At 53.4% G+C, this 57,671-nt stretch carries 52 protein-coding genes, 3 tRNA genes and 1 pseudogene (2 of these 56 running past the window's edge); 31 read left to right on the top strand and 25 right to left on the bottom strand.

The window, feature by feature from the left end:
• From rpaB to hmpF, 4 genes are all read left to right on the top strand, one after another.
• A protein-coding gene (gene rpaB, locus RHP47_RS06720; RefSeq protein ID WP_149821735.1) for a response regulator transcription factor RpaB crosses the window boundary here: on the top strand, positions 1–6 show its 3' end. Its footprint begins 738 nt before the window's first position; only the last 6 of its 744 coding nucleotides appear in the window; its start codon lies beyond the left edge, outside the window; its stop codon occupies positions 4–6.
• Positions 7–24: 18 nt separating this feature from the next.
• A complete protein-coding gene (locus RHP47_RS06725; protein WP_149819333.1) occupies positions 25–825 on the top strand; it encodes a hypothetical protein in 801 nt (266 codons plus the stop codon).
• A 5-nt stretch (positions 826–830) separates the two neighbouring features.
• Complete coding sequence (locus tag RHP47_RS06730; protein ID WP_286625048.1) at positions 831–2,027, top strand: homocysteine biosynthesis protein; 1,197 nt, start codon at positions 831–833, stop codon at positions 2,025–2,027.
• Positions 2,028–2,353: 326 nt separating this feature from the next.
• Positions 2,354–4,000 carry a pilus motility taxis protein HmpF gene (gene hmpF, locus RHP47_RS06735; protein WP_302680062.1) on the top strand — a complete coding sequence of 549 codons (1,647 nt, stop codon included), beginning with the start codon at positions 2,354–2,356 and terminating at the stop codon, positions 3,998–4,000.
• A gap of 3 nt (positions 4,001–4,003) precedes the next feature.
• On the opposite strand, the gene RHP47_RS06740 is transcribed toward hmpF, so the two are convergent.
• Entirely contained in the window at positions 4,004–5,056 is a 1,053-nt protein-coding gene (locus tag RHP47_RS06740) for a tetratricopeptide repeat protein (RefSeq protein ID WP_149819339.1), read from the bottom strand.
• A gap of 181 nt (positions 5,057–5,237) precedes the next feature.
• On the opposite strand from RHP47_RS06740, the gene RHP47_RS06745 reads away from it, so the two are divergent.
• Complete coding sequence (locus RHP47_RS06745) at positions 5,238–7,232, top strand: elongation factor G (protein WP_286625052.1); 1,995 nt, start codon at positions 5,238–5,240, stop codon at positions 7,230–7,232.
• Here the strand turns inward: RHP47_RS06745 and RHP47_RS06750 are convergent.
• Complete coding sequence (locus RHP47_RS06750; protein WP_302677592.1) at positions 7,229–8,077, bottom strand: glycosyltransferase family A protein; 849 nt, start codon at positions 8,075–8,077, stop codon at positions 7,229–7,231. The genes RHP47_RS06745 and RHP47_RS06750 overlap by 4 nt on opposite strands.
• A 100-nt stretch (positions 8,078–8,177) precedes the next feature.
• On the opposite strand from RHP47_RS06750, the gene RHP47_RS06755 reads away from it, so the two are divergent.
• Positions 8,178–8,250: transfer RNA gene (locus RHP47_RS06755), tRNA-Glu, on the top strand.
• 96 nt (positions 8,251–8,346) lie between these two features.
• Positions 8,347–9,510 carry a pyridoxal phosphate-dependent aminotransferase gene (locus RHP47_RS06760; protein WP_310840032.1) on the top strand — a complete coding sequence of 388 codons (1,164 nt, stop codon included), beginning with the start codon at positions 8,347–8,349 and terminating at the stop codon, positions 9,508–9,510.
• Here RHP47_RS06760 and RHP47_RS06765 read toward each other — a convergent pair.
• Genes RHP47_RS06765 through RHP47_RS06775 form a run of 3 tightly spaced genes read right to left on the bottom strand, consistent with a single transcriptional unit; the run spans position 9,507 to position 12,414 of the window.
• Positions 9,507–10,109, bottom strand: coding sequence for a Uma2 family endonuclease (locus tag RHP47_RS06765; protein ID WP_310840034.1), 603 nt, complete (start codon positions 10,107–10,109; stop codon positions 9,507–9,509). The two genes, RHP47_RS06760 and RHP47_RS06765, sit on opposite strands and share 4 nt — an antisense overlap.
• Before the next feature lie 44 nt (positions 10,110–10,153).
• On the bottom strand, positions 10,154–11,050 hold the full coding sequence (locus RHP47_RS06770) for an ROK family protein (protein ID WP_149819349.1): 897 nt from the start codon (positions 11,048–11,050) through the stop codon (positions 10,154–10,156).
• Entirely contained in the window at positions 11,047–12,414 is a 1,368-nt protein-coding gene (locus RHP47_RS06775; RefSeq protein ID WP_310840035.1) for an LCP family protein, read from the bottom strand. The genes RHP47_RS06770 and RHP47_RS06775 overlap by 4 nt, the downstream gene beginning before the upstream one ends.
• 193 nt (positions 12,415–12,607) lie before the next feature.
• Between RHP47_RS06775 and obgE the strand changes: the two genes are divergently transcribed.
• The 5 genes from obgE (at position 12,608) to dnaN (ending at position 20,303) form a co-directional block, all read left to right on the top strand.
• Positions 12,608–13,618: a GTPase ObgE gene (gene obgE / locus RHP47_RS06780; protein ID WP_310840037.1), complete on the top strand. Its 1,011-nt coding sequence runs from the start codon at positions 12,608–12,610 to the stop codon at positions 13,616–13,618.
• 38 nt (positions 13,619–13,656) lie between these two features.
• Entirely contained in the window at positions 13,657–16,188 is a 2,532-nt protein-coding gene (locus tag RHP47_RS06785; RefSeq protein WP_310840038.1) for a CHAT domain-containing protein, read from the top strand.
• 2 nt (positions 16,189–16,190) lie between these two features.
• Entirely contained in the window at positions 16,191–17,462 is a 1,272-nt protein-coding gene (locus RHP47_RS06790) for a HAMP domain-containing sensor histidine kinase (protein WP_190278322.1), read from the top strand.
• Between the two features lie 66 nt (positions 17,463–17,528).
• Positions 17,529–19,097 carry a murein biosynthesis integral membrane protein MurJ gene (gene murJ, locus RHP47_RS06795; protein WP_149819359.1) on the top strand — a complete coding sequence of 523 codons (1,569 nt, stop codon included), beginning with the start codon at positions 17,529–17,531 and terminating at the stop codon, positions 19,095–19,097.
• Between the two features lie 96 nt (positions 19,098–19,193).
• Positions 19,194–20,303 carry a DNA polymerase III subunit beta gene (gene dnaN, locus RHP47_RS06800; RefSeq protein ID WP_310840040.1) on the top strand — a complete coding sequence of 370 codons (1,110 nt, stop codon included), beginning with the start codon at positions 19,194–19,196 and terminating at the stop codon, positions 20,301–20,303.
• On the opposite strand, the gene RHP47_RS06805 is transcribed toward dnaN, so the two are convergent.
• On the bottom strand, positions 20,300–20,932 hold the full coding sequence (locus tag RHP47_RS06805) for a CPP1-like family protein (protein WP_149819363.1): 633 nt from the start codon (positions 20,930–20,932) through the stop codon (positions 20,300–20,302). The genes dnaN and RHP47_RS06805 overlap by 4 nt on opposite strands.
• 302 nt (positions 20,933–21,234) lie before the next feature.
• Between RHP47_RS06805 and RHP47_RS06810 the strand changes: the two genes are divergently transcribed.
• The 4 genes from RHP47_RS06810 (at position 21,235) to RHP47_RS06825 (ending at position 24,245) form a co-directional block, all read left to right on the top strand.
• Entirely contained in the window at positions 21,235–21,492 is a 258-nt protein-coding gene (locus RHP47_RS06810; RefSeq protein WP_310840042.1) for a hypothetical protein, read from the top strand.
• A gap of 66 nt (positions 21,493–21,558) precedes the next feature.
• The gene (gene bchL, locus RHP47_RS06815) at positions 21,559–22,404 is read left to right on the top strand and encodes a ferredoxin:protochlorophyllide reductase (ATP-dependent) iron-sulfur ATP-binding protein (protein ID WP_149819367.1); all 846 of its coding nucleotides are present in this window, start codon (positions 21,559–21,561) and stop codon (positions 22,402–22,404) included.
• 44 nt (positions 22,405–22,448) lie between these two features.
• Positions 22,449–22,829: a DUF5331 domain-containing protein gene (locus RHP47_RS06820; protein ID WP_149819369.1), complete on the top strand. Its 381-nt coding sequence runs from the start codon at positions 22,449–22,451 to the stop codon at positions 22,827–22,829.
• 33 nt (positions 22,830–22,862) lie between these two features.
• Positions 22,863–24,245 carry a ferredoxin:protochlorophyllide reductase (ATP-dependent) subunit N gene (locus RHP47_RS06825; protein WP_310840043.1) on the top strand — a complete coding sequence of 461 codons (1,383 nt, stop codon included), beginning with the start codon at positions 22,863–22,865 and terminating at the stop codon, positions 24,243–24,245.
• Between the two features lie 65 nt (positions 24,246–24,310).
• Here RHP47_RS06825 and RHP47_RS06830 read toward each other — a convergent pair whose 3' ends face one another.
• The 7 genes from RHP47_RS06830 to RHP47_RS06860 all read right to left on the bottom strand — a co-directional run bounded on the left by RHP47_RS06830 (position 24,311) and on the right by RHP47_RS06860 (position 31,784).
• Positions 24,311–26,473: an AMIN domain-containing protein gene (locus RHP47_RS06830; protein ID WP_310840045.1), complete on the bottom strand. Its 2,163-nt coding sequence runs from the start codon at positions 26,471–26,473 to the stop codon at positions 24,311–24,313.
• Between the two features lie 94 nt (positions 26,474–26,567).
• Positions 26,568–27,290 (bottom strand): pilus assembly protein PilO, encoded by a 723-nt coding sequence (locus RHP47_RS06835; protein WP_310840046.1) that lies wholly within the window; start codon positions 27,288–27,290, stop codon positions 26,568–26,570.
• Positions 27,287–27,988 carry a PilN domain-containing protein gene (locus tag RHP47_RS06840; RefSeq protein ID WP_149819375.1) on the bottom strand — a complete coding sequence of 234 codons (702 nt, stop codon included), beginning with the start codon at positions 27,986–27,988 and terminating at the stop codon, positions 27,287–27,289. Before RHP47_RS06840 ends, RHP47_RS06835 begins: the two co-directional genes overlap by 4 nt.
• An 11-nt stretch (positions 27,989–27,999) precedes the next feature.
• Positions 28,000–29,079: a type IV pilus assembly protein PilM gene (gene pilM, locus RHP47_RS06845; RefSeq protein WP_315862996.1), complete on the bottom strand. Its 1,080-nt coding sequence runs from the start codon at positions 29,077–29,079 to the stop codon at positions 28,000–28,002.
• Between the two features lie 263 nt (positions 29,080–29,342).
• Positions 29,343–29,924 carry a L,D-transpeptidase gene (locus tag RHP47_RS06850; RefSeq protein WP_302677576.1) on the bottom strand — a complete coding sequence of 194 codons (582 nt, stop codon included), beginning with the start codon at positions 29,922–29,924 and terminating at the stop codon, positions 29,343–29,345.
• Positions 29,925–29,953: 29 nt separating this feature from the next.
• Positions 29,954–30,385: a hypothetical protein gene (locus RHP47_RS06855; RefSeq protein ID WP_149819381.1), complete on the bottom strand. Its 432-nt coding sequence runs from the start codon at positions 30,383–30,385 to the stop codon at positions 29,954–29,956.
• Between the two features lie 169 nt (positions 30,386–30,554).
• Entirely contained in the window at positions 30,555–31,784 is a 1,230-nt protein-coding gene (locus tag RHP47_RS06860; protein ID WP_286649439.1) for an acetate/propionate family kinase, read from the bottom strand.
• Positions 31,785–31,906: 122 nt separating this feature from the next.
• On the opposite strand from RHP47_RS06860, the gene RHP47_RS06865 reads away from it, so the two are divergent.
• Entirely contained in the window at positions 31,907–33,604 is a 1,698-nt protein-coding gene (locus tag RHP47_RS06865; RefSeq protein ID WP_286625071.1) for a phospholipase D-like domain-containing protein, read from the top strand.
• A gap of 18 nt (positions 33,605–33,622) precedes the next feature.
• Here the strand turns inward: RHP47_RS06865 and RHP47_RS06870 are convergent, their stop codons facing one another.
• Both RHP47_RS06870 and RHP47_RS06875 read right to left on the bottom strand, forming a co-directional pair.
• The gene (locus RHP47_RS06870) at positions 33,623–34,135 is read right to left on the bottom strand and encodes an adenine phosphoribosyltransferase (protein WP_149819388.1); all 513 of its coding nucleotides are present in this window, start codon (positions 34,133–34,135) and stop codon (positions 33,623–33,625) included.
• Between the two features lie 49 nt (positions 34,136–34,184).
• Positions 34,185–35,489, bottom strand: coding sequence for an NCS2 family permease (locus tag RHP47_RS06875; protein WP_226971901.1), 1,305 nt, complete (start codon positions 35,487–35,489; stop codon positions 34,185–34,187).
• Positions 35,490–35,896: 407 nt separating this feature from the next.
• On the opposite strand from RHP47_RS06875, the gene RHP47_RS06880 reads away from it, so the two are divergent.
• The 7 genes from RHP47_RS06880 (at position 35,897) to RHP47_RS06910 (ending at position 43,908) form a co-directional block, all read left to right on the top strand.
• Positions 35,897–37,612: a hypothetical protein gene (locus RHP47_RS06880; protein WP_310840047.1), complete on the top strand. Its 1,716-nt coding sequence runs from the start codon at positions 35,897–35,899 to the stop codon at positions 37,610–37,612.
• An 18-nt stretch (positions 37,613–37,630) separates the two neighbouring features.
• Positions 37,631–38,422, top strand: a complete 792-nt coding sequence (locus RHP47_RS06885; protein WP_310840048.1) for a type II secretion system protein — start codon at positions 37,631–37,633, stop codon at positions 38,420–38,422.
• Positions 38,400–38,906 (top strand): GspH/FimT family pseudopilin, encoded by a 507-nt coding sequence (locus RHP47_RS06890; protein ID WP_310840049.1) that lies wholly within the window; start codon positions 38,400–38,402, stop codon positions 38,904–38,906. The genes RHP47_RS06885 and RHP47_RS06890 overlap by 23 nt, the downstream gene beginning before the upstream one ends.
• Before the next feature lie 11 nt (positions 38,907–38,917).
• On the top strand, positions 38,918–39,565 hold the full coding sequence (locus RHP47_RS06895) for a prepilin-type N-terminal cleavage/methylation domain-containing protein (RefSeq protein WP_310840050.1): 648 nt from the start codon (positions 38,918–38,920) through the stop codon (positions 39,563–39,565).
• 186 nt (positions 39,566–39,751) lie between these two features.
• Positions 39,752–40,258: a DUF6790 family protein gene (locus RHP47_RS06900; protein WP_149819398.1), complete on the top strand. Its 507-nt coding sequence runs from the start codon at positions 39,752–39,754 to the stop codon at positions 40,256–40,258.
• Positions 40,259–40,378: 120 nt separating this feature from the next.
• The gene (gene carB / locus RHP47_RS06905; RefSeq protein ID WP_310840051.1) at positions 40,379–43,681 is read left to right on the top strand and encodes a carbamoyl-phosphate synthase large subunit; all 3,303 of its coding nucleotides are present in this window, start codon (positions 40,379–40,381) and stop codon (positions 43,679–43,681) included.
• Entirely contained in the window at positions 43,675–43,908 is a 234-nt protein-coding gene (locus tag RHP47_RS06910; protein ID WP_149819402.1) for a DUF370 domain-containing protein, read from the top strand. The genes carB and RHP47_RS06910 overlap by 7 nt, the downstream gene beginning before the upstream one ends.
• Positions 43,909–43,922: 14 nt before the next feature.
• On the opposite strand, the gene RHP47_RS06915 is transcribed toward RHP47_RS06910, so the two are convergent.
• The 5 genes from RHP47_RS06915 to RHP47_RS06935 form a co-directional block, all read right to left on the bottom strand.
• A complete protein-coding gene (locus RHP47_RS06915; protein WP_149819404.1) occupies positions 43,923–44,414 on the bottom strand; it encodes a spore coat U domain-containing protein in 492 nt (163 codons plus the stop codon).
• Positions 44,387–46,651, bottom strand: coding sequence for a fimbria/pilus outer membrane usher protein (locus tag RHP47_RS06920; RefSeq protein WP_310840052.1), 2,265 nt, complete (start codon positions 46,649–46,651; stop codon positions 44,387–44,389). Before RHP47_RS06920 ends, RHP47_RS06915 begins: the two co-directional genes overlap by 28 nt.
• 10 nt (positions 46,652–46,661) lie before the next feature.
• The gene (locus RHP47_RS06925) at positions 46,662–47,321 is read right to left on the bottom strand and encodes a molecular chaperone (RefSeq protein WP_286668539.1); all 660 of its coding nucleotides are present in this window, start codon (positions 47,319–47,321) and stop codon (positions 46,662–46,664) included.
• Between the two features lie 112 nt (positions 47,322–47,433).
• On the bottom strand, positions 47,434–48,009 hold the full coding sequence (locus tag RHP47_RS06930) for a spore coat U domain-containing protein (RefSeq protein WP_310840054.1): 576 nt from the start codon (positions 48,007–48,009) through the stop codon (positions 47,434–47,436).
• A gap of 181 nt (positions 48,010–48,190) precedes the next feature.
• Entirely contained in the window at positions 48,191–48,730 is a 540-nt protein-coding gene (locus RHP47_RS06935; protein ID WP_190278013.1) for a spore coat U domain-containing protein, read from the bottom strand.
• Positions 48,731–49,184: 454 nt separating this feature from the next.
• On the opposite strand from RHP47_RS06935, the gene RHP47_RS06940 reads away from it, so the two are divergent.
• The 6 genes and pseudogenes from RHP47_RS06940 (at position 49,185) to RHP47_RS06965 (ending at position 52,768) form a co-directional block, all read left to right on the top strand.
• Positions 49,185–49,571 carry a hypothetical protein gene (locus RHP47_RS06940; RefSeq protein ID WP_310840057.1) on the top strand — a complete coding sequence of 129 codons (387 nt, stop codon included), beginning with the start codon at positions 49,185–49,187 and terminating at the stop codon, positions 49,569–49,571.
• Positions 49,572–49,669: 98 nt separating this feature from the next.
• Positions 49,670–50,474: pseudogene (locus RHP47_RS06945) on the top strand (IS630 family transposase).
• A 217-nt stretch (positions 50,475–50,691) separates the two neighbouring features.
• Entirely contained in the window at positions 50,692–51,702 is a 1,011-nt protein-coding gene (locus tag RHP47_RS06950) for a sulfate/molybdate ABC transporter ATP-binding protein (RefSeq protein WP_149819417.1), read from the top strand.
• Between the two features lie 68 nt (positions 51,703–51,770).
• Positions 51,771–51,842 (top strand) — tRNA-Gln (locus RHP47_RS06955).
• 17 nt (positions 51,843–51,859) lie between these two features.
• Positions 51,860–52,642: an HAD family hydrolase gene (locus RHP47_RS06960; RefSeq protein ID WP_149819420.1), complete on the top strand. Its 783-nt coding sequence runs from the start codon at positions 51,860–51,862 to the stop codon at positions 52,640–52,642.
• A gap of 54 nt (positions 52,643–52,696) precedes the next feature.
• Positions 52,697–52,768 (top strand) — tRNA-Lys (locus tag RHP47_RS06965).
• Positions 52,769–52,774: 6 nt separating this feature from the next.
• Here RHP47_RS06965 and RHP47_RS06970 read toward each other — a convergent pair.
• Genes RHP47_RS06970 through RHP47_RS06990 form a run of 5 tightly spaced genes read right to left on the bottom strand, consistent with a single transcriptional unit; the run spans position 52,775 to position 56,986 of the window.
• On the bottom strand, positions 52,775–53,620 hold the full coding sequence (locus RHP47_RS06970; RefSeq protein ID WP_302679200.1) for a PspA/IM30 family protein: 846 nt from the start codon (positions 53,618–53,620) through the stop codon (positions 52,775–52,777).
• A 47-nt stretch (positions 53,621–53,667) separates the two neighbouring features.
• Positions 53,668–54,447 carry an enoyl-ACP reductase FabI gene (gene fabI / locus RHP47_RS06975; protein ID WP_286625085.1) on the bottom strand — a complete coding sequence of 260 codons (780 nt, stop codon included), beginning with the start codon at positions 54,445–54,447 and terminating at the stop codon, positions 53,668–53,670.
• Between the two features lie 57 nt (positions 54,448–54,504).
• On the bottom strand, positions 54,505–55,578 hold the full coding sequence (locus RHP47_RS06980; protein WP_149819425.1) for an aromatic ring-hydroxylating dioxygenase subunit alpha: 1,074 nt from the start codon (positions 55,576–55,578) through the stop codon (positions 54,505–54,507).
• 39 nt (positions 55,579–55,617) lie between these two features.
• A complete protein-coding gene (locus tag RHP47_RS06985; protein ID WP_255451625.1) occupies positions 55,618–56,625 on the bottom strand; it encodes a photosynthesis system II assembly factor Ycf48 in 1,008 nt (335 codons plus the stop codon).
• A 25-nt stretch (positions 56,626–56,650) separates the two neighbouring features.
• A complete protein-coding gene (locus RHP47_RS06990) occupies positions 56,651–56,986 on the bottom strand; it encodes a rubredoxin (RefSeq protein ID WP_149819429.1) in 336 nt (111 codons plus the stop codon).
• A 345-nt stretch (positions 56,987–57,331) separates the two neighbouring features.
• On the opposite strand from RHP47_RS06990, the gene sfsA reads away from it, so the two are divergent.
• Positions 57,332–57,671, top strand: the 5' end (the start) of a protein-coding gene (gene sfsA / locus RHP47_RS06995) for a DNA/RNA nuclease SfsA (RefSeq protein WP_149819431.1). It continues 386 nt past the right edge of the window; 340 of the gene's 726 nt are visible here — the first part of the coding sequence; its start codon is at positions 57,332–57,334; the stop codon falls past the right edge of the window.

The following is a 57,671-nucleotide window of genomic DNA, read 5'->3' on the forward strand; positions in this document are numbered from 1 at the left end:
TCCTAACTGGCTTGAGGGTGAGCCATGCTTCAAAAACGCTGGCGCTGGTCAGAAGCTGTGGGTCTAGGTCTGACGGTTGTGGCCTTGAGCATTATTGCCTTTATGCAGCAGGATGCCCTGCGTCAGTTACAGGTTCAAACGGCAGAACAATTCACCGATGCCGAATATGAGCGCCAGAATGCCCAAACCATTACTCAAATGCGGCTTTTGGCAAATCTCCCTTCCTTTGGTTTTGACAATTTAGTTGCCGATTGGGCGTTTTTGCAATTTTTGCAGTTTTTTGGTGATTCCGCTGCCCGCCAAGTCACGGGTTACGACGATGCACCTGCTTTCTTTGAGGTGATTATCGCTAAAGACCCCCGCTTTGCCCCAACCTATCCCTATCTCTCGACGGCAATTACGGTGTATGCAGGACAGCCGCAAACCTCTGTGGCTTTGATGGATCGGGGTCTGGCAGCGATGGATCCCGCCTATCAACCGACAGCTTACTTGGCATGGGTATTTCGGGCGATGGATGAATTGCTCTTTTTGGGCAAGGGGCGAGCGGCAGCAGAGTCCTACGATCGCGCAGCGGCTTGGGCAGAAATGAATCCAGATCCACAAGTCCGCGCCGCAGCAGAGTATTATCGCTCGTTGGCACAAACCCTACGGCGGGATCCCGATAGTCGGATGGCGCAGATCAATGCTTGGATTTGGGCACTGGTGAATGCGGTCAGCGATCGCTCGCGGCAAACGGCGATAGAGAATATTGAACGCCTTGGGGGCAAGGTCTCACGGCTCCCCGATGGCACTTGGCAAATTCGCCATCCTGAAGATCTGCGGTAACGCCTGTGGAACGCACGATTGCCGAAATCAATGAAAAGATTACAGCAGGTAAAGCCACCGTTTGGACATTGGCAGAACTCAAAGCCCGCCTTGAAAGTCTGAGCATTGCGGAAGCAACCCGCCAAGTGGATGTGGTGACAACGGGTACCTTTGAACCCATGGAGTCCTCTGGGGCGATCCTTAACTTAGGCCCGACGGATCCGCCGATTAAACTGCGGCAGTGCTGGCTCGATGGCATTCCCGCCTATAGTGGTTTTGGCGCCGTCGATCTGTACTTGGGGGCAGCCCAATCCCTTGATCCCAATTCCGAAGCGGGCGAAGCCGACAGTCTGCGGGAGCGAGGGGGTGGCCATGTCATTGCCGATTTGATTGCAGGTAAAGCCATTCCCCTACGGGCAGTGGGCTATGTCACGGATTGTTATCCCCGCGCCAGTTTAGAAACGGTGATTAGCAAAGAGACGATCAATCAGTTCTATCTCTATAACCCCCGCAATCTTTATCAAAATTTTATTGTCGGTGTCAATGGTGGCGATCGCCCGCTCTATACCTACCTTGGTCCGCTGCAACCGCAACTGGGGAATGCCGTCTATGCCTGTGGCGGCGCCCTCTCACCTTTATTGAATGATCCCTACTTGCGACTGGTGGGGATTGGCACGCGCATTTTCCTCGGCGGCGGCATTGGTTATGTAGCGTGGGAAGGCACTCAACACTTCCCCTTGCAAAAACGGTTGGCCAACGACATCCCCATTGGTCCAGCGGCCACCCTTGCCCTGATTGGTGATGCCAAACAGATGGATCCCTTTTGGGTGCGCGGTTGCTATTTCAAGCACTATGGAGCGTCCCTGATGCTGGGGGTGGGGGTTCCGCTGCCGGTGCTGGATCAAGAGGTCATTGCCCGCTGTGCCATTCGCGATGAGGAAGTGGTGGCGCCGATTATTGACTTTTCAATTCCCCGCCGCGTGCGTCCCACCTTTGGCATGGTCAACTATGCTCAACTCAAGTCAGGCAAAATCAAGATTGAAGGCAAAACTGTGCGCACCGCTCCCCTGACGAGTCTTTACTTTAGTCAGCGCATTGCCGAAGTCCTCAAAGACTGGATCCACAGTGGTCGTTTTACCCTCACAGAACCCATTGCCCCCCTGCCGCGCGATCGCGCCTTTCTGCCACAGCAACCTTGGATGCCCGCTGCCAGTGATGATTAATGACATTAATAACTTTTGGCGGGTAGCAACCCTCCTTTCGCTATAATGACCAATAGTTCAACCACCTTGGCCTTGGCAATTCTCCAGTCCCCGACCGAGTGATTCAGGCCACTGCTGAACGCTTGCCGATGGGTGTTTAATAAAAATATAGGGTTCTGGATTCCAGCGATCGCGGACAGACGAAAAGTTGCATCCTTCACTCACTTAATTCCGTCATGCGTATGATTACGGTTGTTGTATGTTCTAGTTGTGTGTCAGTCTCAGCGTTAGGGTAGAGGTCAAGGGCTGTGCAGTATCTCGCCGAGGTGATTAAAAAAACGGGTTTCATGGGGACGAAATCCGAGTTGAAGTTGTTGATGCGTGAGCAGTCGGGCTACTGGCACCCTGTCCCCCAAAACGAAGAAACCATTCCCTTTGACAACAGTCGTGACTACGGCAATGGTGTGTTGGTCTTTGTAGAAATGGCCGCCAACCGCCAGATTCAAAACGTGGATGAAGCAACGCGCCGTCTCACCGGTATCTTGCACGGCTTCACACGGATGCGTGAGCGGTTCCAAAGTCAAGAGGAAGAAATTGAGGGCTGGAAGCAATCCCTCTCCTATCAGGCGGAAGCTCTCAATCAACGGGAACAGGAATTTGAGCAGCGCAGAGAAGAACTCCAAGAACTAGAGGCGCAATTGGCCGGCGCTGAAGAGCAACTAGCACAACTCAACAAATTGCGAGAAGAATTGACCGTCGAGGAACAGCGGATTCAATCAGAGCGCCAAGCCCTTGAAAATTTACGCCACCAAGTGCACCAAGAGCAGCAGCGCTGGGAACAACTTAAATCAAGCCACAGCGTTGGCCTATCCCCAGAGCAAATTCGCCAAGTGGACTCGATTTTGCAGCAGTTGGCAGAGACCCTCAACAGTGGTGGGCGTCCTCAAATCGCGGAATGTTTTCAAATTTTAGACCAGCAGCAAGCCTTGCTGAGTCAATACTGGCAGCAACTAGAGCAACTGGAGCAGGAGCTGAGTCAACGGCAAGCTGCCCTAGAGGAACAACTGCAAGCCTTCCATGCAAAGGAGGAGACGTGGCGCACCGCTCAAGAACAATTTTGGCAAGACAGTCGAGCGATCGCCCTGCAGGAGGAACTCTGCCGCTACAAACAGTCCGTGCTTGAAAAAGAACGTCACCTCCTTGCCCAACAGGAGGAAATGATCCAGCAAATGCGCCAAGCCATGGTCAGTGATCTCACAGAGGCAGTGGATGTGAATGCCCTGATGAAAATGCCCATGGAGGAACTCGAAAAAGAAGTCGCCAACCGCGGTAATGACCTCAAACGTGCCTCTGCCTTTGTCAACGATCAAGAAGAAGAGCTAAAAATGGCTCTGGAGTCCTTGGCAGAACTGGAGCAAAAAGTCAAAGCAGCCAGTGATTTCGATCGCCTGCAACTGGCAGGAGAACTGGAGGACGAACGCCAGCGCTGTAATCTGCTCAATCAGGCGCTTGAAGGACAGCGGCAAAATATCCGTGAAAAAGAAGCGATCTACAAAATTCACAAACAAGTGCTAGAGGCGCGCAAAGATCCCGCCTCCCAACAGGGCATTAGCCTCATTCCCATCCTCAGTGAACTGGAGCGCCAGTTTCAAGAGTACAGTGTGGCTGTCAATCAACTCGCGGAAGAATTGCAGCAGGCCTATACTGATCTCGAAAGTCTGCGCCACGACCTTGAAGAGCGCCGCAAACTGCAACAGCAGCAAAAAGATCAACTCAGTCAAGAAGAACAGGCACTGATTGAAGAGCAACGGTTACTCGCTGCCAAGCGCGGCCAAGCGAATCTGCTGCGGGAGATTTTACAGCCCGTTCAAGATCGCCTCAATCACCTGCGCCAAGGCCTAGAGGGACTAAACCAAAATATCCTCAATGGCCGTCCCAGTGCTCTCATTTCTGAATTGCAGCAGGTCGTCATGAATCTAGGGCAGGGGGCTTAGTCGCTAATTGCGCTGCCGCATCGCGTCTCGGACTTTGGTTTCCCCTGCGCGGTTATTTTGCTCACGGTACAGTTTCAAAGCCACTTGATAGGCACTGCGAGCCTCCTGCCGCCGCCCTTGCGCTGCCAAGGCTTTGCCCAAGCGGTAAAATCCTTCGGGATCTCTAGGGTTGATCTGCGTGGCTTGACGATAAATGGCCGCCGCTTCAAGGGGGTTGTTCTGCTGCATTAACAACTCGCCAAAGCTAAAGTAGGTGGCTAGCCGTTCGGGTTGCAAAGTGATTAGGCGGCGATAGGTTTGAATGGCTCGCTCGGTTTGATTTGCAGCAGCCGCCAGTTCAGCCACCTGTTGTAGCAGATCCGCATCCCGCTGACCCAAGTTAGCCGCGCGATCAATCGCTTGCCAGCCATTGCTAGGATCGCCGGCGGCCAGAAGTGCCATCCCCAAGTTGAGTTGAATCGAGGCATTGCTAGGGGCAAGGGCTGCCGCCTGTTGCAGACTACTGAGGGCTTCAGGAATATTGCGTTGTTGGAGCAGCAAAACGCCTAATCCCTTTTGAGCCGCCCAATTGCGGGGGTCAAGACTGAGGGCGGAGCGGTAGGCCTGTATAGCGCCTTGGGGATCCCCCATGCGGGCGAGAATCACCGCCAGTCCTTCGTAGGATTGGGCATTACGGTTATTCAGGCGAATGGCTTGGCGGTAGGCGGCAGCAGCCCCGTGGTTTTCCCCCATCATCCCCAGACTGTAGCCGAGGGCATAGTAAAAATCAGCGTTTTGTTGATCCAGCTCAATAGCGCGTTGGTAGGCACGGGCGGCTTCGGCAAATTGTCCCTGCTGGGCATAGAGGTAGCCAATGGCAGAATGCACGCGGGGATTACGGCTCTCGCTCTGGAGCAGTTGCTGATAAATGGCCAAGGCTTGGGCATAGTTTCCTGCTTCCACTAGCCGTCGCCCTTCTTGCATCAGCGTGCTGACTTGGCTATTGGCGTGTACTGGCGATGCCATCCAAAGGCCAAGACTGGCAATACTAGCCCACAAAAGGGAATTGAAGCGCATCGTGAGTGAGTCCTCCTCGCAAACGTTAACCCCAACTTAACGGTTGTTTACAGCTCTCTTAAGAGATACTGCAAATTCCGCCAAGGGCGATCGCCAAGGGTTAAGAGATCTAGTTAAGGCAAACTAAGGCTCTATTCTGGACAATTTTGACCCGAATGGCAAATCAAAAGGTAGGTGTGTGATGGCGAGACGATGCAACATTGCCCTTGTGGGCAGCTACAACAGTGGCAAAACAACCCTTGCAGAAAGCATTTTGCGCCTTACCCACGCCACGAGCAGTAAGGCCAGTAGTCTTCTAGATACCAGCCCTGAGGCTCGCGATCGCCAAATGGGGGTAGAACTGAATGTCGTTCATACCCAGTATGGAGACTTGGAGCTGACGCTTCTCGACTGTCCCGGCTCGGTGGAATTGCTGCAAGAAACCCTCAATGCCCTCGTGGGGGTGGATATGGCAATCGTTGTCTGTGAACCCCTTAGCGATCGCGCCTTTACCCTAACCCCCCTGTTCAAATTCCTCGATGACTGGCAGATTCCCCATATTCTTTTTGTCAACAAGATGGAGCGCGCCCATGACCCCTACATGGAGATCCTCGCGGCCTATCGCCAAGTTTCCAGTCGCCCCTTGGTACCCCACCAGTACCCCATTTGGCAGGGGGATGATCTCTTGGGCTACATTGACTTGGTGACGGAGCAGGCCTATCACTATCATGCGGGGGCAGCGGCGGATTTAGTTCCCTTTCCTTCGGAATTACAAGCCGTTGAACAGGCGGCGCGGGCGGAGCTACTGGAGGCTCTAGCCAACTATGATGACCACCTTTTGGAAGAACTCCTTGAGGATATTGCGCCGCCAGAAAGTGAAATCATGGCGGATCTGCGCTGGGAGTTGGGAGCCGATTTAATTGTGCCCGTCTTTTTTGGCAGTGCGCAAACGGACTACGGTGTGCGCCCCCTATTGGCAGCCCTTGATCGCGAAGCACCCGATGCCACAGAAACTGCTGCCCATCGCCAGATCAATGGTGAGGAACCCCTCGCCCAAGTACTGAAGACCTTCTATCTACCCCAAGGAGGCGGCAAGCTCTCCCTCGTTCGGGTCTGGCAGGGTACCTTGACCGATGGTATGAGCTTGAATGGGGTGCGTGTGGGTGGTATCTACCGTGCCCAAGGTACACAACTGGAATCCTTGGGACAAGCCACAGCGGGGGACATCGTTCTCTTGGCGCGCCTAGAGGGCATTCGTACGGGTGAGACCCTCAGTATCAATGGTCAGGCGGTGCCTTTGCCCTGTGCCCCCCAACTAGAACCCGTCTATGCCTTGGCCATTACCCCCAGTAAACGCAGTGATGAGGTGAAGCTCACCAGCGCGCTGCAAAAACTTCTTGAGGAAGATCCGGCGCTGCGCTGGGAACAGCATGGCGATACCCATGAAATTATTCTCTGGGGACAGGGTGACATTCACTTGCAGATTGCCCTTGATCGCCTGCGCCGCAAATATAACCTACCGATGCAAACCCATCTCCCCCAAGTCCCCTACAAGGAAACCATTCGCCGCAGCACGAAAAACAGTCATGGCCGCTATAAACATCAAACCGGTGGCCACGGCCAGTTTGGCGATGTGTACCTCGATATTGCTCCCCTAGAACGCGGCAGCGGCTTTCAATTTAGTGAAACCATTGTCGGCGGCGTTGTGCCCAAGCAATATATCCCCGGTGTCGAGCAAGGGGTGCGGGAATTTCTCAACCAAGGACCGTTGGGATTTCCGATCGTGGATGTGGCGGTGACCCTCACCAATGGCTCCTATCACTCCGTGGATAGCTCTGAGCAGGCCTTTCGCCAAGCGGCTCGCCTCGCCATGCAAGCGGGAATTCCCCAGTGTGAACCGCAACTCCTAGAACCCATCATGGCAGTCCAAGTGTGGATGCCCCAAGCTTTTACGGCTAAGGTGATGCAGGCGTTGACGGGGCGGCGCGGTCAGGTTTTGGGCTACAGCAATAAGGAGGGTTGGCCCGGCTGGGAACAGATTGAGGCTTATTTACCCCAAGCAGAAATGCATGACTTTGTGGTGGAGTTGCGATCGCTGACAATGGGCACAGGTGGCTTCCATTGGCAATTTGACCATCTTCAAGAAGTACCGGAGAAACTGGCCGCGACGATTGTCCAGCGCCACAAAAAAGCCTAGGCCACCAGTTGAGCCGCCTTGGCCTGCAATTCCTGAAGTCGTGTGGCCATAATCTGCTGAATCTGCGCCTCCTGCTGGCGATCGCTCGCATCCAGATCATCAGCCACGGTACCGGGAGCGGCTTGGAATTTCTTGAGTTGACGGTCAAAGAAACTATTGGGAAAGCGGCGGTACTCAACGGTCTGCTGCTGGAGGCGGGCAGTGTGGCAAAACTGGTGCAGCCAATGGGCATAGGCCACATCCTCAGCCCCATAGCGAAATTGGCGAAACACCTCCTCTTCGGGAAAGCCGCCAATAAACTCATGGACTTCGCGGCGCACGGCGAGATTGAGCACCAGCGTTTGCTCGAGGCTTTTGTGCCAGTAGGGATGCAGGCGATCGCGACAATAGACCCCCGTGCGTACCGCCCCAAAATACGCTGGGGCATAGGGTGCGGGTAAAGGCTGATTCAACACCGATAGGGCTAAAAACAGATGCTCAGGGCGGTAGAGATCATCGGCATCACAGAAAAAAATCACCTCCCCTTTGGCCAAGCGCACCCCCATGTTCCGCGCTGCCGCAATCCCAATATTCGTCGGCAAGCCCACCAATTGTAGGGGCACGGCATTCGGCCATCCTGCCGTCGCCACATCACAGGTGTGATCCGTTGAACCATCGCTAATCAGGATGAATTCCCCCGCAGTGGCGTAGGGGAAGTGCTGTTGGAGGTAGCGGCAACTGGCGGCAATGCTCTCAAGGGTTTCCCGAAAGACCGTTTCTCCCCGCTGGGTCACCACATTGTAGGCGGGCATCACAATCGAGAAGGAACGTAGGCCAGCAAGTTCCACAGCAAGTCCCTCAGTCACTCGCCCTCATTTTCTCCCTAGGAGCGGCTGCGATGCAAAAATTTCCCAAGGTGTTGACAAACGCTCAGGGCATTCGCTACATTAACTAATGCTGAGTCTTGCCCCCATCGTCTAGAGGCCTAGGACACCTCCCTTTCACGGAGGCGACGGGGATTCGAATTCCCCTGGGGGTATCCTCCACTGGCAACCTCAACGTGAACGGTCGATATTTGATTCGCCGCTCCCCTGCCAAAGTGCCACAATACGGAAAGTAGTGCAGGAGACAAAGGATGGACTGGGCAACGCGGGTGATGCGGGTCACGCCGTCGGTAACGCTGGCGATTGATGCCAAAGCCAAGGCAATGCGCGCAGCGGGAGAGGATATCTGTAGCTTTAGTGCGGGCGAACCCGACTTTGACACCCCTGCCCACATTCGTGAGGCGGCAAAAGCAGCGCTCGATCAAGGCAAAACCCGCTATGGTCCGGCGGCAGGGGAACCGGCCTTGCGGCAGGCGATCGCCACCAAGCTCAACAACGACAACCACCTGCCCTATCGTGCTGAAAATATTCTCGTCACCAATGGCGGCAAGCAGGCGCTCTTTAACCTGATGCTAGCCCTAATCAATCCCGGCGATGAGGTGATTATTCCTGCCCCCTACTGGGTGAGCTATCCAGAAATGGTGCACTTGGCTAGTGGCACGCCGGTGATTGTGACAACCACTGCGGAAACCGGCTATCGGATTACCCCTGCCCAGCTAGAGGATGCCATTACCCCCAAAACACGGCTCTTTGTCCTCAACTCCCCCAGCAACCCCACGGGCATGGTCTATACCCCCGAGGAAATTCGCGAACTAGCGGCAGTGATTGTGCGGCATCAACTGTGGGTGGTCTCCGATGAGATTTACGAGAAGATTCTCTACGATGGGGCTGAACACCTGAGCATCGGTGCTGTCAGTGAGGCGGCCTTTGAGCGAACCATTGTCTGTAGTGGCTTTGCCAAGGCCTATGCGATGACGGGTTGGCGTGTGGGCTATTTGGCAGGGGCAACCGATGTGATTAAAGTCGCCACGAAAATTCAGAGCCACAGCACCTCAAATGTGTGTACGTTTGCCCAATACGGTGCCCTTGCGGCTCTAGAGGGAAGTCAAGCCTGTGTGGCCGAGATGGTGGCCGCCTTCCGCGATCGCCGTGCCTGTATGTATGAACGCATTTCTGAGATTCCTCGCCTGCGCTGTCTCAAACCCCAAGGCGCCTTTTATCTCTTTGTGGATATTAGCGAAACGGGTTTAAGTTCCGTAGAGTTTTGCGATCGCCTGCTGGAGGAAGAAAAGGTGGCCACAATTCCCGGTAAAGCCTTTGGCATGGATGATCACATTCGCCTCTCCTACGCCACGGATTTGGCCACCATTGAAAAAGGCCTGACGCGACTGGCAAAATTTGTCGAGCGGCTCTAAATCCACAACCGCGCCATCGGTAGGAGAAACCCCGGCATCACCTCGCTGCAATCAACGACCTGGGGGGCGTCTAAAACAACCACGTCCTCTTGGGGACGGTAGAGTTCTACTTGGCGGTCTTGGGAATTGATCAGCAGCCCCAAGCGCACCCCCAGTCGCCGATACTCCTGCATTTTGGCGCGTAAGCGGTCAATCGCATCCGAGGGCGATCGCAACTCAGCAACGAAATCCGGCACGATGGGGATAAAGCCCGTCAGATCAACGCCCTCTAGGCGGGGGCTAGCAATCCAAGAGACATCTGGGGAGAGTTTGCCGCCCCCCAAAGCTATAAAGTCATAGCCCGTTGAGGAATCAAAGGCGCGCCCCAGTTGCGTTTGCCGGTTCCAAAGCCCCACTTCCACAATCAGCTCAAAATTTTGGGCACCCGTTTGCCCCCCCGTTGGCGGCATGACAATCAATTCTCCAGCCTTGGTCAATTCTAGGCGCAGATCAGGATTATCGCGGCAGAGCTGATCAAACTGCTCTGGGGTCACCTGCACCGTTGCATTGCGGACATTGAGCAGCAGCGGCGAGCTGTCCACGGGTGTTGTAGAAGTCATAACGGTTGATTTAAGCCGAATAACTTGATCCTAGCGAAGGCGACTTAGAGATGGTCTTTGACGTATTTCCACGCTAGTTTGGCTGCACCGACGATGCCCGCGTGATTGCCAAGGGTGGCTCGCAAACAGTGGAGGTTATTGCGGGAGGTGGGCAGCACCCGCTCTTCCAATTCAGCAATCATCGAGGGAAAAAAGAGGTCACTGGCGGCACTAATCCCCCCACCAATAATCACTGCTTCGGGGGTGAGGACATATATAAGGCTCGCAATGCCAGCGGCTAATTCACGGCCATAGGTTTGCCAGAGGGCGATCGCCTCAGGGTCGCCATTGTTGGCTCGCTCTGCCATCTCATGGGGTTCACAGCCCCAGCGCCGCCGCAGGGCTTGGGCGGAAACATGTTGCTCAAGGGAACCGCGATTGCCACTGTTGCAGGGAGGTCCGTTGTAGTCGAGGGTAATCAGCCCCAACTCGCCGGCAGCACCATCCCGACCGACAAAGAGATCGCCATTGAGGATAATCGCACCGCCGACCCCCGTCCCCAAGGTCAGCAAAATTAAATCCTTGAACTGACTCCCCGCCCCTAGCCATGCTTCTCCAAGGCCAGCACAGTTGGCATCGTTACCAATCACGGTGGGTTTGCCCGTCAGATGTTCGAGGCTGTCGCTAATGGGCACTTCGTACCAGTCAAGGTTAATGGCACGGCGGGCAATACGACCAGTGGCATCCACAGGCCCCGGTATGCCCATCCCGATCGCCAACGCCCGATCCTCACCATCCAGTTCTTTAATCCCCTGCACAATCGCTCTAATCACCCGCTCTGGAAAGGGAGGCTGAGGGGTCGGCAACGTTAGGGTATTGAGGCAATCCCCCTTGGGACTAAAGCGCCCCATTTTGATGGCAGTGCCACCAAGATCAACACCAATCACGTAGGGTTCACTCACAGAGATTTTGTCAGTCTCAATTGCAGGCGATCGCGGGCATCGTCGCCCAGTTGAATCGTCACATCCGATGCTAGCACACCCGTACTCTCCACCCGCACTTCCCCAAATCCCAGCAATAACTGCACCCGACGCGCTGCCGCCAAGTCCCCCTGCTGAGCAATGATCCGCGTAATCGGCATCGGTTGGGGCAATGGCTCTGCCACCAAAGGATCGGGGTAACCGGCGGTTTGCAGTTGCTGACTCAGACGCATGACCAATGATTCTGGCAGGGTGGTATTTTGAATCGCAATCCGCACTTGGGCAGGGGGGGTCAAACCTGTCTCGCGCGGATCAGCAGTAGGGGTGTCGCGGAAATAGTGATCCGTTAGCCAAGCAATCCGTTGGTAATTGGGCAACCAATAGCTCACTTCCACTTCATCGGTGCTGCCATTAAAGTTCCCCGGCAGCATCAGAAACTCCACCCGCGATCGCGGCAAGCTAGTGAGGAATTGCCCCAAGCTCATCAGTTCCTCAACCGTTAAGTTGGTATCCAAGTTTTCGCGAATAATACTGAGAATTTGGGGGGTACGGGCAAGGGTTTCCGGGCGAGCCGTTTGCTCCATTAGTGCCCGCAAAAACATCTGTTGTCGCTGCACGCGGCCAATATCGCCAAGGGCATCGTAGCGAAAGCGCAGAAATTGTAGGGCTTGGTTGCCATTCAGGTGTTGTCGTCCGGACTGCAAATCAATGTAGAGGCGCTGACTGTCATCCCGATAGCGCATGGCTATGGGTACATCCACTGTCACCCCCCCAAGGGCATCAATGAGTTTCTCAATGCCTTGAACGTTAATGCGCAAATAGCGATCGATGGGCACATCCCCCAACAGATCACTTACCGTTTCCGCCGCCAGTGCAGGCCCGCCGAGGGCATTGGCTTCGTTGATTTTGGCATCCCCCCGACCCGGAATGAAGGTGAGGGTATCGCGGGGAATTGACAGCACCACTAACCGTTGCTGGACTGGATCAAAACGCACGAGTAGCAGTGAGTCCGATAGCCCCTCAACGGAATTCACTAGGGCATGGTAGGTAAGGTTGGGGTCGGGCGGTTCATCTAAGTCGGAGGTTAAGACCTTGGAGCCAATGAGCAGTAAATTCAAGGGTTGATGGAGCCTTGCCCCTGTCCAGCGATCGCCCCGTTGAAACACCTGCCACTCTCGACTGCTGAGCGATCGCTGCATGAGTGGTGTACTCTGACTCAATAGCCCCCACAGTGCCCCTAGGCTGCCGGAAATTAAGGCAACCCCTAGCCACAACACCAGTCGCCAAAATAAAACCCCTTCTTCAGGCGGAGCGGGTCGTCGTCGGCGTTGCCATCGAATAAACACTATTGCCTCGCCACACTAAAAATTCCCTTAAGCCTACCATATAGCCCTTATTCTCCTATGACGTACATCAAGCGTCTTCGATACGGAGTTTCACCCTTTGGAGTCTGTGCTATCCCCGTGAAAAGAACTGTCAACAAGTTGGCAAGATACAATACTCAAATATCCAACTCATACGCAACCGATTGCGGCCAAAATGCAATTTATTGACCTCGCCGAAATTCATGTCAAAGCTGGGAAGGGGGGCGACGGCATTATTGCCTTTCGCCGTGAAAAATACGTGCCTGCGGGAGGCCCCTCAGGGGGGAATGGCGGCAATGGTGGCTCGGTGATTCTCAAAGCAGTCTCCAATTTACAAACACTGCTGGACTTTCGTTATGCCCATGTGTTTAAGGCAGAAAATGGCCAGCGGGGCGGGCCGAATAACCGTACGGGTGCCTGTGGTGCAGATTTAGTGATTGAAGTGCCCTGTGGCACCATGGTTTGGGATGCCGAAACCGAGGAATTGCTGGGAGACCTCACCACCCCCGGTCAAACGCTGCTGGTGGCTAAGGGGGGCAAAGGGGGTTTAGGGAATAAGCACTTCTTGAGTAATCATCAACGGGCACCAGACTATGCCCTACCGGGGCTAGAGGGGGAAGAGCGGCATCTCCGGCTGGAACTCAAACTACTGGCGGAAGTGGGCATTATTGGCCTGCCCAATGCCGGTAAATCCACCCTAATTTCGGTGTTATCGGCAGCGCGACCGAAAATTGCCGATTATCCCTTTACAACCTTGGTGCCCAATTTAGGTGTGGTGCGCCAACCCAATGGTGATGGCACTGTGTTTGCTGATATTCCCGGTCTCATTGCCGGTGCCCATGCGGGTCTGGGGTTGGGGCATGAGTTTCTCCGCCATATTGAGCGTACCCGTCTGCTGCTGCACTTGATTGATGCCACGGCTGAGGATGTGGTGGCTGCTTACCAAACCATTCGCGATGAGCTAGTGGCTTATGGTCACGGCTTGGCCGATCGCCCGCAAATTATTGCCCTCAACAAAATTGATGCCCTAGAACCTTCCCAAATTGCTGCAGTTCAAGACACCCTTACTGCCTATGCCGGTCAACGGGTTTTTGCCATCTCTGCGGTGGCGCGTCAGGGGTTAGAGCCTCTCTTAGATGCCATTTGGCAGGAACTGGGGGTGAGCGTTTCCCATCAGTATTCTTGATTGTGACGGGTGCTGTTGAGGAACCACCGAGGAAAAAAATGAACACCAGAAGATGCCTTGTCCGGGGCGCGATCGCCCTTGGAAGTAGTCTGATTCTTGGTCTGTGTTCGCCAACTCTAGCCCAGCCATCCCCCCAGCAATTTCAGGAACTCGCCAATCAAATTGATCAACTGCGGGAACAAGGCAATATGCAGGCTGCTATTCCCCTAGCAGAGCGCTTTGTGAGCTTAGTGGAAAATACACTGGGCAGCAACCATCCCCTTTTGGCAGCCAGTCTCAACGAATTAGCAAAGCTCCATGTTGAGCAGGGAAATTATGCAGCAGCACTCCCCCTCTATCAGCGGGCATTGGCCATCTATGAACGTACTGAAGGTTCCGAACAACTAGAAGTAGGCGTAACATTGAATAATTTGGCCAATCTCTATCGTGCCCAAGGGAACTATGATGCTGCGTTGCCAGTGTTTCAGCGGGCATTGGCGATCGCCGAAAAGACCCTAGGGTTCAATCATCCCGAAGTGGCGGTCACTCTCAATAACATCGGTCTCCTCTACACCCAGCAAAAAAACTATGCCCAAGCCCATCGGCACTATCAGCAAGCCTTAACAATTTTTGAGCGCACCTTAGGCCAAAAGAATGCCTATGTGGCAACTGTTCTCAATAACCTAGCCGACCTCTATCGCGCCCAAAAAAAATACGCTGCTGCCTTGCCCCTGTACCAACGCGCCCTGCAAATTCGTGAACAAACCTTGAGTGCAGGCCATCCTGACATCGCTAACAGCTTGAATAATTTGGCAACCCTCTACTTCGATCAGGGCAACCATGGGGCAGCGCTTTCCCTCTATCAACGGGCGCTGGCGATCGCCCAATCCCGCCTTGGGGAAAGCCATCCCCATACCGCTGCTGCCCTAGGAAACCTTGCTGCGGTCTATTGGCAACAGGGAAATCTTACCCAAACCCTTGCCCTACTGCAAAACGTACAGGAAATTGAGGAAAAGAACCTCAGTCAGAATCTAATCGTTGGTTCAGAGGACTACAAGCGCAACTATCTAGGAACCTTTCAAAACAGTACCGATGCCATTCTCACGTTGCATCTCCAGAGTCTTCCCCACAATTCTGAGGCCACTGCCTTGGCCTTAACAACGATTTTGCGCCGCAAAGGGCGGTTACTGGATTTTCTCAGCCAGAACCAAGCACGACTGCGACGGCAACTAGCGGCGCCAGATCAAGCGAAGCTCCAGCAACTCACCACATTGCGCACAACCATCGCTAAACTCGTTTTTGCTTCAGCAAAGCCAGCAGCTTTCTCCCAAGTGCAGCAACTTCAAGCCCAGGCCAATCAACTGGAAGCCGAACTGAGTCTGCGCAGTGCTAGCTTTCGCGAACTCACTGAACCAGTGACCATTGCTGCTGTGCAACGGGCCATTCCTGCCAATGGGGTGCTGGTTGAGTTTGTGCGCTATCGCCCCTACGACTTTAGCAAGCGGCAGTTTAGTGAGCCGCGCTATGGGGTCTATGTGTTGCCGGCTAGCGGCCCACCCATAGGCAAAGACATTGGTTCTGCGGCCGAAATTGATGCCCAAATACGCCAAGTCCGTTTGCGGTTGGCTGACCCCCGTTTGCCTAAATCCGAAGTTCAGCGGCCAGCTCAGACTTTGGCAGCGCAGTTAATCACACCCATTCTGCCGTGGATTGGGGCGGCCACCCATTTGCTCATTGCCCCCGATGGTGAGCTCAACACCATTCCCTTTCAGGCGCTTGTGGATGCCCAAGGGCGCTACTTGGTGGAGTCCTATCTCATTACCTTGCTCACCTCAGGACGAGAACTGTTGCGTTTGCAATCCCAATCAGAATCTGCTGCTGTGCCTTTGATTGTGGCTGACCCCAGTTTTGATCATTCCTTTGGCAATGCCTCTGCCGCTTCCCCGGCGGTGCGCTCCCTTGACTTGCGGGGGTTGGCCTTTGCTCCTTTGCCGGGGACGGCTCAAGAAGCCCAAGCCCTCAGGGCACTCCTGCCCCAAGCGCGGCTGTTGGTTCAAGGAGCGGCTACCGAAGCAGCAGTTAAGGCGGCGAAGTCCCCAAAAATTCTCCACTTGGCTACCCACGGCTTCTTTTTAGCCCCGTCAGGAAACAGGGACATTCTGGAAAACCCCCTTTTGCGTTCGGGTTTGGCCTTGGCGGGGTTTAACCAACGCCAGAGCGGTTCAGACGTGGAGGATGGGGTACTGACGGCCTTAGAGGTGACCGGTATGAACCTGAGGGGTACGGAGTTGGTGGTGCTCTCAGCCTGTGATACGGGACGGGGGGAGGTGGTGAATGGGGAGGGGGTCTATGGATTGCGGCGAGCGTTTACATTGGCTGGGGCGCGATCGCAGGTGAGTACCCTATGGAAAGTGGATGATCAAGTAACCCGCGATATGATGGTGGCCTTTTACCAAAATCTGCGCCGAGGCATGGGGCGCACAGAAGCCCTGCGGCAAGTCCAGCTTCAGCGACTCAAGGATGAATCCCCCTACTATTGGGCGGCGTTTGTTTCCAGTGGTGATTGGTCTCCCTTAGCATTGCCCCGATGACGATGGTTCGTGCCATTCAATACCGCCTTGCCCTGTGGTATGTGGGGGTAACGGCACTCCTACTCCTCATCTTTGCCACGGGGTTCTTTTTCTATGTGCGGGGAACCCTGATCGAGCGCATTGATGACACCCTCAGCCACGTTGTTGAGGTGGTGAGTCGTTCCCTGATTATTGACACGGGCACGGCGGAAGCCATTGATTGGCAAACCAGTTTAGGCAGTAGTCCCCTTGCGGCGCTGGAGGAGGATCACATTGACCTAGAGGGGTTTACTCCAGATCAGCAGTTGGCTTGGAGCACGTTTTCAGAACCCCTTGATCTGCCCTTGCATCTCAGTCGGACAGCAGAAACGGTGCAGGTGGGTGAGGATCGCTGGCTACGGCAGATGACGGTGGCCTTAGTGGTGGGCGATCGCCTACTGGGCTATTTGCGGGTCAGCCATCCTTGGTTCGAGGTGACCCAGCCGAGTCAAGCCCTGCTCTGGGATCTGTTGGTTGGTATCACAATTACGCTGACCCTAGTGAGTATTAGTGGTTGGTTCCTGTCACGGCTGGCGATCGCCCCCCTGCAGCAGTCCTATGCTTATTTGAAGCAATTTACCGCCGATGCTTCCCATGAATTGCGCAACCCCGTGGCCCTCATTCAAACCAATGTCCAAGTCGCCTTAGCCACTGCGGATCCGGAAACCCAACGCCAACAACTCCTAGTCATTGAACGCCTTAGTCGCCGCCTCAGTCGCTTAGTGGACGATTTGCTCTTTCTGACTCGCCAAGATAGCGGCATGATTCCCCTGCAGGCCCAGCCCTGTCACCTTGATGCTATTCTCCTAGGGGTGATTGAGGAGCAAACACCTCTGATCCAGCAAAAGCACCTACAACTGGCGTTGGAGCTTGCGGATCCCCAGACCGCGGAGACAGAGGCCTATCGCCTGTGGGGCAACCCCGATCATCTCAGCCGCTTGTTAACCAATATCCTCAGTAATGCCGTGCAATATACCCCTGCGGGGGGTCAGATTCAAGTGAGGTTGGATCAGCAGGGTAAATTCTACCGTGTCGTAATTGCTGATAATGGACCGGGGATTCCCGCCAGTGAACTGCCCCGCCTGTTTGATCGCTTTTATCGCCTTCAGGGCACAAAGTCCGAAGGGACGGGTTTAGGGCTGGCGATCGCCCAATCCATTGTCAAAGCCCACCGCGGTCAGATTCAGGTGACTAGCGAAGTCGGTCAAGGCACCTGCTTTACGATTCTGCTGCCAGCGGAAATAAAAGAGATCTAGATTGCTGGTACGATCATCGCCAGAGTTATCCCCAAATCAGCCAGTTTTGTTAGGATTGCCACCACTGTGGAAAAGAAATCGCGTTCGCTTGCCCATGTTGCCACCATTGTTGCCGTTGCAACGCTGTTGAGTAAAGTCGCGGGACTGGTTCGCCAGCAGGCGATCGCCGCCGAATTTGGTGTGGGCGCCGCAGTGGATGCCTACAGTTATGCCTATGTGATTCCGGGGTTTCTCTTTGTGCTCTTGGGGGGGATCAATGGTCCGTTCCACAGTTCGATCATCAGTGTGGTTCTCAAGCAACCGCCCGAAAAAGCCGCGCCCCTCGTGGAAACCATTACCACCGTTGTGGGTGCCCTATTACTGGTGCTGACCGCCATTTTGATGGTGCTGGCTGACCCCTTAATTCAACTCATTGCCCCCGGTGCCAGTCCAGAGATTCAAGCCTTAGCCGCAGAGCAGTTTCGGATTATGGCACCCTTGGCCGTGCTCTCGGGTTTGATTGGCATTGGCTTTGGTACCCTCAATGCTGCCGATCAGTACTGGTTGCCCTCGATTAGTCCCTTGCTGTCTAGTTTGGCAGTGATTATTGGCATTTGGTTCTTTGCCGATCAATTTGGCCCAGCAGTGCTCGCTTGGGGAACCCTAGCGGGAGGGGTACTGCAATGGCTTGTACAAATTCCTGCCCAATGGCAAGCCGGCATGGGTACATTGCGATTACGTTTTGATCTCAATCGTCCTGAGGTGCGGGAGTTAATTCAACTCATGGGGCCTGCCACCCTATCCTCGGGAATGCTCTTGATCAGCGTCTATATCAGTCTTTTCTTTGCCTCCCAGTTGCCTGTGGGGGCTGCGTCGGCCTTGAGTTACTCCCAACTGCTCTTTCTAACGCCCTTAGGGATTCTCTCCAATGTGATCCTTGTGCCCTATATGCCCATTTTTTCAAAGTTGGCACAACCAGAACATTGGCCGGATCTCAAGGAACGCATTCGCCAGAGTTTGGTACTCACTGCCTTGAGTATGATGCCCCTCGGTGGCATGATGGCAGCTTTGGCATTGCCGGCAGTGCGGGTGGTCTATGAGCGGCGTGCCTTTGATTTTCAGGCCTCCCAACTTGTGGCGGCGCTGCTGCTGGTCTATGCCGTTGGTATGTTTTTCTACCTTGCCCGCGATGTTATTGTGCGGGTCTTTTATGCCCTAGAGGATGGCCGCACACCCCTCTACATCACCCTCTGGGGATTGGGATTTAATGCCCTGTTTTGCTTTTTCTTTACCCAAGCCTTTGGCGCTGTTGGGTTGGCAATGGCCACGGTTGGGGTGAATACCGTATCGTTTATTGCCCTGACTTGGATTTTGCACCGTCGTTTGGGGGGGCTACCTTGGGGGGAGCTAATGGTGCCGTTGCTGGGAATTGCCCTAGCCAGTGTTCTCAGTGGTGCGGCAGGTTGGGGTGCCCTCAAAGGACTGGAATTGTTTTGGGGGCGGGAAGGCTTGGGGGTGCAACTGTTGCAGTTGGCGATCGCCGGCAGTGTCAGCCTGATTGTTTTTGCAGCAGCTATCTCGCCCCTAAATCTACCGGAGCTAGAGTTTTTCCTGAGCAAAGTACGGCGGTTTTTGCCCAAGCGATACCAGTCATAGATTGCATAGTATGCTGGTAGATCGGCCAATAACGAGCCGCGTTTTTTCTTCTCTCCGTTGCCTCTTATCCCATCTGCCTCTGCCGTGGAGTACACCATGAAAGTTGTTTGTTCACAATCAGTTCTCAGTAGTAAGCTCGCCCCCCTGAGTCGCGTTGCCCCGAGCAATCCGTCGCACCCGATTTTGGCGAATATTCTCCTGCAAGCTGAGGGTGGCCGCCTCGGACTCTCCGTCTTTGATCTCAGTTTGGGGATGCAAATCTGGCTGGATGCAGAGGTCAAGGTGCCGGGGGCAATTACTGTTTCTGCTAAGCTCTTTAGTGAGATGGTGTCGCGGATGCCCAATCGCGATATTGAGATTACGGCGGAAGATACGCGAGTGATCCTCGACTATGGCAGCGGTTTCTTTGAGATTCAGGGGATGAGTGCCGAGGAATTTCCTGCTCTGCCCACGTTAGAGGATGTGACACCTGTAACTTTGACCGCAGAGGCATTGCGGCGGGGACTTCAGGGGAGTTTGTTTGCGGCGAGCACTGATGAAACCAAGCAAATTCTCACCGGGTTGCATGTGACCTTTGAGGTCGATCGCCTTGAGTTTGCAGCGACCGATGGCCACCGCCTCGCCGTTACGCTGACTGAACAGCCTGTGCCGGAAGCCCTCTCGCCGATTACGATTCCCGCAAAATCCCTCAAGGATCTAGAGCGGCTGATGGCGAAACAAGACGGGGATGTAGCACTGCGCTGTGACCCGACTCAAGTGGTGTTTGATATTGGCAACGATGCTCGCATTACCAGCCGTCTGTTGGAGGGGCAGTATCCCAATTACCGCCAACTCATTCCCAAAACCTTTGCGCGCCAAGTCACGGTGGAGCGATCGACCCTAGCAGATGCCCTAGAACGGGTGGCAATTCTTGCGGCTCAAAAGAATAACGTCGTCAAAATCAACATTGATGCTGAAGCCCAAGAACTCAAACTCTCGGCTGAGGCGCCGCAATTGGGAAGTGGTGAAGAGAATGTGCCGGCTCAGATTTCTGGGGAGTCGATAGAGGTGGCCTTCAATGTCAAATATCTTCTCGAAGGACTGAAGGTGATGAATAGTTCAGAGGTGCAACTGCAACTCAACGGCGAAACCCAGCCTGCGATCCTCCTCCCCCTTGGGGAAGCCCAGATGAAATACTTGGTGATGCCGATTCAAATTCGCAGTTAGCGCAGGAAATTGCTGGTGAGCCAAAAGGTGACGAAAACGCCAATGCCCACCAGTTGATCCACATTGAGGAAGACCCCCGGCAGACCAAGCTGGTAAATGCCCACGGCGATCACTGCGCCCAATATCAAGGCAAGGAGGGTGATCAAAAAGGCACGGCCAAGGCGTTGTTCCTTGCGTTGCAGCCACACGAGGTTAAAGCCAACCCCCAGCGACAGCACCAATGCCAAGGTATCGGGATTGGCCTGAGACAGCCCGATCGCCATCAGAACGGCATAGACCGTTGAGGTAATGGCAATGCCCCGCAGGTTGGGGGTGTCCAACTGTTGCTGCCACCACTGAAGGGCGGGATGATTCGCAATGCGATTGGGCTTAGCTGGCGCCGGTTCATTGAGTTGCTCAGCATAGCGAATGCGCTCAGGCACTTTGATTTTGCCCTCTTGGCGTTGCCGCAGCCGATCCATCAAAATGGCATCGTAGGCTGCTTCAATTTCGGTACGCTGCCGTTCATCCCCCGGATGAGCCGCTAATAGCGCATCCCGTGCTTCCTTGATTTGCTCAAAAGAAGCGTCTTCCGGCACTTGCAGCTTTTCGTAGGGGTTGTCACTCATGGCAAATTGATCTTTGTTCATTGGCCATTCTTAACGGGCAGTATCAACAGCGGACTGAAGGGTACTCTACAGCTTTTTTCATAATGATGCCGCACCTTTGCAAGGAGCTAATCTAGCTCGTTCGGAGGGATGGCAGAGAAAAACGCTGTAGCACAATCGCCTTTCCTCAAATTCTAACCACTTCTTAGGGAAAACGAGAGAAAGTAGCGCTCAAAGGGATGCAGCTGCCTAAATTGTAACAAATCATTTACTTTCGAGATTCTTAATTATTCTTTACAACGATCCACGCGATCGCCCCCTAGGAGAAACGTTTCTTTTTTCAGATGTTTTTTGGCGCGATCGCTGGGCAGGTAAATTTTAGCCTTGAGGGCAATTGGTCAGGGGATGACTTGGCGGCGGGAATTTTTGTATTTTTGTTTAATTTAACTAAAAAACTAACAGCAAAAAAATTAAAGATAACTTCTCAAAAAACTGCCAGTTTCCTGAGAGACTTCCCAAACTTAAAAAAGCGTTTGCTCATCCTCAAATCAGCTGAAATTTTATTACAAAAAGATTATTTTTCTAACCACTGCCGCTTATAGCGATCGCTGGCCGAGAATAGCAGTTAGGTCATCGTGTCGCTCCATTACTTAGGAGGCAAAGTCAACGTGAAACTCGCAGTGTACGGTAAAGGCGGAATTGGCAAATCCACCACCAGTTGCAACATCTCAGTGGCGCTGGCGCGGCGGGGCAAGAAAGTCCTGCAAATTGGCTGTGACCCCAAACACGACAGCACATTTACCCTGACAGGCTTTCTGATTCCCACCATCATTGACACGCTCCAAGCCAAGGACTACCACTACGAGGATGTCTGGCCAGAGGATGTGATCTACAAAGGCTATGGCGGTGTGGATTGTGTCGAAGCGGGTGGCCCCCCGGCTGGGGCAGGCTGTGGCGGCTATGTGGTCGGTGAAACGGTCAAGCTCCTCAAGGAACTGAATGCCTTTGATGAATACGATGTCATTCTCTTTGACGTTCTGGGGGATGTGGTCTGTGGTGGCTTTGCGGCCCCCCTTAACTATGCCGATTATTGCCTGATTGTCACCGATAATGGTTTTGATGCCCTCTTTGCGGCGAATCGCATTGCCGCCTCCGTCCGTGAAAAAGCGCGCACGCACCCCCTGCGCCTTGCGGGTCTCATTGGCAATCGCACCAGTAAGCGGGATCTCATTGAAAAATATGTGGAAGCCGTGCCCATGCCCATCCTTGAAGTGCTGCCGCTGATTGAGGATATTCGCGTGTCACGGGTCAAGGGCAAAACCCTCTTTGAGATGGCCGAAAGCGATCCCAGTCTCAACTATGTCTGTGACTACTACTTGAACATTGCCGATCAAATTTTGGCGCGGCCTGAGGGGGTGGTGCCCAAGGATGCCCCCGATCGCGACCTTTTTGCCCTGCTCTCCGACTTCTACTTAAACCCACAGGGGTCAGAACGGTCACTTGCAGCGGTCTAAAACTCCCCTAGAATACTCCACGGAACCCCTTCGCTGGAGTGAGTATGAACCCTGAGCAATTACGGCAAAGCGCACGCAGTAAGTGGCTGGCCTACTACCAAGAAAACCACCATTGGATTGTCCGCTTGGCGATTTGGAGTACCTATCGCGGTCAACGGCGCCCCTCCTCAAGTTTTATTTTGGGGGTGCTGACGGCTTTGGAACCGCGCTTACTGGATGCTCTACCCGTCATTGTCGAACTCAGCAACGATCCCGATCGCATTATTTCTGCCTTGGGCTTGAACTTCAACCCCGACGAAGAACGGGCCAACGGCGATAACCCTCCTCAACTGCCCCCAGAACCTCGCTTACTACCCCCTAAGCCCTTTGTCAGTAATCGGGCTGAAGAACACGGTGAGGAGGCTGCTCAAAGTCATCAAACCTAGTTCCAATCGTTTCTAAATTTGGAGGCTCTCCCTATGACTGCGACTGCTCCCAATGCCCTCAACTTTGAGTGTGAAACGGGCAATTACCACACCTTTTGTCCCATCAGCTGTGTGGCTTGGCTGTACCAAAAAATTGAAGACAGTTTCTTTTTGGTCATTGGCACCAAGACCTGTGGCTACTTTTTGCAGAATGCGATGGGGGTGATGATTTTTGCCGAACCCCGCTATGCCATGGCGGAGCTAGAAGAGGGAGATATTTCGGCGCAACTCAATGATTATGAAGAACTAAAGCGCCTCTGCCTCCAAATCAAGCGCGATCGCAACCCCAGTGTCATTGTCTGGATTGGCACCTGCACCACGGAAATTATCAAAATGGACTTGGAGGGAATGGCGCCCAAACTAGAAGCCGAAATTGGCATTCCCATTGTTGTGGCTCGTGCCAATGGTCTGGACTATGCCTTTACCCAAGGGGAAGATACGGTGCTAGCAGCCATGGCCGCCCGTTGTCCCACGCCCACAGCGGTGAGCGATCCAGAGGAACGCAACCCCATCCAGCGCCTTCTCAACTTTGGCAAGAAAAAAGAGGATCTCCAAGCTGAATCCCACCAGTACCACGACCACCCACCCCTTATTCTCTTTGGCTCCCTGCCCGATCCCGTGGTGACCCAACTCACCTTGGAATTAAAAAAACAGGGCATCAAGGTGTCAGGATGGCTGCCTGCCAAACGCTATACCGAATTGCCAGTGATTGATGAGGGCTACTACGTTGCTGGTGTGAATCCCTTCCTCAGTCGTACCGCCACTACCTTGATTCGCCGCCGCAAATGTCAACTCATTACGGCTCCCTTTCCCATTGGCCCTGATGGTAGCCGCGCGTGGATCGAACAGATTTGTACCACTTTTGGGATTCAGCCCCAAGGCCTAGCGGAGCGCGAAGCCGAAACTTGGGAAAAACTGAGCGACTACCTTGAATTGGTGCGAGGCAAATCGGTCTTTTTCATGGGGGATAATCTCCTAGAGATCTCCCTAGCGCGGTTTTTGATTCGCTGTGGTATGCGGGTACTAGAAATTGGCATCCCCTACATGGATAAACGTTACCAAGCAGCTGAGCTAGAACTGTTGACGAAGACTTGTGGCGAGATGGGGCATCCCCTCCCCACCATTGTTGAAAAACCCGATAACTACAATCAACTTCAGCGGATTAAGGCGCTCCAGCCCGACCTTGTGATTACGGGTATGGCTCATGCCAATCCCCTCGAAGCCCGTGGCATCAGCACCAAGTGGTCTGTGGAATTCACCTTTGCCCAAATTCACGGCTTTGGCAATGCCCGTGACATTCTAGAACTCGTTACCCGTCCGCTGCGGCGCAATCAAGCCCTTGCAGGGTTAGGTTGGCAAAAACTGGTTGCCAACTAAAGGCCAACTAAAAAAATGAACCCCCTCTGAACAGACTCGGAGGGGGTAATCCCTACTCAGAAGTGTTAGCGTTGCCGTGGAGGTTGGAGAATCTGATTTTGAATATTTGGCGGCATACTCCCGGGTGTTGGCGTGTACTGATAGCCAAAGCCGGCATTTTGGGTATCATCAACAATCTTCGGCGTCACCATCACCACCAGTTCATTGCGTTGACGCTGGTTGCTCTCGCGGCGGAACAACCGCCCCAACAAGGGAATGTCGCCTAGGATTGGAATCTTACTCACCAACGAGCGATCTTGATCTTGGATAATGCCCGCCAGCATCAAGGTTTGGCCATCCCGCAAGCGAATCCGCCCCGACTCCATCCGCCGCTGTGAGATCAGTGTCCCCGTGGAACCCGCCGGCGCTCCTGGGAAAACCACAGCATAGGTACCGCTGGGAGCACTCACCTCTGGAGACAATTGCAGCGTTATAAAACCATTATCGTCAATTTGCTCTACGGTGACATTAAAAATCACCCCCACAGGCCGCAGGATTGGGCGAATCTGTTGAGTCGCGATCGCCCCGCCGCCGCCAGTGGCTTGTTGATCAGCAGTGGATTCAATGCCAGAGAAAATTTCTTGGGTCAAATTGACTTGCGCAGCACTCCCCTCCTGAATGACAAGGGTGGGGTTGGTCAGAATTGTGGCATTGCCAGTTTCAATAGAAAGTTGAAGCTGCGCAAAAAAGTCACTCAGTAGATTCCCCACGGGTGTACTGACTGGTGCGCCAGTGAGGGGGGCAGGGGTCAAACCACCCACGTTAGGTGTGGTGCCACGGATAACAGTGAGTCCATCAGCGTTGAAGATAGCTCCCCAAAGGCTGCTGCCAAAGTTAGTAATTAAGTCTGCATTTGCTCTCCGCCCTCGCAACAGATTCACATCAATAAACTTGACATTGACCATTACCTGTCGCTTGCGGATGTCAAATTGCTGAATCAATTGCGTAGCAATTTCCACTTTGCGGGGGGTGCCAATCAATGTAATAGTGTTGGTGCGGGGGTCACCCACCACCTCTAGTCCCCGCAGGAGTGAGCTTCGACAAATTTGGCCAACCACACCGCCAGCCGCTGCTGGGACTTGCAGCTGTTCACAGGCGGTTAGCGCCTGAGATGGGCCAGTATCTGGCAAGTTTGCACCATACATTTCCAAAAGCTGCACTGCCCCTAGTTGCAGGTCACCCTCACGGGTACTGGTTGTACGGTTGAGAGCAGTTTGAGCCGTTGTCTGAGCTTGTCCACTTGTGGTACCGCCAGAGCCAATGGTGCCCCCCGTTTGAGCCAGAGAGCTGATTTCCCGTGTGGTTGAGCCAGCACCAAAAACGCGCATTTGATTGAGGCGAATAGTGCGGACAATGCGGTTTTGGGCATCAGGGGGTAAAGATTGACCGATAAAGATAGTGCGGCCTTGGCGATTGGCTTTGAGGTTAGTGACCCGCAGCACATAGTTGAATACGTCTTGAACGGATTCATTCTCAATATCCAGGGAGATGGTGACGCCGCCCGCTTCGCCATTGCCTTCCGGAAAGACAACGTTCATATTGGCGGCGCGAGCCAGTAAAGAAAGCACTTCCCGCACAGGGGCTTCCCGCAGCAGTAGGCGGGGAATCCGTTCATTGGTGCCCAGTTGAATCGCGTCGGGGTCAGCATTGACTGGGCTAATCAGCATATCGCCAACAGGGGGTGGCACTGGGCGCGGCAGAAAAGGCGGCACCGCACTAGGGCCGGGGGGCATGGCCATGGGTTGACCACTGGGGGCAACCTGAGGGCCCGCGGGGCTTTGAGCCGTAATGAAGTTAATTTGCAGGCCATCGCGTCCTTCGCGGATGACTTCACCAATGGGAGCAGCACTAATGCCATTCACGGTGACGCGGATAGTTTTGGCGTCCAGTTGCACCACCTCGACGGAGGAGATACCGGGAGCGGGGTTATCTTGGCGGAAGGCACCCCCTTGGGGCAGGCGCAGTTGGCTATTGGTAATATCTGCGATGGAGGCATTGCCGCGATTGACGGTGAAAACTGCTGGCCGTAGATTCCCCTGCACGTTGAAGAGGAGTTGAATGCCGTTGGGAGCTGTTACTAGACGAACTCCCGTAATTTCTGTTGCTGTGGCCCAAGTGGGGGTTTGACTGGCAGCAACAAGGGCCGTTGTGGCCACCCCTAAGCCGAGACGATGTAAAAGCTGACTCACGATGCTTGACTCCTCACAAATGCCACCAAACGTATGAAAAGAGAATGCAACTCAATCCCAAGACACTCTACGCTGCTTTTTGGCTTGCCATGCGCTATTGCTGCTGTTGTTGTTGCGGTTGTCCTTGCTGCTCACCTCCTTGGGGTGGGGGGGCCAAAGCGGCAATTTCCTCAGGGGTTAGGGGTACGTAGGCCATAAGCTTAAATGTGGTAATCACTTCGCCGGGCTTATCAGCAACGAGTTCCATCGTCAGGTTGTTAATCACGAGGAAGTTCTGCTGCTGGTCAATTTTTTGCATGATCTGCAAAATGCTGGGAAATGGCCCTTGAATCGTAACGTTGGTTACCTGTTGTTTTAGTTTGGCATTTAATTCGGGGCCAAGGGAGCCATCTTGGACAATTCCTGAAGCTGCACTATCGGGTTCAAATGTGGTCAGTTGGGCGCCGCTGGTCAAGATCAGGCGGTTAATGTCAAGGAGGAGGGTGTCTAGGGCTTCCTGTGTGGCAAAGAGCGATCGCACGTCACGATTTTGCTGCTTGGCGCGCTCTAGCCCCGCTACCACATCATTGAGTTGCTTCAGGATCACTTCCCGCTGGGAGAGGTCATTTTCCTGTTGGGCAATTTCCTCCTGTAACTTGGCCGCTTCCTCCAGTTTGGGGGCAATGAGAAGACTCCCCAAGTAAACCGCTGCTCCCAAACCTACCAAGGCAATAAGGACACCACTGACGACGGGTGTCAGGGTAATGCCAAAGACCGTCGGATAATTGGGTGCGGGTTCCTCAATCGGGGGGCCGCCAAAATCGCCAGTTAGGGTCATTCCTGTACCACTCCTTTTTCTTTGAGAAATTGAATGCGCGCCACCAGTCCTTCAACGCCATTGGCCGCGAGTTCTTCAAGGAGTTCCGATGCCGGCACGCTGGCGATCGCCGTCTTGATATTGAAGGAAACCCTTGCGGTTGTCTCTTCCTCACCCTGTTGATTTGCCCGTTCCGCCTTCACCAACTGAGTGGCCTTGCCATCAAAGAAGGGAGAGCGATTTTGCAAGAGCAAAAGAAAGTCACTGACTGCATCAAAGGATACGGCTGTGCCTTCAATCGTTAGCTCTTGGCCTGTTTGTCCGCCTTGGGTAATCCGCCGAATTTGTACCCCTGCTGGCGTTTGAGTTGCCATATTGCGCATCACCGCCGACCAAGGTTTGACCTGATTAAACACCGAGGCTAGGGCTTTGGTTTCCGCGGTAACCTGCTCCTGCTCTTTTTTAATTTCATCCATGCGTTGCAGGTTTGGAGAAATCGCTGCAAGGCGATTCTGAATGCTTTTTTGCTTACTCGTCAGTTGTTGCAGCCAGAGGTTGGCACCCACCGAGCCGAGGAGTGCAAGCCCTACAAAAAAGAGCGCCGCTACAGAGCCAAGAATAATCGGCACATTACTCATTCCTGCCGCTGCGGCTGTGGTAGCAGCCATGCCCCCCACTTCGGGACGTTCTTTAAGGAGGTTAATCTCAATTGAGTACATCGGGGATGCTCCTAAGCGCCACGCAGACCAAGACCAATCACCGTGCCGAGGGCAGGGCGTTTTTCGAGGGGAATCTCTTCTAGGGTTTGCAGTCCCAGCAAACTAATGGGGTCAACCAAAGTGGTGGCATAGTTGAGCCGCTGACTAAAAAACTCATCCACTTGACCAATACTGGCACCGGGACCGGCAAGCAGCAACTGCGAGACCTCTAGACTTTCCCCTTGGTTGAGGTAAAAGTCAATAGAGCGGCGGATTTCGTCTGCTAGATCGGAGAGCACTCGCAAAATAGCGGCACCACTGGGGTTGAGTGCTCCGGTCACATCCATCGGCTCTAGGGGAACGGTCAGATTCTCAATCAGGTCAACGCCCATCGAAGGCGGCAAGTTCATGGCGCGGCTAATGGCTTCTTGCATCCGTTCTTTGCCAATGGGCACTTTGCGGTTGAACTGGGGAATGCCATCTTTGACGATACTAATTTCTGTGCCCTCGTCGCCTATATCAATAATCGCTGCTGCTTCGCCCACAAACTGCTGTAGTGAATCCCGCAGGGTACGCATGAGGGCAAAATTGGTCACTTCAAGGGCGGTGAGTTGTAAACCGGCTTGGGTAAAGGCATTGATGTAGGCATCGGTCACTTCGCGGGGCGTGCCCACGAGCAAAATTTCTACCCGCTCAATGCCATCTTCATCAAGGGAGGTTCCCAGTTTTTGATAGTCAACATCGGCCTCTTCACGGGGAAAGGGAAGGTACAGTGGGGCTTCCTGCATGAGAACCACTTCCCGCAATTCGTAGTCGGGTAATTCCGCAGGCAGGCGAATCAGGCGAATTACGGCTTCATTCATGGGAATAGCACTGATCACCTCTTTTTGTTTAATGCGTTTATCCTCAATCCCTTGACGGATGGCATCGGCAACGGCGGTGGTGTCAATGATGCGGCCTTCTTCAATGGCGCCTTCACTCAAGGGCACTGAGGCCATAGCGGTCATTTTCAGACCCTGCTTTTGCCGCTGAAGCTGTACGATATTGACCCGCTCTGGGGTGAGTTCAATCCCCAAGCCCTGCTTTGGTTTTGCAAATAGATTTCCCAGCACAATATCACCCACCAGTGAACGGTCAAGTTTGCATTAGCGAGATGGCGTGAAGAGTGAATTTCAGAACGAGGCCAGACCCTAACCTGACAGGGTTATGGAAACACCTGTGTTGCTAAGGCGATCATAACCAATGTGCATCGGCTCTTTCCAATGCATTGGTATGGTTTGCAAAGTGGCTTTATGCAAAACTTGAGCGATCGCTCTTGGGGAAAGTCACCAGCGATCGCTCAATGATGGTATCAGTTTTTCTTAATTAAGATCAACTAGGGCTGAACAATCACCCGTGTGCCCACCTCAATTTTTTCAAAGAGGGCGCGAATATCATCGTTGCGCATCCGCACACAGCCATGGGAAACGGCTTGGCCAATCAAAGATTCATTCGTTGTGCCGTGGAAGCCAGCATAGTTGTTATTTCCCATGGGGGCAAAGACAATCAGGCGATCGCCCAAAGGGTTGCGACCCCCCGGCGGAACCAAAACCCCCGTAAAGGGATTACGCCATTGGGGATTGACGACTTTGTGCAGCACTCTGAAATTACCTTGGGGCGTTTCCCAGCCCGGCTTGCCCACAGCCACGGGATAGCTGGCTAATACTTGATCACCTTCATAGAGAAAGACGCGGCGCTGCCGCAAGCGCAGGACAATTTTGCGTTCTAAAGCGGGTAGAAACGGAGTTGCTTCACCAAGGGGGGGAAGTGCCAAGGGCGCTAAGGTGGTCGGTAAGTACGGCTCTGACTCAGAGGCACGGCTCACCTTCAATTCTTCAGCACCCACAGCAGCCATAGGCAGAGTGGCGATCGCCCCCAGTGCTAAACTTAAGGTTTTTCCTCTGACCCAGCCCAGCATGAGAACAACTCCGATCTCTCTCAGGATGTTTAGAACAGAATTTGTGTTGGCGGTGCCGGCGCTGGTGCTGCGGGGGGAATGGCAGCCGGACGCGGAGCCGGTGCTGAGCCACCCACTTGAGGCACTTGAATGGGGGTTACCGCGACATACTCAGGGGCAGGCACGATGGCGGCACAGATGATTTTGGCGGTGGGCACACTGGCCTTTGGATCCAAAATCACTGCCACATCCAGACCTTCAACAATTTCCTTGCGGAAGGGGCGCTGACGGTGCTTGCGATCAAACACCACCACAATCTCTTCACCCCAAGGTTGCCGCAGGGTGACATTATCCCCATCAATGTTGGTGACAACGCCCCGCACAGCCTTCACCTGTTTGGCTTCAGCAGGAGAAAGTAAAACAGTGGTACAGGTTGCCATTGCGGCCAAGGCAACAAGAGCGGTACGACGCAGATTCAACACAGTTCAACTCCTGATGTTTTTTTGTCTCTGGACGATTTAAAGATTGAATACTGAAAACTGAATACTGAGGAGTGAATAATTACCCGCATTCTACGTACGCTGCCCTTGGGGCGTCAAGGCTAGGGCATAAATCTTGATGTTTTCTTATGTTTTCTTCAGCAAATTCAGTTTACAGAAGCTGTATGCAGGCGCGGGCGATCGCCCAATCCTCTTGGGTCTGAACCACGAGAACCCGTACGGGAGCAGTCGGCAGCGCAATGTCGCGATCGCCTTTGCTCTCTTCGTTAGCTGCGCTATCTAACTCAATTCCCAACCAACCCAGTCCTCGGCAGACATCGCGGCGCACACCGGCGGCATTTTCACCAATTCCTGCTGTGAATACCAACGCATCGAGACCACCAAGACTGGGCAAGAGACTGGCAATGCCCCGTTGCAGGGAGTAGATAAAACAGTCATAGGCCAACTGCGCTTGGGCATTCCCCTGATCAATCGCTGCCAAGATCTGGCGCAAATCGTTACTCACCCCAGAGATTCCCAACAGGCCCGATTGCCGATTCACCAAGCGATCGAGGTCTTCAACTGTCTTGCCCCGCCGCAACAGATAGAGCAAAATTCCCGGATCAATGTCGCCACAGCGCGTCCCCATCATCACTCCCGCCGTGGGTGTAAAGCCCATCGTGGTCTCCACCGAGACTCCCCCCTTAACCGCAGTGAGGGAACAGCCATTGCCAAGGTGGCAGGTAATTAGGCGTAACGCTGCTAAGGGACGCTGTAATAGGGTGGCCGCCCGTTCACTGACGTATTGATGGCTAATGCCGTGGAAGCCGTAGCGTTGAATACCAGCGGTGGTCAATTCATAGGGAATAGGGTAGGTGCGCGCCACTGCTGGCAGTTGGGCATGGAACGCGGTATCAAACACGGCCACTTGGGGCGTTTGGGGGCAAATTTCCGCCATCAATTCGATTCCCAGCAGGTTCGCTGGGTTGTGGAGTGGAGCATATTCACTGAATTCCCTAATGGCTGCTTTCACCTGCGCATCCACGCGCACCGCTGCTTGGTAACGGCTACCCCCATGAACCACGCGATGACCAATGATCGTAATCTCTGCAAGGCTTTCTAGGAGCGTTGTCGAACCGCTGGTGAGGGTTTCTAAGAGAGTTTTGAGCCAGTCCCGTAGGCCTGCAATTCCCCCCTCTGGGTGGGTTAGGCTGGCTTCGTAGCGCTGGTCGGCAGTTGTGACCTTGAGCCGCGCCACCGTTGGGTCTTGTCCCCAATCGAGCAGGCCTTGCCAAAGGGGAGCGGGGGGTGTGGCAGCCGTTGCCGCCATTTCAGGTGCTAACCGATACAAACAGGCTTTGAGGCTACTAGAGCCAGCATTTAACACCAGCACCGTGATCATGGCAGGCCTGCAAAAGCATCGCCTCTATCCTAGCCAAGCGCCCGTGGCAACCGATGCAGCGCAGAACACCTTGAGGCGAAAAAGATAGCCCTAGAATTGGGACAAGCATTGGGGAAGTCAGCGTGTTTTGGCAAAAGCTTAAATGGCGGCGACACGGTGTGTATCTGCTGTTGTTTCTATTGGGGCTGTTGATTGCGGCTGTGGTGCTCACTCAATTGCGATCGCACCCAATTCTCCGCCCTGCCCTAGACCCGCTGCCTCAACATCCGCAAATCGCGGTACACATGAATCACTCCCAAGCCCACAGTTATCAAGAACCCTATCGCCCCTATACCCGTGAAGGGGAAGACCTTGAGGCAATCATGATTGAGCAGATTGCCAAGGCACAAAAGACGATTGATGTGGCGGTGCAGGAGTTTCGCTTACCCAATCTTGCCAAGGCCCTAGCAGCACGGCAGCAGACGGGGGTGCGGGTACGGGTGGTGATGGAAAATACCTACACTGCCCCTTGGGCAACATACAGTGCTGGGCAGGTGAGTGCCATGGATCCAAGGATGCGGGAGCGCTATAACGACTGGAAAGCGCTGGTGGACACCAACGGCGATGGCCAACTCAGTGCTGCCGAACTCAGCGATCGCGATGTGCAGACGATTCTCAACGAAGCGAAGATTCCTTGGATTGATGACACTGCCGATGGCTCCAAAGGCAGTATGCTCATGCACCACAAGTTTATTGTGATTGACAATCGCCAAGTGATTGCGACTACGGCGAACTTTACCCTCAGTGATGTCCACGGCGACTTGGGACGACCCGATACCCGTGGCAATGCCAACTCCCTCTTGGTGATTGATAGTCCCGCCGTGGCACGCCTATTTACTGAGGAATTCAACATCATGTGGGGGGATGGTCCCGGTGGTCAGCCCAACAGTCGCTTTGGGGTCAAAAAGCCAGTGCGTCCCCCTCAACCAGTAGCGGTGGGCGATGCCATGGTTACAGTGCGCTTTTCGCCAACCCCGCGATCGCAACCTTGGTCTGTCTCCACCAATGGCTTGATTGGCCAAACACTACGTTGGGCACGCCAAAAAATTGACATGGCGCTTTTTGTCTTTTCAGATCAAGAACTATCCTACGTTTTAGAGGAACGCCATAACCAAGGGGTTAGCATTCGCGCCCTCATTGACTCAGGATTTATCTACCGTGACTTTAGCGAAGCCCTCGATATGATGGGGGTGGCGATGGCCAATACTGCCCAAGCCCGTCAAGGCAACTGTTACTACGAAGCCGGCAACCGCCCGTGGCAAAACCCCATTCAAACGGTGGGCACCCCCCTCCTACCAGAGGGCGATAAGCTGCACCACAAGTATGGCGTGGTCGACGATCGCACCGTCATTGTTGGTTCTCACAACTGGTCCGAGGCGGCCAACCGCGGCAATGATGAATTCTTGCTGGTCATCGAGCATCCTACGGTTGCAGCTCACTACGAACGGGAGTTTGAGCGGCTCTATAGCAATAGTCGTTTGGGTCTGCCGCAGCATATTCGCGATCGCATTCAGCAGCAGTTGACCGCCTGTGGCGGTAAGATTGCCACCCGACCTGCCCCCTCTTCAGGAAATCGTGCCAGCACACCGACTACACGGGTGAACTTGAACACGGCCACCGCAGAGGAACTGCAAACCCTACCGGGCGTCGGCCCAAAACTAGCGGCTGAAATTATCCGTGCCCGCGAGCAAAAGCCCTTTCAATCCTTGGCCGATCTAGATGCCGTCCCCGGTGTCGGGCCGAAGCTCCTCGAACGCTTGCGCGATCGCGTGACGTGGTAATGTCCTCGCAAGCCACACCTAATAGGTTACAAGGGTGGTAATTGGCACATTGGGAAGTTTGTGCCGTCCTCCCAAGTCCGTCAGCTCAACAATAAAGGCAAAGCCATGGAGTTCAGCTTGTGCTTTTTGGATCAGACCCGCCGCCGCTGCTGCTGTGCCCCCTGTGGCAATCAAGTCATCGACAATTAACACCCGCCGCCCTGGTTCAATGGCATCTTGGTGCATCTCGAGGCGATCGCGCCCATACTCTAGCTCATACTCCACAGCATAGACCGGCGCGCAGAGTTTACCCGGTTTGCGCAAAGGGATAAAGCCGGCTCCCAAGCGATAGGCCAAGGGAGCGCCAAAAATAAATCCCCGTGACTCGATGCCAGCCACATAGTCAATGCCATCGTTGGCGTGTTTTTCCACCAATTGGTCAATGACGTAGCGCAGCCCCGCCTGATTTTGCAGCAGCGTTGTTAAATCCCGAAACAAAATGCCTGGCTTAGGGAAGTCTGGGACATCGCGAATCAGGGATTTGAGATCCATAGGTAGTTAGGTTCCAATCAGTTCAGAAGCATCCTATCTTAGATCCTGTCTAACGCCAAAAGTAGTGGGCAATAAAGATAACCGCCAATCCCCAGAGGGCAGGATGCACTTCTCTCCCTTTGCCTGCCGCCCATTTCACGATTGGATAGCTAATAAATCCCACCGCTAGCCCCTCACTGATGGAGTAGCTCAAGGGCATCACCAACACCACTAAAAAAGCAGGAATCGCTTCCGTGAGATCAGACCAAGGAATGTCTGGGAGCGATCGCGCCATAAAGACACCGACCAGCACCAAGGCCGGTGCCGTCGCAAAACTGGGAATGGCGGTCGTAATCGGCAAAAACAGCAGTGAGAGCAAAAACAAGCCCCCCACCATCAGCGCCGTTAGCCCCGTCCGTCCCCCCACGGCAATGCCTGCTGCCGATTCAATATAGGTGGTCACGGTGGAAGTGCCAAAGAGGGCGCCAACAATTGTCCCCACTGCATCCGCCATAAAGGCTCCCAAAGCGCGGGGGAAATGTCCCTGCTGATTGAGAAACCCCGCCTGTACCCCCACCGCAGAGAGCGTGCCCACGGTGTCAAACATATCGGTAAAAAGCAGTACCAAGGTGACCAAGAGAAAAGACCCCAACTGCTGCGGTTGTAATTGTCCAAAACCCACTAAGGCTTGACCAAAGAGATGGGACGGCCATTGCGGCCATTGGATCAAACCTGTCGGCCAAGGGGTAGCTCCCACTAGCCATGCAGCCAAGGCAGTCATCATCACTCCCCAAAAAATCGCGCCCCGCACCCCCTTAGCACAGAGAAACGCCGTCAAAAGAATCCCAAGGGCAGCGAGGATGGGTGGCCATGTGTCAAAGGTGGTGAGTTTTGTTTTCGTGGCGGCATCAGCAATGATAATTCCCGCATTGCTAAGGCCAATGTAGGCGATAAATAGCCCCACCCCGGCAGCGATCGCCACCTTCAAGGACATGGGAATCATATTTACAATCAGCGATCGCACCCCCGTTAGGGTCAGCAGCACAAACACAATGCCCTCGAGGAGAACAGCACTCAACGCCAATGGCCAAGGCAACCCCATTTGCCCCACCACCGCAAAAGCAAAAAAGGCATTGATGCCCATGCCGGGGGCCAACGCAATCGGGTAATTTGCCCAAATCCCCATCAGCATGCTACCCACTGCCGCCGATACTGCGGTTGCAATCACTAACTCCCCCTGCAAATCCTGTGGTTGCGCTAAAAAAATAGCATTGGAAAGAATTTGCGCATTCACCGGCAGGATGTAGGCCATCGTTAGAAATGTTGTCAGTGCCGCCAGTGCCTCGGTAGGGAGTGAGGTGTGTGCTTGCTGCAAATTGAACCAATCCCTAAAGCGTGAGTACCCATGTCTCCTCAAGAGGTTGCTCCTTTGTGCAAGAGTTATTCAAGTTTATTTACACTAAAGCCCAGTATGAGTGAATTTGATAAGGCTTGGACTTGTCCCTAACAGAGAGATTCGCCACTTCTATGCTGGAGTACCCTTGAAATGGAGCCTTTTGGGGAAAGGTATAATAGGGAGCAGGACATGGATGTGAGCGAGATTACATCACCTCTCTGAAGTTTGCGGTTAAATTATATCAACTGTGTATAAAAGCCAAAAATTGAGGGCATATTCAACTCAGCATCAGCAGCAACGAAGTTCTTCTAGTCAAGATATATTGATAGAGCAAAGGTTAAGGTTGGGGCAATAGGGGCAATAATAGAACAATAGAGGACAGGCCAATGATGAAAAAACTGGTGCGCTCACTGAAACGTCGCTATCCCCGTCCGGGGTATCGGCAGCGGGGGTTTACTCTGCCTTTGGTCTTGGGCATGGGACTGATCATGATTGTGGTTGCCCTAACCCTGCTCTCGCGATCGCAACTGGATGTGAGCACTGCTAGCTTGCAAAAACAAACTCAGCAGGCCTTTGCGGTGGCTGAAGGCGGTATGGCCCGTACCCTTGGCTTACTCAATGGCAACTACCAGATTCTGCTGCGCCGCACCTATAACCCCGCTAACAATACGAACTTTAATCCTGCCCGCCCCTACCTGATCAGTCGCGCAGCGGATGCAACAAAAGTGGGTCAGCCCAATACCACGGGTTTGAATGTTCTTGCTGTGAATGAATGGACAGCGGCGAGCCTTGGTTCTGATGCGCCCCCCTGCTTTACCCTCGATAACCTAAATACGATTGTCCTCAACGGCACAATTGGCACCCCTGTGCAGGGCAATTACCGTATTCTCTCCTATCTCTACGATGCACCAACGCAAACAGGACACCTGTTGATCGAAGGTCGCTTGCCCAATAACTCGCCGGCGAATGCCTTCATCTTGCAAAAGATGGTGATTACGGATCGCAGCGTGCCCTCCAACTTCCCTGGCCTGCTGGCACAAAGCATTAACCTCGGCAACAATGATGTCTTTGGCACCGTCAACGGCAACGTGATCTGCACCAATCCTGCCAACTGTGTGGTTCCCCAAGCCCAGTGCCAAAATGGCCAGCCGACCCAACAGGGACTGCGCAGTGCCATCGGAGCGCTCAATAACGCGATTATTGAGGGGACGATCGCCATCAACAAGATTAACCTACCGCCTTTTCCTGAAGTGCCCGCTGCGGTGGGTGGTTCCGTGCTAGGGAGTGTTCCCCTGACCACGCTGCCCAGTTGGTTACCATCCAGTCAAGTCACTGACTTTAGGGAAGCCCTAGAAGCGGCAGGCGGCTATAGTCAGGGTGCCTACGCCAACTTTCCGATTCCAGGACAGGGCAGAAATCCTCCCCAAAACTCACAGGACGTTACAGGTAGGACAACTGACCAAAACTTTCCCCGTCCCGACGATCGCCCCTACGTTGACCCCGATCCCAACATTCCCTTCTTTATTCCCGATCCCCTACGGCCTGGGGAGCGAATCGTCAATCCTAACAAAGTTTACTACGCCTACCGCATTAACAACATTAACCTTAGTGGTAACGAGAGGGTGAGATTTGATACGACTAAATATGCCATTCGCCTCTACGTCAGTGGCAACATCTCCCTCAGCGGCCAAGCAGGGATTGACAATACATGTTCCCCAGACTCTTCTACCTGCGGTACCGGCGCTAATATGGGACTTCCCTCGGGTGTCGGCACACCGGATCGTCTGCGGATCTATGGCAACCCCCCAGACCCCAACAACAGCACGCCTGATCAATCCTTTACTCTCAGCGGTGGTGCCACAGCAGGGAGTGTCTTTGTCTATGCCCCGGATGCCAAAGTGGGGATTAATGGCGGCAGCAGAACACCTGATATTTTTGGGGCTGTTTGGGCCAAGGAGTGGAATGGTTCCAGTTCCAACAATGCGGAAATTGCGGTGCCCGATCGCCTGCCTGAAGCCCTAGGGGGCAACTATACCAATGCTTCAATTGTGGTGGCACGCACCACGGAAGCCAGCAACTGGAACCGCTTAGCCCAGTACTAAACGCCGGAGGCGATGTTGATGACTCACCATAAACTCTGTTTCCACTGGCTGGTAAAGCAACGTTCCCAAGGCTTTACCCTTGCGGAGGTTTTGGCTTCTATTCTGGTGATTAGCCTCTTTACCATCGCTGCCATGCAGGCCATTGTGGTGGCCGCCTTTTTCCAAGCGGATGCCCGCAAATTTGCCGAGGCCAGTCACTGGATCCAAGATGATCTGGAAAATATCAAAATTGTTGCCTACGATCTGTGCCAGACAAAGTTTGCCCAACGCAAATTGGCCGCTTCTGCCCAAAGCACGGATACAACCCTCACGTTGGCGCTCATCGAACCCGGTGAAAGTGACTACGATCAAGCCATGCCCCCAGAGTATCGCACCGGGGGTGCCTGTCCAGTAACTTCACCCACGGATGGGTTTCGAGTGGGCGATCGCGTTCTCATTGGTTCAGATTCTGGGACGCGACAAATTACCGCTATTACGGGCAATACCATTACCATTACCCCTAGTGTGGGGGGCTATCGGGGCGTAGGCACCCGCGTTTATGCCCGCTGTCGGATTCAGCCCAACGAAACGAACGGGATTGATGGGGGGTTTGGTGCCTACCTGCAAACGCTGATTCCGCCCTTGAACAGCAATAACAACAACCGTCCGATTGTCAATGACACTTTTACATTAACCCGTACGCCAACAACCCGCGCGGAAGCGCCCTTCCAAACCCTAGAACTGGCCTATTCTGTGCGCAATAGTAACAACCGCGTCGTTGCTCAACTATCAACCGAGGTGGTGCCCAATGCATTTTTCCGCTGTCCGTGAGCAGGGCATGACCCTGATTGAAATCCTGATTGTCCTGACGGTGGCAGCGATTTTAGCGGTGGCTGTCACGCCGAGCTTTCTCTATTGGCTAGAAACGCAGCGGGTCAACCAAGCCCTTGAAAGCCTAGAGGGGGCACTGCGGGAAGCGCAACGGGAGGCAATGCGGCGCAACCAAACCTGTCGAGTGACGATTAACACAGGCACCAATCCTACTATCGCGGGGGATCCACCCCAATGTCTGCCCAATGGCTCCCGCCAACTGGAAAACGTGACCTTGCGTCGAGGAATAGGAACTGCCGCCGTACGGTTTGGCTTTCAGGGGCGCACCAGTAGTACAGGCACGATTGTGATTGCCTCCACAAGCCATCCGACCCTGCAGCGCTGTTTGGTGGTGTCTTTAGGATTGGGGATAATGCGTACGGGCAATTACCTCGCAACGGACACCACGGGTGCAACTGCCGCTAACTGTCAAGCGCGCGATTAAGGAGCAGGGAGATGCAGGACTGGCGCAGAGGCAATCGCGGCTTTACATTGACGGAGTTACTGGTAGCGGCTGCCGTTGGCAGTATTGTTGTGGCCATGAGTGGTTGGGCAATGGTGGCTATCCTGCAAAACAGTCGTCGTGTTGAAGAGCAGGCAATTACCCGCATGAACCTGAGCCGCGCCCTCGACTTTATCTCCGATGATATTCGCTCAGCCATTCGCATTTCAACCACGGCACCCCCAGATTGGGTCATTCCCAGTGGTGGCTACCAATTGGTGATGTTTATGGAAAAAACAGCGGATAACCTCGAGGAGCAAGACAACGGCACTTTGGCCAGCACAACCCGTGTGGCCTATTACACCCGTCCCAAGACAAGCAATGTGGTGTGGCGAGGCCCGATGATTCTCTATCGCCAAAAAATTGGTGACTCTACCCCCAATGCGTTGATTGATGGCATTGCCAACACGAGTCTCAACTGCACCAATAACTTGCCGGGCGCTGTTGACAGTGGCACCAACAAAGGAGGGTTTCGCGTCTTCGTTCAGCACAATCGCAATGTCAAGCTCTGCATTGCTGGTTTGGTGGAGTCAACGGGTACGGTTTACCAAGCAGAAACCCTTGCCGCCGTGCGATCCGGATCTGCGACCCCTACTCCCTAGCGGCAGCAGCATTCCTTGAGAGGTACTTTTGGGAACACTGATAGCTTCTCCTCTTCACTCGGATAGAATAGGTTCAAAACGGTGAAAGTTCCTAGGGAACGGGATGACCTCCCCTTTACTTTACGTACCCCCTGTTTGACAAAAGGGTCATCGTTTTTCTATTGCGGCTGTTATAGGGATGCAACCATGATTTGGCTTTTTTATAGTCTGATGACTATTCTTGGCATTGGTCTGCATTTGTGGCGACAGCCTCACCAGCGTACACGGGCAGGGATCATCCATGTCAGCTTGCTGTACCTACTGGTTATTTTTGTGGGAATTGGGGGGGTGATGAGTGCGTTGGTGCATACGTTTGATGCTGCAGCGACGGCTCGCAAAATTGGCTGGTTGCCGGGGAGTCCTTTCCAATTTGAGGTCGCAATGGCGAATCTGGCCTTTGGGATTCTTGGCCTGCTCTGTATTTGGCAACGAGGATTGTTTTGGTCAGCAACAGGGATTGGTTTCTCGGTCTATGTGTTGGGATGTGCCTATGGCCACTACCAACAGATGTTGCTGGGAAATTTTGCCCCCTACAATGCTGGCTGGGGGATTTGGCTTTACGATGTTGGCGTACCGTCGTTGATCTTGACATTGCTGTGGGGCCGCAGTCGCTGGAATGTGTCCCACCCTCATAGGAATGTGAGTAAATCCTAACACCAATCGCCCTCAGAGCTGGTGACCGAGTGATTTTCAACTTAACAGAACAGGCGCGATCGCAAGGGGGAGTGTAGGATAGGGAAGGCGTGATTGAAATCCTTTGGCTGCGTTGTCCCTATGCCTCGTCGTACCGATATTTCAAAAATTCTCATTATTGGTTCGGGTCCGATTGTCATTGGTCAAGCCTGTGAATTTGACTATTCGGGAACCCAAGCCTGTAAGGCGTTGCGCGAGGAAGGGTACGAGGTGATCCTGATTAACTCCAACCCCGCCACCATCATGACGGATCCCGAGACCGCTGATCGCACGTACATTGAACCCCTCATCCCGGAAATGGTGGAAAAAGTCATTGCCGCCGAACGCCCCGATGCCCTACTGCCCACAATGGGGGGACAAACGGCCCTGAACTTGGCGGTGGCTCTGTCAAAATTAGGGGTTCTCGATCGCTATGGGGTGGAACTGATTGGGGCTAAGTTGCCAGCCATTGAAATGGCCGAGGATCGCAAGCTCTTTAAGGAGGCAATGCAGCGCATTGGTGTGGGGGTGTGTCCCTCTGGCTTGGCCAATACCCTCGAAGAGGCGCGGGCGATCGCCCAAGAGATTGGGGTTTATCCCCTGATTATTCGCCCCGCCTTTACCCTAGGGGGCACTGGGGGCGGCATTGCCTACAACCAAGAGGAATTTGAAGAAATTGCCGCTGCCGGTCTCGATGCCAGTCCTGTCTCACAAATCCTTATTGAGCAATCCCTGATCGGCTGGAAAGAATACGAACTGGAAGTGATGCGGGACATGGCCGATAACGTGGTCATTATCTGCTCCATTGAGAACGTGGATCCCATGGGTATCCATACCGGGGACTCCATCACTGTCGCACCAGCGCAAACCCTGACGGATAAAGAGTATCAACGGCTGCGGGATGCTGCCATCAAAATCATTCGGGAAATTGGCGTAGAAACGGGCGGATCAAACATTCAGTTTGCCGTTAACCCGGAAACAGGGGAAGTGATCGTCATTGAAATGAATCCCCGCGTCTCCCGCTCCTCAGCACTCGCTTCTAAGGCAACCGGCTTTCCCATTGCCAAAATGGCGGCGAAATTGGCCGTGGGCTACACCCTGCCGGAAATCCCCAATGACATTACCAAGAAAACCCCCGCTAGCTTTGAACCCACGATTGACTACGTGGTCACCAAAATTCCCCGCTTTGCCTTTGAGAAGTTTCCCGGCTCGCAGCCGGTGCTGACCACCCAAATGAAGTCCGTTGGTGAAGCCATGGCCATTGGCCGCACATTCCAAGAGTCCCTGCAAAAAGCCCTGCGATCGCTGGAAACGGGACGCGCCGGCTGGGGGTGCGATCGCCCCGAAAAACTCCCCAGCCTTGAGCAACTGCGGGGGAAACTGCGCACACCCAATCCCGATCGCATCTTTGCCATTCGCCACGCCTTCCTTTTGGGGATGACCGTTGAGGAGATTTACGAACTGACGGCCATTGATCCGTGGTTCCTGCGGCAGATGCAGGGACTCCTAGAAACGGAAAAATTCCTCAAGCGCAGCAAACTAGAGCAACTCACTGCTGATGATCTCTGGCGGGTCAAGCAGCAGGGCTTTAGTGATGCCCAAATTGCCTACGCCACCAAAACCACCGATGATCAGGTGCGTGCCTATCGCCAATCCCTCGGTGTTGTTCCCGTCTATAAAACCGTGGACACCTGTGCCGCCGAGTTTGAGGCCTACACCCCCTACTACTACTCCACCTATGAGCGGCCGGTGGAACAGATTAACCCGGAGACGGGTGAGGTTGAACCCCTGCCGCCGCAATCGGAAGTATTGCCCCCCCGCAAGCCGCGGGTAATGATTCTTGGCTCTGGCCCCAACCGCATTGGTCAAGGGATTGAATTTGATTACTGCTGCTGCCATGCTTCCTACGCGCTGCGGGCGGATGACTATGAAACAATCATGGTCAACTCCAACCCTGAAACGGTTTCCACGGATTACGACACCAGCGATCGCCTCTACTTTGAACCCCTGACGAAGGAAGATGTCCTCAACATTATTGAGGTGGAGCGCCCCATCGGCATTATTATTCAGTTTGGCGGTCAAACCCCCCTGAAACTCGCCTTACCCCTCCAGCAGTACCTCGAAACCCATGGCGATCGCCTCGGAACGCAAATCTGGGGTACCTCGCCCGACTCCATTGATATTGCCGAAGACCGCGAACGCTTCGAGAAAATCTTGCGGGAGCTGAATATCCCCCAACCCCCCAATGGCACCGCTCGCAGTTATGCCGAAGCCCTGAGTATTGCCCAGTGCATTAGCTACCCCGTAGTGGTGCGCCCCAGTTATGTGCTCGGCGGTCGCGCCATGGAAATTATCTATTCTGATGCCGAATTGGAGCGCTATATGAACGAAGCCGTTCAGGTGGAGCCAGAGCGACCGATTCTCATTGATAAGTATCTGGAAAACGCCATTGAAGTGGATGTGGATGCCATTGCTGATGCCAGCGGTACCGTGGTGATTGGCGGGATTATGGAACACATCGAACAAGCCGGGATTCACTCTGGGGATTCTGCCTGTAGCTTGCCCACCCAATCCCTTTCTCCTACCGTGTTGGAGACCATTCGCAGGTGGAGTATTGCCCTCGCCAAGGCCCTCAAAGTGGTGGGGCTGATGAACCTACAACTGGCAGTACAAGGGGAGCAGGTCTATATTTTGGAGGCCAACCCGCGGGCATCCCGTACGGTGCCCTTTGTCTCCAAGGCGATTGGCATTCCCCTTGCTAAAATGGCTGCCCGCCTGATGTCAGGCAAAACACTTGCAGAACTCAATTTCCTCGATGAGAAGATTCCCAACCATGTCGCTGTTAAGGAAGCGGTTCTGCCCTTTGAAAAATTTGCCGGTACCGATACGGTGCTAGGACCTGAGATGCGCTCCACCGGTGAGGCGATGGGGATTGACATGACCTTTGGTGCTGCCTATGCCAAGTCTCAACTGGCGGCCAATCAAAGGTTACCTTTGAAAGGAACCGTTTTTGTATCGATGAGCGATCGCGACAAGGCAGCGATTGTGCCCGTGGTGCAGGAGTTGCAGTCCCTCGGCTTTCGGATTATTGCCACCGAAGGAACCCGCAATGCTCTGCTTGAGGCGGGTCTGAGTAATATTGAACTCATCCTCAAGCTTCATGAAGGGCGTCCCCATGTCCTCGATGCGATTAAAAATGAGCAGATTCACCTGATTCTGAATACGCCTTCGGGTCAGGAAGCCCGTACCGATGCCCAATTGATTCGTCGCACCGCCCTTGCCTACAAGATTCCGATTGTGACGACAATCGCCGGTGCCAAGGCGACGGCTGCCGCCATTAAAACCCTGCAAACCTCAACCCTCGGGGTACGGGCACTTCAGGACTACCATCGGGCGGAATGCTAAACATTGGTTTTGGCAACTATGTCTCGCCGCAGCGACTGCTGGCGATCGTCAGCCCCGACTCTGCCCCGATTAAACGCCTGATTCTCGAAGCACGGCAGCATCATCACCTCATTGATGCCACCCACGGCCGGCGGACTCGTGCCGTACTGGTCTTGGATGGGGAGATTGTCGTTCTCTCGGCGCTGCATCCTGAAACGTTGGTGGCGCGACTCAACCCACCCCCCTAGACGTCTCCAAAACATCAAAAAATAATCGTCACCCGCAGTGAGTCGGTGTAGAGGCCGGGGGCAACCCACTGCTGGGCAGGAATGCGACCGTAGATCGTCAGTGTATTGAGGACATTGTTGCCGGGAATAAACGGTCCCCGTTGCTGTGTGCCCCCAGTGCCATCGCCCCAAATGATACTGCGATTAGCATCGAGGTAGAGGTTATAGTTCAGGCGATCGCTCCCACTGCTCATTTGTCGCGGTGTAAAACTATTGCTGCCCCCTTGGCTTAGTTGAACCGTTACGGGGCGGTTGTTAAAGCGACCAGCCCCACCCCCCACACAGACAAACTGGACTTGACCAGTGGTATCCAAAGGAATGGGCGAAAAAGGATCATAGCTCCCAAAGTTCAAACCGGTCACACTTTGAAACTGACAACCCGTCCCCTGCGCCTGGGCGGCTGCCCAATACCCAAGGCAACTGAGGCCAGTGATGCATCCTATCGTGGCGAGTCGGGCAACGAACATGAGACTTCCCCTACATCAGTAAAGAGATCGTCACTGGGTGGCAGTGTCAGTTGGAACGTACAGCGCAGTTGCTCGTAGGTCACTTCAGCAGTGTAGGTTCCTGCTTCTAGGGTATCAAAGTAAAATTCTCCCCTTGGCGAGAGGGGCGATGGGATTTTTTCCTTGTTGCGTTCTAGGGTGAGTTGTCCCAAATTGGGAATGATCCGCTCACTGCCCCGCAAAATCACCACTCGTCCGACATAGTTGCGACTGGGGCGGACATCAAAGCGGGCGATCGCTCCCCCACGAAAAGGCGGTGCAATCAGTAGCTCGGTGCGGCCAATGGCAAAATCAATGGGAATATCCTGATCCTCAATCCGCAAGGCATTGCCGTAGTAGGGCAGCAAGTCTGGAATCAAAATTTTACCGCGACGATTCGTGCGACCAATTTCTTGATTACTTAAGTAGGTGCGCACACCCCCCACATTGGGCACATCCACCAAGACAAAACTCCCCTGCACCGGTCGCGTGGCAAAAACTTCACCGCCAATTGTGACGAATCCCCCTTCCACCACCACTTGCGCCTGTCCTGTATCCCCTGCCTGCGCGTAGCCAATTTGGTAGCGGCTCCAAGGGGCATTGTAAGAAAATGTGCCACTGACAAAGGCCTGCTCATTGGCCTGAAGCACCTGTCCCTGATAGCCATAGCCGACGCCCACCGGCAGCGATCGCGAGACGTTGAGGAAAGGAACCCCCTGATTTCCCTCTTGCAGCCAGCCGGTGTTAAGTGTCACCGCATTGTTCAGAAAGTAGTTAAACGTAACACTGATTTGGTTCACTGGCTGATCACTGCCAGAGAGGAAGCGCGAACCTTGCAGGTATAGACTGAGATTGCGGCGGAGTTGCACTTGAGCGAGAATCGTTGCCTGTTGCCGCACCCCTTGATCGCGGGGATTGGTAAAAAAGTACTGACCACTGATTGTTAGCCGCGACCCCAGACTGAGGGTAGCATTGGCAAAGCCCTCTAACTGCGGGCGATCGTCCCCCAAACCCAAGCCAGTATTGACATAGTTGCCACTGAGCAGGCGCACCCCACCACCAAAGGCCAGCCGCCGCCCCGGATAGTTGTAGCCAACAGCAACCCCACTCCCCAATTTTCCTTCAGTGGTACTCACCGCCGCCGCCACATCCAGCGTGCCAATGGGAATCGCCGTACTCAGGTTCAAGCCCGCATTCAAAAGATCGCCATTGCCTTCCAGACGTGCCCCCAGGGTCAAGTTATTCAAAATGCCCTGCCGATAGGCCGCCAAAAATTGCCCCTGATCTCCGTAGCTGAAATTCTCCGTGCCAAAATTTTCCCGCTCGGCACCGGCAGCCACAATAAACTCCGATAGTCCGGGGCGCAATAACGTAAACGACTGGACAAAATTACGGCTAAAGACCTGTTGATTGCCCTCAGCATCCTTTATCACAATTCGCAAGCGATTAAAGCCCCCAAAGGCGGGCAAATTTTTGAGAATAAACGGCCCCGGCGGTAACGTCACCTGCCGAATCAGCAAGTTATTCAGGTAAATTTCTGCGCTGCTGGGGGTGGTTACCTCACCCCGAAAGTCAAAGGCGGGTTGGCGAATCAGGTAAGGGCTAAGGCCAAAGTTGCGTTCCCAAACAATGCCCCCCCAAAGGCCACCCCCGCCCAACAGGTCACTGCTGATAAACGCATCCCCTAGGGTCAAAGTCGTGAGATGGCGCCGATGATCCAATCTAAAAGCGGTGAGTCCCCGTTGCAGGTTGCCATCGGCAGTCAACCCCAGCGTTGAGGTAAGGGCATTGCCACCAAAGCTAATCGCCACTTCACTGGCAGCCGTCAGTTGTTCAAAGTTATTCCAAAAAACGCCATAGTTCAGGTAGGCACTTAAGGGTTGGCTATAGCGAATCCCCGGCGGTTCATTACTCGGGTTAAAGTCAATGACCGTTTGTGGCAGTTGGGCTGCTCCCACCTGTAACCGTAGCACTAAGTTGGCATCATCCCGCTGGAATGTCATCTGCGGTGCCAACGACTGCAAGGAGACGTGCTCAATGCCTTGGATGATTTCGCGGCGACCGCCAATCTCCCTCAAACCGGCATTCACTAGATCCTGCACAGGGATGAGCACATCGTCGCCACGCACCAAAACAATCACATCCCCCTTGGTAACGCGATTCACCTCAAGGGTATAAATGGCAGAGACTTCTGCTTGGGCAGAGACTGGAGCAGCCATCAGGAGGCTACTAAGCGCAAACGCCGTTGGGAGTAGAAATTTCAGTTGTAAGGGAGGGGTTGGTGCCCACAGACTGTAATTTGACTTGGCGCACTTGGGCACAGTTGGTTTGTGGTAGAGGAATATTCCTAAAGGGGCGATCGCGATCGGCCAACACATACACCGACTCCAGCATTCGCTCGAACACCACTGTTCCCTGCTCATTCAGCCCCTGAACAGTGATACCAAGGGTTTGAATGTGGACATTGCCTTTATTGCGCAGGACAAAACTTAATTTGCCCCCTTCGACGCGACCATTCAAAATTTCGCCTTGGCGCTGGATATTGGCGGGTTGGACAAAAACTGGCAAGCTAAAGGTCTTGATAATGCGAATGGCTGCCCCTTGGGTTTCTAAGACATTGGCTGGGGGCAGTTCTGTCACCAACAGACGATAGGTTTGCTCTTCAGTGGTTGCCGGTTGCCGTACCCCAACCCGTAAAGTCCGCTGTTCTCCCGGCGGTACCGACAGCAAGACAGGGAAAGCCACGACATTGCCATCGCTTTCTGTAAGCTCTTCTCGACCATCGGCGGTTTGCTGCCAGCGGCGGACACTAATCTCAAAGTTAATCGGCACCTGCCCCGTATTGGTCAGGGTCAACAATGCCGTTCGCTGACGCGGTGAGAGAAACACCTGCACCGCATTCAGATAAAACTCCGAGGATTGTGCAGCTACTCTTGAACTCAGACCAAGAGCAAAGAGAGTAGCTAGCAGGGCAAACCGCCACCCGAATGGAAAACAGACTTTAGAACGAGACAATGACCTGAACTGTGTCACTATACGTTCCCGGTGTCAGTTGATTCAAGATGCCTGCGGGTAGGTTGTTTCCTGCTGGAATCCGGCCGTAGATGGTGAAGTTTTTGGGCAAGGCATTAGGTGCAGTGTACTCGACATCATTACTGGCATCGCATCCCCAAATCCCCGTTGCTGCAGAATCTTTGTATAGTCCATAGGGAAGACGGGCGGTACCACTGGCCATCTGGCGCTTGGGACTGGCGCAGGAAGACCCTGATGCAGAATTATTTCCTTGGCTCAGTTTGATAGTTGCTTGGGTCTTGGGTAAACACTGAACGCTGACTTTGCCTTGGGCATCTAGGGGCGTTGTTGCGTGGGCACCCAATGGAGAATAGGTGCCAAAGTTGATATTTTGAGTACCCGTAATTTTGCAAGCTGGGTTGACTTTTGCTTGAATCTGAATGTTAGCTGTTTGGGGCGAAGTTTGGGCTTTTGCCCTCTGTGCCATTAATAGAGGCAACACTCCCCCCGCAGCGGCAAGAAATAGACTGAGAAGAATCCGTTTGAGCAGGAATGAGAAAGTCATCGCCAAACCCCTTATGAGAACAACAAAAAGTTTACACTTCAGTCTTTGATGTTACTCTGATACTGAATGTAGCAAGCCTTTAGGGATGACTCGCGGTGAGCTTGCAACACACACTAGCAGTAACAATACTACAGCATACCCCCCTTGCCTACCGTGATTTCACGGAGGTTTTATCTTTCCTTTAGAAAGAAACAATAATCTGAACCGTATCGGTATAAGTACCCGGTGTCAGTTGATTCAGAGTCCCTAAAAGTGCAAGAGCTTGACCCGATGGGATGCGACCGTACACGATAATGTCTTTGACGCTAGCATTGGTCGCACTGTAGTCCACATCATTCAGGAAGTTACAGCCCCAAATGTCAAGAGGGGAGTAAGAACTATCCCGATACAAAAAATAAGGAAGGCGAGCAGAGCCAGAAGCCATACGCCGCAGCGGTACAAGACAACTGGACAAAGCAGCAGGATAACTCCCCTGATTCAGCCGAATGGTTGCTTGGGTGCCCGGTAAGCATTGCACACTCACCTGACCTTGGGCATCTAGCGCTTGGGTGTAGTGGGTACCGAGGGGATCATAGGTGCCAAAGTTAATATCCTGAACGCCCTTAATCACACAGGCTGCCTTCACCGTCGCCTGAACGTTGATGTTACTGGTTTGAGGTGAAGTTTGAGCATGGGCGCGCTGAGCCGTTAGGAGTGGCAATAGACCACTGGCAGCAGTCAAAAATAAACTTATTGGGTAGAGCTTTAGCCTCAGAAAACAGGGGCGATGCATAAGACTCTTCTCCCAACAGTTCATCAGTATTTTAATTGCTAGAGTGAAGCCTACAAATTGCTAATTATGATTATGAATTTGGAGAGCACTCAGTCATGACTCGTAGGCCAAGCTTACGCAAGCCTAATGTGAAGGTGTGCGGCGAATTCACAATTGCAGCCGTTATAGGGATGCTGTCAACCCTACACCACTTACAGGACTTATGAACAGAGAATTTTAACTACGCAACAAAAGTTAATCTAAAGATTGGCACCCCCAAGCGTCAGGATCATCGTTGATGGCATGCGATCGCCATCGAAGGCAGTCTCAAAAATATTTTTGTAATGTTGATTGACCCCATTTTATTTGAGTGTATGCTAGTGCCTAGGAAAATTTTGTAGCCCTTTGATTTGGAGTGATTGCTGTGTTGCCAGACTTGCTAAGTTTTGATGCTTTGCTTCAGAGTTTGCGTAATATTGACACCCTAACCGAGTGGGAAATGGCGGTTCTGGGCATTATTGTCATCGTGGTTGGCATTTCTCTAGGGAACTGGGTCTGGCCAAGGATTTTGCAGGGGCTATTTATTCTTCTGTATCTTGGTGTAACTGCTATTCCCCTATTTTTGGTGGCGAACGGTATTCTACACCAGTGGCAAGATGTGGTCTTTAGCTGCCTAGTTATCGGCTTTTTGGGGTCAATCCCGTTACTCCCCTTTTTTGCTGTTTCCAGTATTCAGCGAAAAATAGATGGCCTCAAGCAACAGGTGAACACACCACCTGCATCAGCTCCTATTAATTTCGAAAGGGAGTGAGATATTTTCAAGAGGGATAGGCTATACTCAAAGCATCATGAATGTTACTCAAGAATATGAGCTATAGCTTGGACTGACGAGAGCGGGTTGTCTCCTATATCAAGCAAGGTGGCAAAATCAGTGAAGCGACTCAAATTTTTCAGGTCAGTCGCGCCACCATCCATCGCTGGCTGAAGCGAGAGGACTTAGCGCCCACGGTTGTCCCCCGTCGTCCTTGGAAGCTGGATTGGGCGGCCTTAGCAGCCGATGTTGCTGCCCATCCCGATGACCGTTTAATCGACCGTACCCAGCGATTTGGCGTCCAAGTTTCCACCATTAGTTATGCCCTCGACCAGATGGGCATCACCCGAAAAAAAACAGATACGTTACCAAGAACGGTGTGAAGAAGAGCGACAAGCGTATCAACAGCAGCTCGACACATGGGTAGAGAGCCACGGCAAGGAAACGCTGGTGTATATCGATGAAACGGGGTTTGACTCTCGGGTGGCGTGTGAGTATGGGTAGTCAGCGCGAGGCCAACGAATTGATGGAGAGCGAGCGGGGAAGCGTCAGAAAAGAGAGAGTTGAGTCGCAGGACGGTATAGACACCAGAAAGACTTCATCGCGCCGATGCTGTTTTCAGGATATTTGAATGCGGTAGGGTTTGTGAGCTGGCTGAGTCAATACTGTTTGTCAGCGTTAGAGAAACGTTCGTTGTTGATGATGGATAATGCACCGATTCATCCGAAAGGGGTGATTCAGGCAGTGGTGAAAGCGGCGGGTCACGAGGTGTTATTTTTACCGAAATACTCTCCTGATTTGAATGTGATTGAGCACGACTTCAGTGCGCTGAAGCGAGCGCGGATGTATGCAGGGTCAAACAGTTCTATGGATGAAGTGATTCGCAAGTATTGTGCTGGATAATGTCTCATTCTTTATTGGAATAGCTATATGTTTTGAGCCTCAAGGGCAATCTACGGCATCTGTATTCTACTCAGTCTTGACGGTGGGGTAGAGTGGTTGGCGCAGGCGGTGCGTTGCCATGCCATTGTCTGAGTATGCGTTTGCCCTGTGGGCAAAGACACAGGGCTTCAAAACTACGGTAATCTTATAGAGAAACTAGAGTATTGCTAGCAGTGCTATGGGCATCACTATTGAAAACGTTTCTAAGTCCTTTGGCTCCTTTCAAGCGGTCAAGCAGGTGGATTTGGATATTGCCAGTGGCTCTTTGGTGGCGCTGTTGGGGCCTTCAGGTTCCGGCAAATCAACCTTACTGCGGCTGATTGCGGGTTTAGAGATGCCCGACACTGGCCGAATTCTGCTCACGGGCAAGGACGCCACCTATCAAAGTGTCCAAGAACGTAATATTGGCTTCGTCTTTCAGCACTATGCCCTTTTTAAGCACATGACTGTGCGCCAAAATATCGCCTTTGGCCTAGAGCTGCGCAAGGTGCCCCGTGCCAAGATCAAAGCTCGGGTTGAGGAGTTGCTCGAGTTGGTGCAGTTGGGTGGCTTGGGCGATCGCTACCCCTCTCAGCTCTCTGGGGGACAACGCCAGCGGGTGGCTCTTGCCCGTGCCCTTGCCGTAGAACCCAAGGTGCTATTGCTGGATGAACCCTTTGGTGCCCTCGATGCCAAGGTACGTAAGGAACTGCGAGCATGGCTACGCCACCTCCACGATGATGTCCATGTGACAACGGTCTTCGTGACCCATGACCAAGAGGAGGCTATGGAAGTCGCGGATCAAATTGTTGTCATGAACAAAGGCCAAGTGGAGCAGGTGGGCACCCCCGCTGAAATTTACGACCATCCCGCTAGCCCCTTTGTGATGAGCTTTATTGGCCCTGTGAACGTCTTGCGCTCCCGCGTCTTTCAGCAAAGCGAAGGCACGGCTGCCCACTGCGATATTTTTCTGCGCCCGCGCGACATCATCATTGAGACGAGTCCCAATGGTAACACCGTCTCAGCTCGCATTCACCGCATCATTCACTTGGGTTGGGAAATTCAAGTGGAACTGCGCCTAGATGATGGACAGGAGCTGATGGCTCACCTATCGCGAGAGCGATTTGACGAGCTGCGCCTTGAACCCCAGCAACAGGTCTTTATTAAGCCAAGGGAGGCAAAGTCCTTTCCCCTTTACTACAGTATTTAGGCACCAAAAAATCCGTTCATCCCTTGAACAAAGGGGGTCAAACTTGCTATGCTAACAAAGCAACGCAATGGGGTGTCGCCAAGCGGTAAGGCAGCGGGTTTTGGTCCCGCCATTCGGGGGTTCGAATCCTCCCGCCCCAGTTAGGTTATAGACATCAATGCCAAGAATATTACCTTCATTACTGGCCTTAGATTTTGATGGCGTCCTCTGCAACGGCCTGCGAGAATATTTTCAAACCAGTTGGCAGGTGTATCAGCAGGTGTGGCCTGAGCAGCCCCTTGTGCTTTCCCTAGAGGAACTAGAAAGGCAATTTGGTCAATTGCGCCCTGTGATTACGGTGGGTTGGGAAATGCCGCTCCTGTTGCGAGCAATTGTTGAAGGCACCTCTACTCAAGAGATTCTCCAAAACTGGCCAAAGGTGCGCGATCGCCTACTTGCTACCTACCATCTCACTGCCACCGATTTGGGAGAACGAGTGGACGGCCTGCGCGATCGCTGGATTGCAACGGACTGGCAAAGCTGGCTGGCGCTCCATGACTTTTATGACGGTGTCGTAGCCGCTTTGCAACGCTGGCAGACTCAAGGTCAACCCCTCGCCATTGTCACCACCAAGGAGCAGCGCTTTGTTACGTATTTGCTAGAGCAAGCGGGCATCTCCTTTCCCCCAAGGGCGATCTATGGCAAAGACCAACAGCAGCCAAAACCTGTGATTCTTGAGGCGCTTCAGTCAACCTATGGTGCTCCCCTGTGGTTTGTTGAGGATCGCCTCGGGGCACTGTTACAGGTTGCGGCTACACCGGAACTAGAGGAAACAGAACTCTTCTTGGCGACATGGGGCTATACCACTGCTGGCGATCGCGCCCAAGCCGAGGCACATCCGCGCATCCATCTCCTCAGCCGAGAACAATTTTGTGAATTTCCCCACTGGCTTTGCCCCTAACCCCTTGTCTTTCAAGGTGGTTTTCTCTATACTGGAAAAGCTGCGCAACAGCGCGGGTCGCTAGCTCAGCGGTAGAGCACTCGGCTTTTAACCGATTGGTCTTGGGTTCGAATCCCAGGCGACCCATTCCAACTAGCTATCCAATAGCCGGCGGAGTTCTGCCATATCGTCATCAATAGATTTACTCTGAGAGGATGAACTGGGGCGTGGTGCGTCCTGCACTTCGGGAGTAGAGACGTTGATATTAATATTTAACTGACTGCTGCCACTGGAGGTCTGGGGGAGTGTCCCCGCGGAGGAAGCATCGGGCAACAAGCCCATCTGCCGCTTCATTTCCAGCAGTTCAAATTCCACATCCTGTTTGTTGGCGCTGCTTTGGAGCGCTTGGAATTTACTTTCGAGAGTATCGCCACTCAGTTCAGCGATCGCTTGGGAGCGGGCTTCCATTTGCAGGACTTTATCTTCCATACGCTCAAATGCCGCCATCGCATTGGAGGTGCCCACCTTGCTGACCGCTTGATGAATCTGCTCAGAGGCTTTGGCTGCCCGGACACGCGCTTTGAGCATTTCCTTCTTCGTTTTCGCCTCAGAAATTTTGCTTTCAAGGGCGGTCAAGTTGTCCTTAAGGGTTTTTACTTGGACTGCCATTTGATCCACTTGGGCTTTAAGGGCGGCAGCGGTATCTGCGGCAGTTTTCTTGCGGTTCAAGGCTTCCAACGCGAGGGCTTCATCTCCTCTACTGAGGGCAAGGCGTGCCCGCTCTTCCCACTGTTGGGCATCCTTAAGATTTTGGGCGTACTGCTGCTCTAGTCGTTTCTGAGCAGCAATGGCTTGAGCAACGGCTTGGCGCAACTTCACCAAGTCCTCGTTCATGTCAATAATTGTTTGCTCAAGGATTTTTTCTGGATCTTCAGCAGCACTGACAATGGCATTGAGATTAGAGCGAATCACCATGCCGACACGATCAAGTAAACCCATGCTTTGCCTCGTCAATAACTCGTTGACTCTACTCTAGCGCATGCCCTCTACATCCCCATGATGCAGTAGCCCGAATCCACATAAAGAATTTGACCAGTGATGCCACTGGCTAGATCGCTGGCAAGAAAAGCTGCTGTGTTGCCCACCTCTGTTTGGGTCACTGTGCGCCGCAGCGGAGCCGTGGCTTCCACATGGTGGATCATATCGAGAATGCCCCCCACTGCTGAGGAAGCCAAGGTGCGAATTGGACCAGCGGAGATACCGTTGACACGGATATTCTGAGGCCCCAATTCTGCCGCGAGGTAGCGCACATTCATTTCTAGGGCTGCCTTGGCAATCCCCATGACATTGTAGTTCGGCACAACCCGTACACCCCCCAAATAAGTCAGGGTAATGATTGACCCGCCGTTGGTCATCAATGGTTTAGCGGCACGGCTGAGAGAGATCAGGGAGTAGGCACTGATGTCGAGAGCGAGATTAAAGCCTTCAAGGGAGACGGCGGAAAAGTCACCACTGAGATCTTCTTTTTGGGCAAAGGCCAAACAGTGAATCAAAATATCTAAGCCACCCCAAGTAGAGGCAATGGCAGCAAAGGCTTCGTCAATTTGTTGAGGTTGCTGCACATCTAGGGGTAAAAGCAGTTTGGGGTCTAAAGGAGCAGTCAGTTCCTCGACCTTTTGCTTCAGCTTTCCCCGCTCGTCGGGAAGATACGTCACTGCCAGTTCAGCACCTGCTGCATGGAGCTGTTGGGCAATCCCCCAAGCAATGGAGCGATTATTGGCAATGCCGGTCACAAGGGCGCGTTTTCCCGATAGGTCTAGGAGCATAGGTACAGCCAGTGTGAATGATCTAACCCTCTGATCGTACCAGAGGGGCTGCTGCCTTTAGCGCCAGCGTAGGACTTGGGTTTTCAAGGGGTTGACAAATTCCCGTCCCTCTTGGGTGGCTTTCTCGTACTCCCGCTTAAGCTGGTAATACCATTTAGCTTGGTAATCGGCCTCTTTGATAAGCGTCAACGGTGGCTTGTACTTTAGGCCTTCGCTTTGCTTGGCCACAATGCGCAAATCTTGGTTGAGAAATTCCCGCGCTAAGGGAGCCAGTAAGGGTTTCAGGGGGGCGAGCCATGGAAAGGTCCAGTAGTAGGTGGCAGTGAGTTCAGTTTCCTGATCGTTGATGGGGGTGAGGGTAATCAGAAAACAAAAGGTGTGGCGATCGCTATAGTTGGTTTCGATGCGAATCCCCGGCAGCCGATAGATAATTTCCACCTCAGGATGGCCACCTAAAATATGGTGTGCCCACGACTTGCGCAACAGGGGATGGCGGCGCATGGTAAAGCCATAGGGCGACGGATCAAAGGTTTTTGCCTTCTCAAAGAGCTTGCCCCGCTTGCGCCACCACCACGCCCCATGGACAAAGGGCGCATGGGAGGGATCCATAAAGTTAATAAACACCTGATCCAAATGTCCCGGAAAGATGAATTTTTGCACCGCTTGAGGTTGGGTCTCGGCGCTAAATCCGGGCACAAGGGGCACCTCTAGGGTCGGTTCACTGACATCACGCTCATTGGCTGGGAAAAAAATCCAGAGATTGCCCTGCACCTCGCGTACGGGATAACTCAACACACCAAAGTGCTTGAGATCCACATCACTATCACTGGTCAGGGAGGGAATCAGCGTACAGTGGCCGTGGGCATTGAAGCGCCAGCCGTGGTAGGGGCACTCCACCTCTTCCCCATCAAAGTGACCATAGTGTAGGGGAATGCCACGGTGAGGGCAGAGATTGCGCAGCGCAAAGGGCTTGCCTGAAGTGGTACGGCAGAAGAGAATAGGCTCCCCTAAAAGCACCTTGGCTTGGCAGCGACCCGGCTTGAGGTCAGCGGCTGGCAGGCCATAGTACCAGATATTGCGTAAGAAACTACTACCCTCATGGAGGGAGAATGAAGTGCTGCTGGAGTTCATAACCAGACTCTACCAGATGCTCGGCAGTTATTTTCTACGTTACGCCGAAGCAGCCGTCAAGTCAGTCACATACCGCAGCAAGATCCCCTTCTGGCCAATGATGAACCCTTGATCAGGACTAAAGAAGAGAATTTTATAAAAGTTGGAGGGGACTTTTTTCACGTCCACATCCTGCTGCCACGTTTGGCCACCATCTTGGCTACAGAGCAGTACCCCAGCACCCCCTGCTAGCCATACTTCATTGGGTGTGCGATAGGCCAGATCAAGGAAGCCAACACTATTGCGACGCAGGGGACTCAGCAGTTCTCCCCAGTTTTCGGAATTGTCTGGATCAGAGAAGGCAATTTTACCGCCATTGACAATCATCCAGAGCCGACCATCCGGGGTAAAGCCCATATTGTGGACACGGCGCGAGGTGGTGCGATTGTGGGGTTGCCAAGCCGTTTGTCCCGGCTGCCACGTGGAGTAAAAGCTCCCCCGCGAGGAGACAGCCACATACTCCCCAGAGGGCGAACGGTTGAGGTTGCGCATGACCCCAATGGCTTCTTGGACTAATGCTTGCCAGTTTTTGCCGCTGTCTTTGGTACGGTAAATGGCGCCTACATCGGTCATCATTTCCGCAGCGCCATTGCCGAGGGCTTTGATCAGGCGGGGTGAGCCGGGGAGTTTGGGATTGAGGGGAATTTGACTCCAAGATTGGCCACCATCGGTCGTGTGCAGCATAATGGGTGGCTCACCGACAATCCAGCCCTCGTTCCCTTGGAAGCTAACGCTGTTGAAGCGATAGTCGGGATTATCTAAAACCAGCGTACGGGGTTCCCAAGTTTGACCACCGTCGCGAGTTTCCATCAGTGTGGCATTGGCACCCACCAACCAACCGTGATTACGGTCAATAAAGCTCATATCGAGAATGGTTGAGGTGGTTGGTAGTTGGATGGCTTCCCAAGGGTTGTAGTCCAAGGCGGGGATGGCAAGGGCAGAGGTACTCAGGCTCATCCAGAGGACAACGGTCACCAGTAGCCAATGCAGGAACTTGATTCCTTTCATTTTTTGCCAGTAACTGTCAATTTGTTTAGCGAACATTATAGAAACTCAGTAGAAAAAGAACGGCAAGGGCAAGACCACCAAAAATGAGGATATTTTTTTGGCCGGGGGTGAGGCGATTCACACCCAAGCCGTAGTTCAGATTTTCCTTGAAGCCTGAGGGGGATCCCACAGGTCCAATGTTGCTAAATTGCTTTTTCGGAGCACTGCACACTGGACACCGCCAGTTTACGGGGAGATCAGCAAAGGCTGTCCCCGGCGGAATCGAGCGATTTTCGTCTCCCTTTGAGGGTTCATAGATGTAGCCGCAGGCACGGCACTCAAACCGATCTAAGGGCGCAACATCAGGGGTTTCGGCGGTCATACCTCAGAAATTTTTAAGATTTGCGACATACATCTTAATACTACGGGATTTAGGGGCGTTTCTTGTGATGAGGACAGGGGAGTTTTCAGGACAATACTGCGAAACTCTAAGACATGTAACGAAAGATCAGACCTTTGCAACATAAATATAAAGAAAAGATTAGGGAAGCCAGCCCTGCCAAGAAGTGATGCCATGATAGGGGTATTCAATTGAGGTCAGCCCATATAGACCTTAACCTTAAATCTCCTTTAATATTCCGTAGAATGCTGGCTTCCATATCACCAAGGGGGCTGGCATTTTACTTTTGGGGGTAGAATAGAGACCTGCACTTTCTACGGGTCGCCTGTGACTCCCACATTGTGTTGGCACTATCCACCGCTCCAAGCAGGAATTCTCTGTCGGCGCTATCAGCGATTTTTTGCGGAGATTGAGTTGACCTCTGGCGATCGCATCACAGCCCACTGCCCGAATACAGGGCCGATGACAGGAATCTGCCAAGTGGGTGCCCCCGTTCAAGTCTCCTACCATGCAGATCCCAAGCGCAAGCTGGCCTATACGTGGGAAATGATTTTCGTTGATGGCACGTGGGTGGGGGTAAATACGAGTTTGCCGAATCGGGTGATTGCTTCCGCATTGGCGGCAGGCATCCTACCGGAACTAGCTGGGTACGGCACTCAGCAGCGAG

This window comes from Thermosynechococcus sp. QKsg1 (assembly GCF_031586415.1).
Lineage (GTDB): Bacteria > Cyanobacteriota > Cyanobacteriia > Thermosynechococcales > Thermosynechococcaceae > Thermosynechococcus.

Bases quoted from the DNA above. Each gene is read 5' to 3' on its own strand.
- RHP47_RS06725 (WP_149819333.1), top strand. From the start codon at position 25: ATGCTTCAAAAACGCTGGCGCTGGTCAGAAGCTGTGGGTCTAGGTCTG.
- hmpF (WP_302680062.1), top strand. From the start codon at position 2,354: ATGGGGACGAAATCCGAGTTGAAGTTGTTGATGCGTGAGCAGTCGGGC.
- RHP47_RS06740 (WP_149819339.1), bottom strand. From the start codon at position 5,056: ATGCGCTTCAATTCCCTTTTGTGGGCTAGTATTGCCAGTCTTGGCCTT.
- RHP47_RS06745 (WP_286625052.1), top strand. From the start codon at position 5,238: ATGGCGAGACGATGCAACATTGCCCTTGTGGGCAGCTACAACAGTGGC.
- RHP47_RS06760 (WP_310840032.1), top strand. From the start codon at position 8,347: ATGGACTGGGCAACGCGGGTGATGCGGGTCACGCCGTCGGTAACGCTG.
- RHP47_RS06765 (WP_310840034.1), bottom strand. From the start codon at position 10,109: ATGACTTCTACAACACCCGTGGACAGCTCGCCGCTGCTGCTCAATGTC.
- obgE (WP_310840037.1), top strand. From the start codon at position 12,608: ATGCAATTTATTGACCTCGCCGAAATTCATGTCAAAGCTGGGAAGGGG.
- RHP47_RS06785 (WP_310840038.1), top strand. From the start codon at position 13,657: ATGAACACCAGAAGATGCCTTGTCCGGGGCGCGATCGCCCTTGGAAGT.
- RHP47_RS06790 (WP_190278322.1), top strand. From the start codon at position 16,191: ATGGTTCGTGCCATTCAATACCGCCTTGCCCTGTGGTATGTGGGGGTA.
- dnaN (WP_310840040.1), top strand. From the start codon at position 19,194: ATGAAAGTTGTTTGTTCACAATCAGTTCTCAGTAGTAAGCTCGCCCCC.
- RHP47_RS06805 (WP_149819363.1), bottom strand. From the start codon at position 20,932: ATGAACAAAGATCAATTTGCCATGAGTGACAACCCCTACGAAAAGCTG.
- RHP47_RS06810 (WP_310840042.1), top strand. From the start codon at position 21,235: ATGTTTTTTGGCGCGATCGCTGGGCAGGTAAATTTTAGCCTTGAGGGC.
- RHP47_RS06820 (WP_149819369.1), top strand. From the start codon at position 22,449: ATGAACCCTGAGCAATTACGGCAAAGCGCACGCAGTAAGTGGCTGGCC.
- RHP47_RS06825 (WP_310840043.1), top strand. From the start codon at position 22,863: ATGACTGCGACTGCTCCCAATGCCCTCAACTTTGAGTGTGAAACGGGC.
- RHP47_RS06835 (WP_310840046.1), bottom strand. From the start codon at position 27,290: ATGACCCTAACTGGCGATTTTGGCGGCCCCCCGATTGAGGAACCCGCA.
- RHP47_RS06840 (WP_149819375.1), bottom strand. From the start codon at position 27,988: ATGTACTCAATTGAGATTAACCTCCTTAAAGAACGTCCCGAAGTGGGG.
- RHP47_RS06850 (WP_302677576.1), bottom strand. From the start codon at position 29,924: ATGCTGGGCTGGGTCAGAGGAAAAACCTTAAGTTTAGCACTGGGGGCG.
- RHP47_RS06860 (WP_286649439.1), bottom strand. From the start codon at position 31,784: ATGATCACGGTGCTGGTGTTAAATGCTGGCTCTAGTAGCCTCAAAGCC.
- RHP47_RS06870 (WP_149819388.1), bottom strand. From the start codon at position 34,135: ATGGATCTCAAATCCCTGATTCGCGATGTCCCAGACTTCCCTAAGCCA.
- RHP47_RS06880 (WP_310840047.1), top strand. From the start codon at position 35,897: ATGATGAAAAAACTGGTGCGCTCACTGAAACGTCGCTATCCCCGTCCG.
- RHP47_RS06885 (WP_310840048.1), top strand. From the start codon at position 37,631: ATGACTCACCATAAACTCTGTTTCCACTGGCTGGTAAAGCAACGTTCC.
- RHP47_RS06890 (WP_310840049.1), top strand. From the start codon at position 38,400: ATGCATTTTTCCGCTGTCCGTGAGCAGGGCATGACCCTGATTGAAATC.
- RHP47_RS06895 (WP_310840050.1), top strand. From the start codon at position 38,918: ATGCAGGACTGGCGCAGAGGCAATCGCGGCTTTACATTGACGGAGTTA.
- RHP47_RS06900 (WP_149819398.1), top strand. From the start codon at position 39,752: ATGATTTGGCTTTTTTATAGTCTGATGACTATTCTTGGCATTGGTCTG.
- carB (WP_310840051.1), top strand. From the start codon at position 40,379: ATGCCTCGTCGTACCGATATTTCAAAAATTCTCATTATTGGTTCGGGT.
- RHP47_RS06910 (WP_149819402.1), top strand. From the start codon at position 43,675: ATGCTAAACATTGGTTTTGGCAACTATGTCTCGCCGCAGCGACTGCTG.
- RHP47_RS06915 (WP_149819404.1), bottom strand. From the start codon at position 44,414: ATGTTCGTTGCCCGACTCGCCACGATAGGATGCATCACTGGCCTCAGT.
- RHP47_RS06920 (WP_310840052.1), bottom strand. From the start codon at position 46,651: ATGGCTGCTCCAGTCTCTGCCCAAGCAGAAGTCTCTGCCATTTATACC.
- RHP47_RS06930 (WP_310840054.1), bottom strand. From the start codon at position 48,009: ATGACTTTCTCATTCCTGCTCAAACGGATTCTTCTCAGTCTATTTCTT.
- RHP47_RS06950 (WP_149819417.1), top strand. From the start codon at position 50,692: ATGGGCATCACTATTGAAAACGTTTCTAAGTCCTTTGGCTCCTTTCAA.
- RHP47_RS06960 (WP_149819420.1), top strand. From the start codon at position 51,860: ATGCCAAGAATATTACCTTCATTACTGGCCTTAGATTTTGATGGCGTC.
- RHP47_RS06970 (WP_302679200.1), bottom strand. From the start codon at position 53,620: ATGGGTTTACTTGATCGTGTCGGCATGGTGATTCGCTCTAATCTCAAT.
- fabI (WP_286625085.1), bottom strand. From the start codon at position 54,447: ATGCTCCTAGACCTATCGGGAAAACGCGCCCTTGTGACCGGCATTGCC.
- RHP47_RS06980 (WP_149819425.1), bottom strand. From the start codon at position 55,578: ATGAACTCCAGCAGCACTTCATTCTCCCTCCATGAGGGTAGTAGTTTC.
- RHP47_RS06985 (WP_255451625.1), bottom strand. From the start codon at position 56,625: ATGAAAGGAATCAAGTTCCTGCATTGGCTACTGGTGACCGTTGTCCTC.
- RHP47_RS06990 (WP_149819429.1), bottom strand. From the start codon at position 56,986: ATGACCGCCGAAACCCCTGATGTTGCGCCCTTAGATCGGTTTGAGTGC.